The organism is Bacillota bacterium (assembly GCA_030705925.1).
Lineage (GTDB): Bacteria > Bacillota > Clostridia > Oscillospirales > Feifaniaceae > JAUZPM01.
Genome location: JAUZPM010000014.1, coordinates 1 through 40,525, shown reverse-complemented (window position 1 = coordinate 40,525; position 40,525 = coordinate 1). Strand labels below are relative to the sequence as shown.

Annotated in this window: 25 protein-coding genes; 12 read left to right on the top strand and 13 right to left on the bottom strand. The window is 43.7% G+C overall.

Features of this window, described 5'->3' with window-relative positions; all coding sequences use genetic code 11:
• The 3 genes from Q8865_03660 to Q8865_03650 form a co-directional block, all read right to left on the bottom strand.
• On the bottom strand, window positions 1–442 hold a 442-nt coding region (locus Q8865_03660), incomplete at its 3' end, for a flavodoxin family protein (GenBank protein MDP4152528.1).
• Between the two features lie 306 nt (window positions 443–748).
• Complete coding sequence (locus tag Q8865_03655; protein ID MDP4152527.1) at window positions 749–1,174, bottom strand: hypothetical protein; 426 nt, start codon at window positions 1,172–1,174, stop codon at window positions 749–751.
• Window positions 1,164–1,376, bottom strand: coding sequence for a helix-turn-helix transcriptional regulator (locus tag Q8865_03650; GenBank protein ID MDP4152526.1), 213 nt, complete (start codon window positions 1,374–1,376; stop codon window positions 1,164–1,166). The genes Q8865_03655 and Q8865_03650 overlap by 11 nt, the downstream gene beginning before the upstream one ends.
• Before the next feature lie 163 nt (window positions 1,377–1,539).
• Here Q8865_03650 and Q8865_03645 point away from each other — a divergent pair, with 163 nt between their 5' ends.
• The 3 genes from Q8865_03645 to Q8865_03635 all read left to right on the top strand — a co-directional run bounded on the left by Q8865_03645 (window position 1,540) and on the right by Q8865_03635 (window position 3,470).
• Window positions 1,540–2,232: an MBL fold metallo-hydrolase gene (locus tag Q8865_03645; protein ID MDP4152525.1), complete on the top strand. Its 693-nt coding sequence runs from the start codon at window positions 1,540–1,542 to the stop codon at window positions 2,230–2,232.
• Window positions 2,233–2,248: 16 nt separating this feature from the next.
• A complete protein-coding gene (locus Q8865_03640; protein MDP4152524.1) occupies window positions 2,249–2,719 on the top strand; it encodes a pyridoxamine 5'-phosphate oxidase family protein in 471 nt (156 codons plus the stop codon).
• 61 nt (window positions 2,720–2,780) lie between these two features.
• Window positions 2,781–3,470 (top strand): DUF421 domain-containing protein, encoded by a 690-nt coding sequence (locus tag Q8865_03635; GenBank protein ID MDP4152523.1) that lies wholly within the window; start codon window positions 2,781–2,783, stop codon window positions 3,468–3,470.
• Window positions 3,471–3,606: 136 nt separating this feature from the next.
• Here the strand turns inward: Q8865_03635 and Q8865_03630 are convergent, their stop codons facing one another.
• Window positions 3,607–4,593: a DMT family transporter gene (locus Q8865_03630; GenBank protein MDP4152522.1), complete on the bottom strand. Its 987-nt coding sequence runs from the start codon at window positions 4,591–4,593 to the stop codon at window positions 3,607–3,609.
• 215 nt (window positions 4,594–4,808) lie between these two features.
• On the opposite strand from Q8865_03630, the gene Q8865_03625 reads away from it, so the two are divergent.
• Entirely contained in the window at window positions 4,809–7,394 is a 2,586-nt protein-coding gene (locus tag Q8865_03625) for a hypothetical protein (GenBank protein MDP4152521.1), read from the top strand.
• Between the two features lie 19 nt (window positions 7,395–7,413).
• Here the strand turns inward: Q8865_03625 and Q8865_03620 are convergent, their stop codons facing one another.
• From Q8865_03620 to abc-f, 3 genes are all read right to left on the bottom strand, one after another.
• Window positions 7,414–8,148 (bottom strand): ThuA domain-containing protein, encoded by a 735-nt coding sequence (locus Q8865_03620; GenBank protein MDP4152520.1) that lies wholly within the window; start codon window positions 8,146–8,148, stop codon window positions 7,414–7,416.
• 359 nt (window positions 8,149–8,507) lie between these two features.
• Window positions 8,508–8,936, bottom strand: coding sequence for a hypothetical protein (locus Q8865_03615; protein ID MDP4152519.1), 429 nt, complete (start codon window positions 8,934–8,936; stop codon window positions 8,508–8,510).
• 59 nt (window positions 8,937–8,995) lie between these two features.
• On the bottom strand, window positions 8,996–10,462 hold the full coding sequence (abc-f, locus tag Q8865_03610) for an ABC-F type ribosomal protection protein (protein MDP4152518.1): 1,467 nt from the start codon (window positions 10,460–10,462) through the stop codon (window positions 8,996–8,998).
• A 282-nt stretch (window positions 10,463–10,744) separates the two neighbouring features.
• On the opposite strand from abc-f, the gene Q8865_03605 reads away from it, so the two are divergent.
• From Q8865_03605 to Q8865_03595, 3 genes are all read left to right on the top strand, one after another.
• Complete coding sequence (locus Q8865_03605) at window positions 10,745–12,505, top strand: helicase-related protein (protein MDP4152517.1); 1,761 nt, start codon at window positions 10,745–10,747, stop codon at window positions 12,503–12,505.
• A gap of 114 nt (window positions 12,506–12,619) precedes the next feature.
• The gene (locus Q8865_03600; GenBank protein MDP4152516.1) at window positions 12,620–17,515 is read left to right on the top strand and encodes an alpha-2-macroglobulin family protein; all 4,896 of its coding nucleotides are present in this window, start codon (window positions 12,620–12,622) and stop codon (window positions 17,513–17,515) included.
• Between the two features lie 120 nt (window positions 17,516–17,635).
• Window positions 17,636–22,507 carry an alpha-2-macroglobulin family protein gene (locus tag Q8865_03595; GenBank protein ID MDP4152515.1) on the top strand — a complete coding sequence of 1,624 codons (4,872 nt, stop codon included), beginning with the start codon at window positions 17,636–17,638 and terminating at the stop codon, window positions 22,505–22,507.
• Between the two features lie 46 nt (window positions 22,508–22,553).
• On the opposite strand, the gene Q8865_03590 is transcribed toward Q8865_03595, so the two are convergent.
• A complete protein-coding gene (locus Q8865_03590) occupies window positions 22,554–23,333 on the bottom strand; it encodes an alpha/beta hydrolase (GenBank protein MDP4152514.1) in 780 nt (259 codons plus the stop codon).
• Window positions 23,334–23,579: 246 nt separating this feature from the next.
• On the opposite strand from Q8865_03590, the gene Q8865_03585 reads away from it, so the two are divergent.
• Window positions 23,580–24,872: an MFS transporter gene (locus tag Q8865_03585; GenBank protein ID MDP4152513.1), complete on the top strand. Its 1,293-nt coding sequence runs from the start codon at window positions 23,580–23,582 to the stop codon at window positions 24,870–24,872.
• A 50-nt stretch (window positions 24,873–24,922) separates the two neighbouring features.
• Here Q8865_03585 and Q8865_03580 read toward each other — a convergent pair whose 3' ends face one another.
• The 3 genes from Q8865_03580 to Q8865_03570 are packed head-to-tail and all read right to left on the bottom strand — an operon-like array spanning window position 24,923 to window position 30,107.
• Window positions 24,923–27,793, bottom strand: a complete 2,871-nt coding sequence (locus tag Q8865_03580; protein ID MDP4152512.1) for an ABC transporter transmembrane domain-containing protein — start codon at window positions 27,791–27,793, stop codon at window positions 24,923–24,925.
• The gene (locus tag Q8865_03575) at window positions 27,790–29,517 is read right to left on the bottom strand and encodes an ABC transporter ATP-binding protein (protein MDP4152511.1); all 1,728 of its coding nucleotides are present in this window, start codon (window positions 29,515–29,517) and stop codon (window positions 27,790–27,792) included. The genes Q8865_03580 and Q8865_03575 overlap by 4 nt, the downstream gene beginning before the upstream one ends.
• 38 nt (window positions 29,518–29,555) lie before the next feature.
• Entirely contained in the window at window positions 29,556–30,107 is a 552-nt protein-coding gene (locus tag Q8865_03570) for a MarR family transcriptional regulator (protein ID MDP4152510.1), read from the bottom strand.
• A gap of 326 nt (window positions 30,108–30,433) precedes the next feature.
• Here Q8865_03570 and Q8865_03565 point away from each other — a divergent pair, with 326 nt between their 5' ends.
• From Q8865_03565 to Q8865_03550, 4 genes are all read left to right on the top strand, one after another.
• Window positions 30,434–32,659 (top strand): copper amine oxidase N-terminal domain-containing protein, encoded by a 2,226-nt coding sequence (locus Q8865_03565; protein MDP4152509.1) that lies wholly within the window; start codon window positions 30,434–30,436, stop codon window positions 32,657–32,659.
• A 155-nt stretch (window positions 32,660–32,814) separates the two neighbouring features.
• On the top strand, window positions 32,815–34,326 hold the full coding sequence (locus Q8865_03560; protein MDP4152508.1) for an S-layer homology domain-containing protein: 1,512 nt from the start codon (window positions 32,815–32,817) through the stop codon (window positions 34,324–34,326).
• 32 nt (window positions 34,327–34,358) lie between these two features.
• Entirely contained in the window at window positions 34,359–35,759 is a 1,401-nt protein-coding gene (locus Q8865_03555) for a stalk domain-containing protein (GenBank protein ID MDP4152507.1), read from the top strand.
• Window positions 35,760–35,867: 108 nt separating this feature from the next.
• Window positions 35,868–37,418, top strand: coding sequence for an S-layer homology domain-containing protein (locus Q8865_03550; GenBank protein MDP4152506.1), 1,551 nt, complete (start codon window positions 35,868–35,870; stop codon window positions 37,416–37,418).
• Here the strand turns inward: Q8865_03550 and Q8865_03545 are convergent.
• Both Q8865_03545 and Q8865_03540 read right to left on the bottom strand, forming a co-directional pair.
• A complete protein-coding gene (locus Q8865_03545; GenBank protein ID MDP4152505.1) occupies window positions 37,405–37,833 on the bottom strand; it encodes a thioesterase family protein in 429 nt (142 codons plus the stop codon). The genes Q8865_03550 and Q8865_03545 overlap by 14 nt on opposite strands.
• Before the next feature lie 179 nt (window positions 37,834–38,012).
• Window positions 38,013–40,525, bottom strand: a 2,513-nt coding sequence (locus Q8865_03540; GenBank protein MDP4152504.1) for a YDG domain-containing protein, incomplete at its 5' end; no start/stop codon positions are given.

Below are 40,525 nucleotides of genomic sequence, written 5' to 3'. Positions count from 1 at the left end.
TAATATTTGCGCCCCACGAGCTAAAGGCGTTTTTCATAGTGTTTAACGCATGGTTTGAAGAACCCGCGCCGGACGTTGTTATCAAAGCTGCGCATTTACCGTATAATGATGGGCGGTGTGAGTTAAAAGCCATACGGTCGATAAAGCTTTTCATTGTGCCGTTTACATCTTCAACATATACTGGGCTTGCAATAATAATCGCGTCTGCGTCCTTTATTTCCTTGATTATTCCTGAAAGCTCGTCTTTGATGGGGCAGAAGCTTTCATCTCTGTCAAAGCAGATACGGCAGCCTCGACATTGTTCTACCTTTGTTTTGGCAAGTGAAATATGGGTTATCTGAACTGATTCATCAAGCTTTGCAAGGCTGCCCTCCAGCATTTGAACGATTGTTTCAGTGTTGCCTGACTGCCTTAAGCTGCTTGTGATCGAAACTATTTTCATTAAAGTTCTCCTTAAAACTGCGTTGATTTTTCAGATTATAGCTCATCCGATGTCGTTATGATATATCGTCTGTTTTGACATGCCGCCGTCAATGGCTATATTTTTGCCTGTTATGAAATCCAACCCTTTAAGTCTTTTATTACATTATAATACCAAGTTTTTGATTTTACCAAATCTATTTTGGGTTTTTCGCAAGCGGGGAACTTGCTATACAAACGGGTCATGGCTCACAAAAGCAAAATAATAGCTTGTTCAGCAAGCTGAACAAGCTAAAATGCATATATTTAAATTATTGAAATCTATTTTTTACATCCTCTTTGAATAGTAATCAAACAGCACAATACAAAGCACAAGTTCTATCAAAAACAGGGATGCAACTAGCAATATCGCTGTTATACCCATGTCCATGTATGCCATAGTCAGCATTACAGCCGTAATTGCGTAAATCATTACGTGGTTTATTTTAGAGCCGACTCTTTCACGGATTCGGATATTCCGCTCATCATTGACTTCTATGTTTTTTTTGCGGGTGAACTCTTCTTTTTCCGTCTTAGAAACTATAAATGCGTCTATGAATTTACCAATGCCGAGCGCAAAAACAGCCGCGCCAACACCGTAACATAAACCTGAAATCATTTTAACACTTTCATCACTGAAAACAAATTTTCCTAAGCACAGTAGAGCCGCTCCTACAACTGCCGACAGCAGATAGAGCCATTTTTTATTTTTCATTATCTGTCTCCTCCTCGTAAATAAAAATTTCCTCAACGCTCATTTTAAAATATTTTGCAATTTTATAAGCAAGATTTATTGACGGATTATACCTCCCGTTTTCGAGCGACCCGATCGTCTGTCTCGAAACCTGTAGAATATCGGCAAGTTCTTCTTGCGTTATCCCACTTTTCTTTCTTATCTCTTCAAGTCTGTTTCTCAAATTATCACCTCCGTTGATGGAAAGCATACTTTACATAAATATGATAACACTTTGCTCAAACGATGTCAAGCAGACTTTCCATTTTTATTACCTAAATAAAAAATAAATTGTAATTTACAAAATTCCCTTTATAATAGAAATATATTTTTATAAGAGGTAGGATATGGAACAGATTATAGTGCTGGATATAGAGGCGCAGTTTAGGGCAAATAAAAACCCTGTCCATCCGGTGATACTTATAGACGAAAGGGAAATGATATTGGTCGACACTGCATTCATCGGCTTTTTAGAGAATATCGAGAAGGCCTTTGAATCACATAATCTAAAGTGTGGCGATCTTACAAAAGTCATAATAACCCATCAGGATCACGACCACATGGGCTCTCTTGCGGCTTTAAAGCGAAAGTATCCCCATATAGAGGTCATTGCAGGAGAAACGGAAGAGCCGTATATTTCGGGAAAAATGAAATCAGCAAGGCTTCTGCAGGCTGAAGAAAGACAAAAGCATCTGCCGGAGGAGCAAAAGACATTCGGCGAGGCGTTTATTAATATGCTCAGAAATGTTGAGCCCTGCCGAGTAAATACAACTGTCAAAGGCGGCGATACTTTTGGCTGGTGCGGAGGCTGTGAAATAGTCGACACCCCCGGACATACGCCCGGGCACATCTCACTTTATCTTAAAAAGCATAAAACTGTTATAACAGGCGACGCCGCATGTGTCGAAAACGGCAAAATTGGAGTCGCAAACCCCATTTACACACTCGATATGGAAAGGGCGAAAGAGGATATAGAAAAACTTTTAAATCTTCCCGCAACAACCTATATCTGTTTTCACGGCGGGATATATAAAAAATAAAAAAGGATTGATATTAATGCGTAGAAAAGAAAGGGAAGTTACCGATATCAACAAAATCGAAGAGATCGTGCAAAAGTGCGGAGTATGCAGGATAGGGCTTATCGACGAAGGAATGCCCTATATCGTTCCGATGAACTTCGGGTATATGAGAGACGGCGAAAAATTGACATTTTATTTTCACTGCGCTAAGGAAGGCAAAAAGCTTGAGCTTATGAGGGAAAACCCAAATGCCGCAATAGAAATGGACTGCTCTCACGAATTGATTTCGGCTGGTGACAATGCCTGCGGCTACAGCTATAGATACGCAAGTATTATGGGCAAAGGCGTTATCAGCATTGAAGACGATTCCAAAAAAGCTTACGCGCTTAATAGGATAATGGAGCATATGACCGGGCGCGGTGATTTCACTTTCACTGAGGGTGAGATGAATAAGATTCTGGTGTTAAAGCTTGAGGTAATCGCGCTGTCGGCAAAAGCCCGAGAATAATATGTATTATGTTTCCTCTCCTGCCAATAATATAAACAGTACAATCGGGGAGGATTTAATATTGAGTTTTAATCAGATTTTGAACTTGATCAGCCGCACTGTTTTGATATTTTTTGTACTGTTGTTTCTTGCAAGGTTTTTAGGCAAAAAACAACTCAGCCAGCTGACATACTTCAACTATATAACTGGCATCACAATAGGCTCGATAGCCGCAAACATCATAAGCCGGACAAATCAACCCTTTCTTGATGAATTCATTGGGCTTGCCTCTTGGTGCCTGTTGACCGACCTTATAAGTGTTTTAAGTTTGAAATCAAGCAAGGTAAGGACACTTCTTGATGGTGAGCCTGCGATAATAATAAAAAAGGGACTTATCAACTATAAAACTTTAAAAATCTCTAGGCTCAACCTCGACGATGTTTCTATGATGCTTAGAGAGCAAAACGTTTTTTCAATAACTGACATCGACTATGCGATACTTGAGCCTGACGGAAAGCTAAGCATACTTAAAAAACCGGAAGTTCAGCTGGCTACAAAAAAAGATGTGAAGGCAGAGCTCTCTTCCACAGCATACCTTCCATCTGAAATCATCACCGACGGCAAAGTGGTATATAAGAATTTAAAAGAGCTTAATTTAAGTGAAAACTGGCTAAAAAACGCACTTTCATCCCAAAATGTAAATTCAGTGGACGAGGTGATGTACGCTGAGATTCAAAGTGACGGAACGCTTTATCTGCAAAAGTATATTTAATATAATAACCGAGTTTTTTTGCCGCTTCTATTTTTATATGAAATGAAAAGTGCGTTTCCTGGTGATGGAAACGCACTTCTTTATACCAAAGTTTTTTGCAGCGTCAAAACAGACTGCAATCTTTTTCATATCGATATTATGACTTTACAGGTATTTTCTCTATAGGCGCTTCTATATTTTCAGCGTTGGCATTTTCTTTGCTCATCCTGTACCCCGGGATGAATGATATAAGTGAACCGGTTATGATAAGGATTATCCCTATCGCCATGTTAAGCGTGATCGGCTCGCCGAGTATGACAAGAGCCATGATCGGGGCAAGCGCAGGCTTGATGAAAAAGACAAGTGACGTTGTTGACGCCGAAGTTTCTTCCATAGCGAGAAAGTAAAACGCATATCCAAGACCGGTGGCAAATAAGCTGACGTAAACAAGGCTGAGCAGTGAATGCAGAGTTATTCCCTGCAAGATCGGCACGTCGGCGAATGCTTTAAGTCCAGCCTGTGTCAAAAATCCCGACACCGCGCCGACCTTAGACACGAAGATTAGCAGCAGCATTTCAAGGCTTCCGAACAGGAAGCTGAAGCAGGTGAGCGCGATGCCGCCGTATTTTTCGCTCAGCTTGCGACCCATGACGCTGTAAAGCGCAAACGTTATCGCGGACAGTATAGTCAAAACTATTCCGGTAATAGTGCCGGACATGTGCAGCGGATTCATTATAACTATTATTCCGGCAATATTGACGATAAGCGAAACGATAGTATGCTTGTATATTTTTTCATGAAGCATCAAATAAGCAAACAGAATAACGAATATCGGGTTACAGCTAAACAGCACGGCAACGACAGACGCATGAGCATACAGGATTGCCATTTGATATAATATCATGCTGACTACGATGCAGATAAAGCCCGTCAGGGCAAAATATGCGATGTCTGACCGGTTAAGGCGGACATTCCTTTTTTTGAGCCCTTTAACTGCAAGCGGCATCAAAATAAGAGAGGCGATAAAAAAGCGCAAAAATGTTATCTGTATCGGATTAAACTCGTTCGTTACAAGCTTCAGCGCGATCTCCATTGAACTGAAAAAAATAGTAGTCAAAAGAATATATAAGTAGCCCTTTTTCAAAATTGTTCCCCATTTCCCTTAAGCAAAAAAGTGATGCTTTGAATATTTAGCGGTTCTATTATAACAGAATTTGAGCCTTGTGAACAAAAAAAACGAACGGAAAGCTATTATTTGCCTATTAAAAGTTGAAATATACATATTGGAAGTTTGTAATAATTACAGAATGGTGGTAGAATAAATAATAATTATATAATATTTGGAGAAACATGATTTATATGGTAAATACTTTTGATAAAAAAAGAGCTTTTGACTTTATTACAAGCATCATATTCTTAGTCATCTTAATCGTTAGTTGCATATTTGACTTAACTAACATTCATTTACTAGGAATTATAAAAATCAAAGTCGATAATATAGAAGATTTAATGAATACACTTTTTACGGTTCAAGCCACTGTTGGTACATTGGGGATAGCACTGATATCTATAATGTCGAGCACGATAAAGGATACGATATTCGGCATTTCGGTAACGAGATACATAATGCACATTAAACCGTCAATATTTAAACATAAAAATGTTGTATTGCTGCAGCTAGCCCTTATAGTCGTTAGTTACATATTTTTATTTTTAGGATTTTACAATTCTCTGACGGCTGTATTTTTTATAAGTATTTTTATTTTATCAATAATGACTGCAGACATATTTAAGATGTTTCAGGGAAAGCAATATCTCGAAGAAGAAATAAAAGAATATCTGCTTACTGATTTGAAAAATAATAGTATAAAAGATGTCCTTAAACAATTAAAAGAAGAAATAATAGCAAAAATAAAAGATAATAAAGGACTAAAATTTTCTAATTCTAATTTAAAAAATAATAGAGTGCAGGAAGATATTCTAAATCAGTTGAAAGAAGAAATAATTGGCTTTAATTATAGTAATAATACTTTGTATTTTTATAAAGATTTGGATATACTTTATGAACTGTTTAAAAACATTAAGGGAAATGATGATATTTTAAATATTTATCAAACAACCATGGGTGACATATTTAAAGAAATCTCTAATACATCAAATGCGGAATACATATATAAATACCTAAATACATTAAATTTAATTTATGAAGATTGCAATAAAAATTCTAAGGTTTATTTGAATATATGGGATTATATATATTTACAATTTTTTGAATCAATTACAAAGTTGAATCGTAAGCAGTTTGATATAGCATTAACATTAAGATCTTCGTTATATAATAATCTATTTTTCATTAATAAAGAAAATGGATTTGTTCAGCAGAAAAATCATGACCTGGATAATTGGTCAACAAGAATATATTTCAGTATTCTAAGAAACCCGCCTTTAATATGGACAGGAAAAGATGCGCTCTGTTTAAAAAAAGATTTATATCAAAGTTTATATAACAAAATATCATTTAATAATTATAAAGAATTCAAAATTGAAAAGGAAAAAGTTTTACTGAGCGAACTTTTAAATTACACTATTGTATTAGCAGATTACGCGGAAATTAAAATTCTTGAAAACACGGTTTTTAGTTATTTAGCATATAGCGAGGAAAAGTTTTTAGATTATTATGTAAGAATCTTTTGCTATTTTTATTACTTACATAAAGATGAAATTATTAAAAGCGATTTGAAAACTTCTATTGAAAACTTATTGAAGGAACAAAAAAATGCAATCGAGTCCTTTTTCTCAAAAATTAAAACAGAAAAATTAGATTTATCATTTATTGAAAATACTATTGAAATTTTAGGACCCAGGGAACATTATGAAGAAAACGAAGACGATGTTTTAGAAAATACTAAAATGAAATATGTAATTATGGACGATGCTGTATATGAGTTTATAATATTCTTGAAACTATATAAGAATGACAGCCCGGAAACAATATTTAACGAATTGTTAAGTATTGCAAACGATGATTACCTTTATTTTTATAATTATTTCACAGGGAAAAAAATTGATAAAACAAGACAAAGTTATAATTCGTTTTTGACATTTTTTAATTTAGATATTGTTGAAGATGACATTAATGAAAAAATGGATCTGTTTGAAAACGCAATGATACAAATATATAAAGTAAAGGAAATCGAAAAAAGAAAGGAAAAACGAAAAAATATAAATTTTGATGGAATAACTGAAAACATAAAGGCTAGGACGTTAACTATATTAAATGAGGCTACAGCCTCATTTAATAATAAATATCAGAACATCTCAACACAAATGATTGATTTAAAATATCTATCCGATGATACCCTTTTGGCTGAAAAATATCATGAAAATAGGATTCTCCAATTTATAAAAACTGATTTTATTAATGTATTAATAGTAAATATTCGTGATCACTTAAAGATAGAAAAAGTCTTAAAAAAAGATAAAAATAAGCTTAACGTATTTTTCGATAATCTTAAGAATTCAAAAGTCAGCCCGGATACCTTAATGGGTTACTATAATATCTTTTATTATGAAGATAGAACTGATGACTTTAGAAGTTTTGAAAAGGGTAAAAATAAAATTGCTTGCGCATCTCAATTTGCTATAGCAATTGATAGTCAAAAATTTTATTTAAAAATTCTCAGTTTAGATTTAAAAAAAGAAAAAGCATATTTGGAAGATTATAAAAATTTAAGAAAGGATGATTCGGGCAGATTCTTATTTGAAGTAAATGGCAAATATTTACCTTTCGGAGAAGAAGAATTAGAAAAGTACATTCTTGAAAACAAATGTAAAATACATGGTGAAATTGAAATCGAGTACGGTTTTAACGATGATATAATCGGAGCGGGGATTTTTATTGAAGATATGACGGAAGCTCTAATTATAGAAGAGCAGACGCTGTGATGCACAGGTCTGCTTAAAATCATTTTTGTTCGTATTTGGCGATAGGCACATACGGCTTTGTGTGACCGTATTCAACGGTCGGAGCGCCGCTTGTGTTCGCCCAGTTTACGGCGTTGGTGATAACTTTTTGTATCTCTGGGTTATGGTAAATAGGGAAGGTTTCATGACCGGGTCTGAAATAAAATATCTTGCCTTTGCCCCTGTGATAGCAGCAGCCGCTTCTGAATACCTCGCCGCCTTCAAACCAGCTTATGAATACAAGCTCGTCCGGCTGGGGGATGCAGAAATGCTCGCCGTAGGTCTCCTCATGCTCAAGGACTATCTTTTCGTCAAGACCGGACACGATCGGATGTCCGGGATCAACGACCCACAATATCTCTTTATCGCCGTCCTCACGCCATTTGAGCTTTTGCGACTGGGTTCCGCATATCTTCTTAAATATCTTGGAAGCGTGGCCGGAGTGAAGGACTATGAGACCCATTCCTTCCATGATACGGTGATATACACGGTCTACTATTTCGTCGTCAACGTTTTTATGTCCCGCATGTCCCCACCAAATCAAAACATCGGTATCATTCAAAACATCTTCGGTCAAACCGTGTTCAGGCATGTCCTGAGTCGCCGTTTTTACATCCATGCCGGCTGCTTTTAGAAATTCGGCGATGCAATTATGTATACCGCTCGGGTATATTGCCGCAACGTTTTCACGCTCTCTTTCGTGGATGTATTCGTTCCACACTGTTACTTTTACCATGATCGTCACTCCAGACATAATGTTGTAATCGATTACCTATTATAACATGTTTTATTTAATATGTATAAAAAAATTATTATTTTTTATTGGAATATAATAAAAAGCCCGCCTGTGCGGGTTTCAGACTGTCGAAAAAGTACACGCGCCGCAAAAGTGATTGCACATATATGATAAGACAACATTGAAGTATCAGATATTTAAACGTGATCTTCAGGTTGTGTTTTTAAACACAAAATGGCTCTGCCACCCCATACCTGTGGCACTTTTGCTTACTTCGTTAACAGGCGCCCTGCTGTATCTGCATACAGCGACGAGCGCCTGTTCTTCGTCTGCCTGCCTTTTTCGAGCGTCTGCCAGCTTTACAGATATTTTTTCATTTCGTCGATGTTGGTTTGTTCGGTTTTGAGCAGTTTGTCAGCAAGGCCTTTGACTTCGGGGTCTGAATTATCATAATCCTTAAGATGTCTTGTGATGTCGGTCACACCCATCGTGCTGCCCTGAATCATCATCTGCGCCATGTGAGACGAAGTCTTGTCGATCAGCGTATTGCCCTTTACCGACATGTAGGTCGACACTTTTGCAATGGCGCCGATGCTGTCCGGGTTGTGGTTAAGCGCTTTCATCTTGTCTTTCGATTTGTCGAAAATATTCTGATACTCGGTAAGCTGGCTTTTCAGCACATTTCTAAAATTTGTGTCGTCTGAAATGTCGATGAGCTGTGAAATCGAGTTTTTGCCCATTTCGGCATTTTTGTAGATATAATTTAACAGTTCGGTATCCTTTGACATATAATCACCATCTTCAAAATTGTTTTGACTATAGTTTGCTCAGGATTTTTAAAATTTTACTAAAATTCAATACATTTTGTTGCGATATTATTCACAAAGGATAAGTCGTGCTCGACAAAGAGCATCGTTGGTTTATACTGTGTTATCAAATTTTCGATCTGTATGCGGGACATTACGTCGATAAAATTGAGCGGTTCGTCCCAGATATATATATGCGCCTTTTCGCACAGGCTTTTCGCAATGAGCACTTTTTTCTTCTGACCGCCGCTGAAATCGCACATGTCTTTTTCAAACTGCACCCTTGAAAAATCCATTTTGCGAAGCAGCGCCTTAAAAAGGCTTTCGTCGATGTTGCTGTCCTCGGCAAAACTCTTGAGATCGCCCTGTAAAAAGGACGTGTCCTGCGGAACATATGAGATGACAAGTCCGGATGCGGTTTCAAGTTGGCCGCAGTGGGAGATGCCCTCGCCGGTTATCAGCTTTAAAATGCTAGATTTGCCGCTTCCGTTTTTCCCGGTAAGCGCTATCCGCTCGCCCTCAGTTAGTGTGAAGTTTATATCAGAGCAGACTTTTTTGTCGCCGTAAAATATAGAGAGGTCTTTTGCCTCGATAAGCCGCCTGCTGTGATGCTTCAACGGCGTGATTTTAAGGTCTTCCGACTCCTCAATATTCCTCAAAAGTTTTGACTTTTCCTCGACAGCCGAAAGCTTGCGGGCTTCGGCGGATTTTGAGCGTTTCATCATTTTGGCGGCTTTATGCCCGACATATCCCTTGTCCGGTACATCGCCCGATTTTTTGCTTTTCTCGGTTTTGTCCGACCATGAGGCAGTGCGCTTTGCAGCCTCTGAAAGGCGCTTTATGTCCTTTTTTAGTTTGTCGTTTTCGGAAATCTCAAAGTTATCTTGATACTCTTTATTGAGCAGCCATGTCGAAAAATTGCCCTGCTGAATCTCGATATCCGTCTTATTTATCGAAAGAATATGGTCTATGCAGTTGTCGAGGAAAACCCTGTCGTGCGAAACGAGTATGAAGCCCTTCTTGCTGTTCAAATAATCGCTCACAAGCTTTCGCCCCTTTACGTCAAGGTGGTTTGTCGGCTCGTCTATAAGCAGAAAGCTGCTGTCGTTTAAGAAAAGCGATGCGATGAGTACCTTTGTCTGCTCGCCGTTGCTGAGCGTTTCGAAGGGGCGGTAAAGCACGTCTTCCGATACTTCAAGCTTCGGCAAATCCTTTAAAAGCCGCCAAAGCTCAAATCCCGGACAGATGTTTTCAACGACGTTTACGGTATCCATGCTTTTATCGGGGACGTCGAATGGGAAGTACATGAATTTGATTGACGAGCTTATGCTGCCGGAATATTCAAAGCCACCCGTGAGCAGCTTTAAAAATGTCGTTTTGCCACGACCGTTTCGCCCGGTGAAACCTAGCTTCCAGTCGGTGTCGATGTTCAGCGATACGTTTTCAAAGATATTATCATAACTGCCGTCATAGGCAAAGGTAAGGTTTTTAATCGTGATTTGTGACATAATATTCCTCCTTAAAAAATAACAGGGATACGGAAAGCCACTTCCCGTATCCCAAAGGATCAAATATAAAGCAACATTTCCGCACAAGGCATGACAAATAAACCGTTATCCATCAGCCTGTATTAAATTATCAGCGGAAATTATTGCGCATCTTTTCATCTCAAATCATTATTATTTTATTTGATTTTATCAAAACTTAATTTCTGTGTCAAGACCAGTTATTCTATAATTTGCAGTAAATTTCACATAATAATATTATTATAACAAAATCGCAGGTGCATTATGAAAAAAGCGCAGAGAGCCTCACGAGATTTCGAAAGGCTGAGATCACAATTTAAACAGATCGAAGAGATCGTTAATAATACCAGAAACTCAAATCTGTGGAAGCATGAGGCGAGCGTCAGAAAAAAGATAAAATCCCTCAAAGACCTTAAGGACAAAGGTCTTAAGGATTACGACATCGTCTATGAGGATTATATCGGGCTGCTTAATTATATCTCCCAAAAGCTTATCGAGTTATATAACAGGCGCAACAACAGCTCATACGAGTTTGAGGACATCATAAAGACTGATATGAAGGGATATATCAGCTCTGGCATCATGTCCGTTCTTATCAAAAGCCATATTCCAAACCTTGTTGCGGCGCAGTTTGAAAAATATTTCCCCGATAATCCGAAGGACGAGTTTGAAGACGCAAGAAAAATCAAAAGAAAGTTCTTCCTGCATCTCGGCGCAACGAATACCGGCAAGACGTATAACGCCCTTGAAAGGCTCAAAACTGCGGAAAACGGTGTTTATCTCGCCCCTTTGCGCATACTTGCGCTTGAAAATTTTGAAAAGCTCAACCGTGACGGCGTGCCCTGTGACCTGCTTACAGGCGAGGAAGAGATCGACGTTGCCGATGCAAAGCATGTCAGCTCTACGATAGAAAAGCTCGATTTGAGCCGTGAATATGACATTGCAGTCATCGACGAGATACAGATGATAGAAAATTCACAGCGTGGACAGGCGTGGACAAGGGCGCTTTTGGGATTGAAATGCCCCGAGATACATGTCTGCGGCGCGCTTAATGCTAAAGAGCTGATACTGAAAATAATCGAAGACTGCGGCGACGAGGCGGAAGTGAGGGAATACCACAGGGAAATACCACTCAAACTCTATGACAAATCTTTCGAGCTCAAAACCACCGTCAAGGGGGATGCTCTCGTCGTCTTTTCAAAGCGGCGTGTTTTAGAGCTGTCTAAATTTCTCAACGAGAAGGGCGTGAAGAACAGCGTTATTTACGGCGACCTTCCGCCCGAGGTGCGGCGAATGCAGTATGACGCTTTCATAAGCGGCGAAAATGGCGTGCTAGTGACGACGGACGCTATCGGCATGGGCGTGAACCTTCCTATCCGCAGGATCATTTTCATGGATATAAAGAAGTTCGACGGCGAGGATTTTCGCTATCTCACGACGCAGGAGGTAAAGCAGATAGGCGGCAGAGCCGGAAGAAAGGGCATATACGAGGTTGGCTTTGTCGGCGTTTACGGCCCCTATCAGCCCTATATCAGAGAGTGCCTCGAAACGCCGGATGATGAGCTTTTAGAGGCCGTCGTCGGCCCCAGCGAGACAATTCTGAAAATCGGCAATCTGCCATTAAATGAAAAGCTTGCTCTGTGGAGCACACGTCAGGAAAAGCTCGACTATTACAGAAAAATGGACGTCAGCGATTACCTATTGATTCTCGATTCGATAAAGCGGTATAAACTGCCGGAGGAGATCCAGTATAGGCTGATGAAACTGCCGTTTGACGTGGGAAATCCCGAGATTCTGGCAAGCTTCGTCGACTATGTCGACGAGATTTTCAGACTTAATAAAAGCAGGGTGACTAAACCGCTCTTCACCGAAAACACGCTTTCGGATCTCGAGATTTACTATCAGAAAATAAACCTATATTATTCTTTTTCAAAAAATCTCAAACTCTCCTTCAACGAGCAATGGGTCTATGACGAACGCAAAAATGTCAGCGAAAAGATAAACGAGCTGCTATTAAAATTATAATAATAGATTTTGGGGCGTCAAATGACGCCCCTTTTATTATCTTGACAGGTAGAGGAAATATGTTACAATAATTAGGTAATATGCCCTATGAAGGTATAATTTGGAGGGGATAACGTGAAAGAGTTCTGGAAAAAAAGAAAAAGCCCTGCAAAAAAGCTGCTCATGGTGATCATTGCGGTTTCGATGATTTTTTCTCTTGTTCCTGTAAATGTCATGGCTGACGATTCTGCCTATGACCCATCCTCGGTCACTGTTACGGCTGATTCAAATGCAAAAAGAGGCATTGCCGAAGACACTTCATTTACGGTTTCGGGCAAGGGGCTTACTCAGAATATCGTTGAAAAAAGGATTACGATCACGCCTGCAGTGACGTTTAAAGTCTCAAAATCAGGCAGTACATATAAAATTAAACCCGATATTCCGTTTGACAGCGACAAGCTTGTCATCCTAACGCTTGCCGATGAAAATGGGGGCACGCTCAACAAGTGGGCATTCCAAACCGAGAGCAAATTTGAAATTTTGAACACCATCCCGAGAAACGGTAATACTTATGTTGCAAATGATGCCGGCATCGAGCTTTATTTTTCACAGAGTGATGTCGACCTTGCAAGCCTGACGTCATCGTTCCATATAAATCCGGAGGTCAAGGGAACATTCAAAATGTTCGGCAACGCCGCTGTCTTCATCTCGTCTGAACCGCTCAAGGGCGGCACCACATACAGTGTCACGATCGATAAAGATGTCAAAAACAGCGTTGGCGAAACGATAGGCGATAAAAAGGAATTTTCCTTCAGCGTCGAGGATAAAAACGATGACGATACTGTTTTTTACTGGGAAAAGTACAGCTTTTCATCTTTCCTTCCGTCTGAAACGCCGGTGATGTCCACTTATGTTGCCAGTGGCTATGAGGACAAAAAGGCGAACGTCGAAATCTACAGCTTAAAGGATGACAAGGCTTATCTTGACGAGCTTGACGCTTATGCCTCGGACAGGGGAATAGCTTTTGAGCCTGATATGAAAAAAATGACCTTAAAGCTTTCATTCGATTCTCCTTTATACAAGGGGCAGAGCGAATGGGACGATTTCAGGTATATCCCCGCGCCGCAAAAACTTGACAAAGGCTATTACTATATGAAGGCAACGATCACAGATAGTGACGGCAATCCGCAGAGCGTCTCGATGTATTTTCAGGTGTCAGACCTTTCCGTCTATTCGTCTTTAAACGGAAATGACGCTTTAGTCTGGGTCAACAGCGCGGATACAAAAAAACCTGTTTCGGGCGCGTCGGTCAAATTTATATATGATAAGAATACTGATTCCGGGAAAACCGGCAGTGACGGGAGCGCAGTTGTAAAATGGGGCAAAAAGTTTGACAACACTTGCAGGAATAACAGCCTTATTTTAAAGATAGAAAAGGACGGCGGCGTTTTCATAGATTTTGCCGATAAAGAAGGCTTTTATGCTTTTGACGGCGATGAAAACTATGCCGGCGATGATTATTACTCATACATATATACTGACAGAGAATTATATCTGCCTACCGATAAGATACAGATATGGGGCGTTCTGCGCCCGAGGACTGACACCGCCAAAAAGCCGGAAAACCTCAAGATAAAGCTGGATGCAGATAACAACAGTTTGTTTGACAACAGTATTTATGAAGCGCCGGTGACACTCAGTGACAGCGGGGTTTATAAATGTGAAATCCCTGTCACCGGTCTTGCGGCGGATTATTACAGAATCACTCTTACCAGCGGGAAAAGTGAGCTGTCAAGCAGCTATATCAATATTTCGGATTATGAAAAACCGACCTATGTAATGACGGCAAAACCTGAAAAAGAGGTCAATATAGATACGGCTGAAAATCCAGCTGTTATCGATGTGAATAGCCAGTTTTTTGAGGGGACGCCCGCCTCAGGGCTTCCTGTTAAGGTGTCTATGTATGAAAGCGGAGAGAGGAAAGAATACCATTTAAAGCTTGACCGTGACGGTAACGGCACTTTTTCGATAAAGCAGGACGCTGATATCATGTCGTGGAAGCCTGAAAATTTAAATTTTTATGTCAGTGCCGAAAGCGCTGAAGATTATTATGACGATGGATTTGGAGCGGACGGCTCGGTCATCACCGTAAATCGTGACACAATGCTTCAAGCCGACGTTAAGCATAAGGATGGCAAAGCTACGATCGATGTTACGACAAACAAAATGGATCTGACTAACTTAAAATCCGCAGACGATCTTAACGGCGACAAATATCCCAAAAACATAATGGGAGCTCCGGCTGACGTCGACGTTACGCTGACAATAACACGCCACTTCAGTCAGCAGACCGGCAATGAGGCATATTACGATTTTTTAAACAAGAAGACGATTTATATCCCGACGTATGAAGAGGCAAAAAAAACAGATACCATGACATTTAAAACGTCGGGCGGGAAATATACGCTTGCGGACATCCCGTATGAGAACGGATGGTATGAATTTGATTTCAATTATAAAGACGGCAAGGGGCGCAATACAAAATATTCAACTTCGTTTTTCAACGATTATAATGATTACTTTGACGGCGTAAACAGATATGACTTCTACTCAGCCGAAAGCGGCGAAAACTATGATCTGGGATTCAATGAAAAAAAACCGCTGACCGTTGACGTCATGAAAAACGAGCAAAAATTTGATTTGAGCGGCGACGCAAGGATACTTGTTGCAAAGGTTCAGAAGAATACGTTTGATGTAAACACTTTAAGCACCAACGAGTTCACGATTAATTATGATAAAAAATACATGCCGAACTTTATGTTGGTAGGGGCGTGTTTCGACGGAACGAATACATACGGCATTCAGTATAACTACGTTGACTATGATCCCTCTGAAAAAGGGCTTTCTATCAGCGTCAAGACGGATAAAGACGTTTACCGCCCATCAGATAAGGTGAACGCGGATGTCGAAGTCAAGGATAAATACGGGACCCCTATTCCAAATGCCGATGTGTGCCTGAGCGTTGTCGATGAGGCTAATTTTGCCGTAAACCAGCAGTATGCCGATGTGCTGGGAACACTTTACGGTGAAATATATTATCCGGAAATTACGACCTATTCATCTTCTTCTGTGCCTCAAGATTATGGCGGCGGAGATGGAATGGGCGGCGGAGACGGCAGCGGTGAAGTGAGGACGAAATTCAATGACAACGCTGCGTTTTTAACAATTAAGACAGATAAAGACGGAAAGGCGAAAACGGAGTTCACCCTTGCCGACAACCTGACGACATGGCGGATAACGGCGCTTGCAGTGAGCAGTGATCTTAAGGCGGGCTCAAGCACGACCGACGTTTCGACTAAGCTTGCGATGTTCCTGTCGCCGATAGTGCCGGAGAAGTTCATTTCGGGCGACACGGTCAACTTCTCATCAAGGGCATACGGAAGCAGTGTTGACGGCAAGGATGATGTGAACTATACGGCGACCGTCACGGGCAGCGGCGTCAACAAAACAGTAGATGTAAAGACCGCGGCGTGTGAAGACGCAATATTCAAATTCGGAACGCTTCCTGTCGGAGATTATACGCTTACGATAAAAGGCACAGACGGAAAGCTTTCAGACGGGATAGCGAAGCCGTTTTCAGTTGTTGACAGCGGGCTTGAGGCGACTATCTCGAAAATCACGACCTTTGACGACATTAAAAATATAAATGCCGCACGTTTCCCGGTAAGCCTTGGATTTTATAACAGCGATTACGCCATGTACAGCAAGGTGCTTTCAAAGCTTGCGGGAGGTTACGGCGAGCGGACGGACGCAAGAATGGCAAGTGTATTCGCAAACGACCTGATCTATAAAGAGTGCACAGGCATCGACAGAAGCAGCTTAGACAAGATAGCCGATATTAAAAATGATTATGATTTGTTGACATTTACATATAATCCGAACAATTATTATGCCGACCAGAATAACGAAGATGCCACTCTATCTGCGCTCGCAGCAGCCGCGCTGCCCGAATATATAAACAAAACAAGCATGGAATCAGCTCTTTATTCGGAAATCGTTAATCCCGAGGCGACTTCGATCGATGTTGCCTCCTCCTACATGGGGCTTGCGGCGCTTGGAGATCCTGTGCTTATCGACATACAGTCGCTGCTGAAAAACAACAAAGGTTTTACAGAGATAGACACGCTGCGGCTGATTGCCGGGCTTGCCTATGCAGGGGACTTTGATGGCGCGAAAAAGTATTTTGATAAACTGATTGTGCCGAAACTGCTCGACTGGAAAGACGACAGGGGAAACACGGGCGTGTATTACGATACCGGAAACAATTACTGGAACGTTCCGGCAACAGGGGCGGCTTTGGTAACGGCATCGCTGCTGCATCTGCCATCTGCCGATAAAATGGCGGGTTATCTCTGCGAAAACAAGTCTGAAACATATCTCCCAGTTCTTGAACAGGTGATTTATGTCAGGAATTTCAAGCCGGCTTCAAATAATAACGCATCATTTTCATATAACGATAACGGAAAGACTGAGACGGTCGATCTTTCAAAGCTCGGCATAAAGTTTGTTTCATTCTCGAAAGAGCAGTTTGAAAACGCAGACTTTAAAGAGTCGGGAAACGTGGGCGTTGCGGCTTATTACACCGGGCTGCCGTCTGAGATCAAGGATACAGACAAAAAAACGCTCGAAGTGACGAAAACAGTCACAAAAGAGAGCAACGTCGGCGATATGGAAAAAGTCGTAATAGATATTGGTGGCGAGCCATACGGCGACTTTTTGATACAGGATTATATTCCGACAGGGGCGCGGTTCTGCGGCTTTGGAAGTGACGATTATGATCGAAATTATTTTCTTGCTTCATCTGAAAAGCAGAACATAAAGATATTCATCCATTGTTCTGAAACTTCACAAATCGTATATTATATCCGAAACGTCACCCCCGGTGTTTATGTAAGTGAGGCGCCTATCGTGACTTCCGAAGATTATCCAGAATGGGGTCAGGGCGAGCGGCAGAGCGTGATAATCAATTAAATTTAAAAAGAGGCTTTCGTAAGAAAGCCTCTTTTTTTGCAGGGATTTATTGACATATCGAGGAAAAATGTTACAATTGACTTGATGGGTGACAAAATAAGATATTTGTTGGAGGGGATTATGGCTGGATTTTTCGAATTCAAAAATAGGCTGTCGGGCAAAATGCTTACGATATTCCTATCGGTTTCAATGATATTATCAGTCTTTCCGCTAGGTTCCACGGCGGCGGATAGTATTGATGGACAGTCTGTGACGGTTACAGCGCAAAAGGAAACAAAAAAGGGCATTGCCGTCGATTCGGGATTCATTGTAAAGGGAGACGGCATTACAGAGGATTTTATTCAGAAAAGAATAGTAATAACGCCTAAAAGGACGTTTAAGACAGAGGCACAGCCTGACGGTACATATATCATTACGCCTGACAAACCGTTTGAAAGCAATGTCCTCGTTACGGTGTCGCTGACTGATGAAAATGGGGATACCGTAAACAAATGGGCATTCCAGACCGAGCAGAAATTCAAGATTCTGGGCACAAGGCCGGACGACGAGGATTCATCCGTACATCTGAATGCGGGTATAGAGCTTGAGTTTTCAGAAAGTGACGTCGACCTTGACAGCCTAAAATCAGCTTTCAGCATTACGCCGAATGTTACCGGTCAGTTTAAAATGTTCGCAGATACGGCTGCTTTTATCCCTGACGCTGAGCTTTCGTATGGCACCGTTTATAAAGTGACTGTTTCCACTAACGTCAAAAACAATGAAGGCGAAAAGGTTGAAAGCGGAATAGAGTTCAGGTTTAAAACGATAGAAGAGCCGGAAGATACGATTTTCTACAGCAATAAATACAGTTTCGGCACATTCATACCCTCTGATCCGATTGCTTTGGGGCTTTCGGTTGCGGACGATTATAAAAATGAAAAATTCAAGGTTTCTGTCTACCGGTTTTCCCCTGATGATTACCTTGCAGAGCTTTCTGCATACTGCGACAGCCATGGCTTTGATTTTAAACCCGATCTTTACAAGTCATCGGAATTCATGACATTTACAAGCGAGCTGACAAAAGGGCAAAGCTGGGATAGATATATAGTTATGCCGCAGAATTTTAACCTCGGATTTTACTGTGCTGTTATCTCAGCGACGGACAACAAGGGCAAACAGCAGAGTGTATATAAGTATTTTCAGGTGTCAAACCTTTCTGTTTACGGTTCATTCAACGACAATGACGGACTCGTCTGGGTGAACAGGTCGAGCGGGGCGGTTTCTGGCGCCACGGTCAAATTCAAAAATGAAAAAGGCACGGATTCCGGCGTGACTGGCAAGAACGGCAGCACCATAATCAAATGGGACAAGATCAGAGGGGATAATTATTATTATCAGGATGACTGCGTTTTAAAGATTCAAAACGGAGGCGATATTTTTATAGATATTGCAGATCTGAGCAGTTATTATTGCTGTGACTATTACGGAGGCTATTACGGGTCTAGCTCTGAAGATTACTATTCATATTTGTATACGGACAGAGAGATGTATCTTCCTACGGATAAAGTGCAGATGTGGGGTTTGATCCGCCCGAGAAAGGATGGCGTAAAAAAACCCGAAAATCTTAAGGCTGTGATAAGTGACGGCGATGATGATTTGTATGAGACGCCGGTGACTTTGAGCGACAGCGGCACGTTCAGCTGCGAGCTTTCCTTTTCAGATCTCAAGTCTGATTATTACAGCATCAGGGTTGTTGATGGGGACGATGCGATCTTCGGCACATATGTGGAAATATCTGATTATGTAAAACCTGTTTATGTTTTTTCTGCAAAGCCTGAGCAAGAGGTTTATGTCGAACCCTCTGAAAATCCGGTCGTCGTTGATGTAAACTGCCAGTTCTTCGAGGGTTCGCCCACATCAAATCTTCCTGTTTCTGTAGACGCTTCCGGAGACGGAAATCTTAAATATACTAAGAAATTCAACCTCGGCAGGGACGGCAGCGGAAAAGTCTGGATAAAGCAAAGTGTTGAAAAAGCGGAATGGTGGGAGCCGGATTCACTGGATTATCGCATCTATACCGACAGCGCCGAAAACAAAGAGCAAGTTGCGTCCGGCTCGGTGATGACCTTCAACCGAGATACGATGCTCTACGCAACAGTAAATCAGGACAGAACGATCGACGTTGAAACAAATAAAATGAACCTGTCCGGTATCCACACAGAAGCTGATTATCACAGCGACAACTTTCCTGAAAATATCAAAGGCGAGCCGGTGGATATAGACGTTACGCTCACAAAAACCCATTACTACTATGTGTCCACAGGCACGTATTCTGATTATGATTTTATCAACAAGAAGACGATAAGTTTCCAAACTTATGAAGTCAGAACTGATGTGACAACCAGAACTTTCAAGACTGTGAACGGCAAGTTCAAGGTCACTGATCTTCCTTACATATCAGATAACGCTTGGGATGAATACGAGTTCTCATATAAGGACGGGCGGGGGCGTGACACAATATCAGGGCTAAGTGCTTATGAACCGTACTATTGCGGCAGACCAGAACCGTCTCAATATAAGAATTACTCGTTTGAAGCTGTCGGAAATCCGAACAGACTGACGATTAACGAAAAGAACCCTCTTACCTTTTTTATAAATGAAAACAACAGCAAGCTGAAGCTTGGAAATAACGGCAGGTATCTTACCGCAAAGGTGCAGAGCGATACCTTTGACGTGACTTTAAGCACAAAAGATGAATTCACGGTAAACTTCGATAAAAAGCTTATTCCTAATTTCGAGCTTATCGGGGCATATTTTGACGGTAAGCATATATTCCCGATAGAGGGAAGTGGAATCAGTTACGATCCTTCCGAAAAAGAGCTTACTGTTAACGTCAAGACTGATAAAGAGGTTTACCGTCCATCAGACAAGGTGAATGCGGAAGTTACGGTTTTGGACAAAAGCGGAAAACCTGTCCCGAACGCTGACATTTGCATGAGTGTTGTCGACGAGGCGCAGTTCGCAATCGCTCCGCAGGGGGTCAATATGCTCGCTACCCTGTACGGCAGAATATATTATCCCAGTCTATGCAGTTATGTTTCATACACGCAATATTACGGCTCTGCATCCGGCGGAGGGGGCGCAAGCGATAGCGCAAGTGATGTTTCTCCTACAGCGCCTGCTTCACCAAAACCGCGCTCTAAATTTGTTGACAACACTGCCTTTTTGACTCTCAAAACCGATAAAGACGGAAAGGCTAAGACAGAATTCACCCTTGCCGACAACCTTACGTCATGGCGAATAACAACACTTGCCGTAAGCCCTGATCTTGGCGCAGGTTCAAGCAAGATCGATATCACGAGCAAGCTTGCTATGTTCGTGTCGCCCGTGGTGCCTGATACCTTCATAACGGGGGATACGGTGAATTTCTCGTCCCGCGCATATGGCACAGAGGTCGAGGGAACACAGGATATTAGTTACACAGCCACAGTAGAGGGAAACGGCGTTTCAAAGTCGGTTGATGTGTCCGCAAAAGCCATGGACGATGCGATTTTCAAATTCGGAACGCTTTCTGCGGGCAACTATACACTGACGATAACCGGCTCGAACGGAAATCTTTCAGACAGCATTTTAAAGCCGTTTTCGGTGATAGACTGCGGATTGCAGGCACAGTATTCGGACATCATAAACTTTGACGACATAAAGAATATAAAGCCAGTCCGCTATCCGGTCTATCTTGAGTTTTTTAGCAATGATTATCTGGTATATAACCGGGTGCTTTCAAACCTCGCCCATAATGGCAGTTGGCGCTCGGACGCGGAGATTGCAAGCTCTTTTGCATGGAACCGAATCTATAGTGATATCTATGGAAAAAGCCCTGAAAATGACGTGCCTTATGAAATAAAGAATGCAGATGGACTTATACCGCTTTTGAGTGAAGACAAAAAGGGCGACCCTGTTCTTACAGGGCGAATTGCGTCGGCGGCTCCCGATTATATCAATAAAAGTTCGGTGAATTCGGCGCTGTATGGTGTAATTTCCGGTGAAGATTCAACGCCCGAACAGGTCGCGGCTGCGTATATGGGGCTTGCTTCGCTCGGCTCCCCGGTGCTTATTGACATTAAGTCATTATTAAAGAACGGGGGCGGATTCTCAGAGCTTGATAAACTGCGCCTTACCGCCGGGCTTGCGCTTGCGGGCGATTTTGAAGGCGCTAAGGATTATTATAATAAGCTGATCGCCCCAAAGCTTACAGACACATATGATAAATGGGGAGATCCGGCGTTATACTACAAAGCTGGCGACGACAACGACATGAATATCGAAATGACGGCCGCCGCTTCTATAACAGCTTCGATTTTGAGGCTGCCGTCAGCCGATCTTCTGGTAAGATACCTGTGCAGCGCTGAGTCGCAGACAGACTTAACCGTCCTCGAACAGATGGTCTATGTAACCCATTTTAAACCTAAATCCAGCGCCAGCGCATCCTTCTCATATACGCAGGGCGGCAAGACGGAAACGGCAGAGCTTGATAAGCGCGGTTTTGAGTGTCTCTCCTTTACAAAGGAACAGTTTGCCGACACATCCTTCAGCAAGATTTCCGGGGATGTCGGTGTTATGGCATTCTACACCGGCTATGCCTCGGAGAATAAGAGCACAGGAAGAAAAGACCTTAGAATCACAAAGAAGGTAACGCCCGAAAGCAACGTCGGCGATGAGGAAAAGGTCACGGTAACTGTTGAGAACGCGCCCAAAGGCTATATTAGCATTCAGGATTATGTTCCGACCGGCGCTAGATACAGCGGAAAAGACTCATGGAAGGTATACCTTAACAGCTCTGAAAAGCAGAATCTGCGTTTTAAAACTTATAATGATAGCCCGGGAATGGTCACTTTCTCTTATTATGTCCGCAACGTGACGCCCGGGGTCTATATCTGCGAAGCTCCCATTGTCAAGGCTGAACAGACGAATGAATGGGGTCAGGGCGAGCGGCAGAGCGTGATAATCAACTGAATATAAAAATGCCGGCTGGGGACTGACCCGAAGCCGGCATTTTTTGTTATGAGGGAAGCAGGACTGCGTCAAGCTCTTGTTTGAATCTGTCCGAGTAGATAAGCCCGCCGTGTTTAAGCCCGTCAAACTGTTTGAATTGCAGATCAGGGATATACTTTTTCAGTTTATTTATAGATTTTATCGCAAAGTATTCCTTACTGCCGCACCAGCAGTATACTTCCGTTTTGGTGTCTTTAATCTCAGCTCTTATCTTTTGGATATGGTCGAAATAATATGCGTTGTAAAAAGTCTTTTTCGTAATGTTTGAGAATACGACGGAATTAAGCTTTTCAGGGCAGCTTTCACTTGTGAAGCTGCCGGTCACGAGGTTCAGTAAAATTGGGCTTGTTTTCTCAGGGCTTTTGATTATTTTAACCGCTATCGCTGCGATGATTTTTGAAAAGGGCATTGCCAGAAAGCGGGGGCGGGGCAGAAGATAGGGCGCGTCGAGGATCGTTTTTTCAATTGCCGTTCTATTGCTTGCAAGGATCTCCGCAAGGACGTTTGCGCCCATCGAAAAACCGTATGCCGCATAGATTTTTCCGCCGTGATGCGTGGCGATATAGTCGTCGATTTCCACTGCGGTCTGCTCGATATCGGCAAAGTCTTTGTCCTCTTTCGGATTGTGTCCGTCATATGCCGGAAGAATGAGATAGTAATTCCTTTGAAGGTCGCCGATTAGATGGCTGAAATTCTGCTCCCACGTGCAGACCATGCCGTGTAAAAGCAGGAGGGAGGGCTTGCTTTCGTCTCCGAACGTTTCAAAAGTCACTTTTATCACTTCCATGAAGATATGATTTTCTATATTATATCACGTCGAATGCGCATTATGTCATCTGCTGTCATTGAACTTTATAAAATCAGCTGATATAATAATGATATTCTGAAAAACGAGGTAACATTATGGTAATCTGCGCTGTCTTTGCTCTATGCAGGGTCTGATTCAAGGGCGGATTTGCATGGAGCGGTAAAACCACCGCCCAAAATCGGGCTTTGCAGCTTATGATTCAATAAGGATTTAAGGAGCAAAGTCATGATAAAATTAAATAAATTAAAAGAGCTTAAAAGCTTTTTGATACTTTGGAGCAGTCAGTCCGTTTCCTCTCTCGGCACAGCTATGACCAATTTTGCACTTATCATTTGGGCATACGGACGTAAGGGGACAGCAACGAGCATCACTCTGCTTTCTGTCTGCTCTTATCTGCCGTCTATCCTGTTCTGCTTTGCGGCGGGCACGCTTGCCGACAGATGGGATAAGAAGAAAGTCGTGCTTGTAAGCGATTTCACAGCGGCTTTGGGGACGCTGACGATCTTCATTCTGTACGGCACCGGAAGGCTTGAGATCTGGCATCTTTATATCATCAATTTCATCTTGAGCTTTATGAACGCGTTTCAAAATCCGGCGGCGAATGTTGCCCAGTCGCTTATCATCCCTAAGAAATATTACGTCAGAACGGGAGGAATGCAGGCTTTTTCAAATTCTCTAGTTACGATCCTTACGCCTGCGCTTGCGACAGCCGTCATGTCTTTTGGAGGGATACGAACGGTGTTCATTATTGACCTGTTGACTTTTGCCGTCGCATTTACGGCGCTTATGTTTTTTATAAGGATACCGAAAATAACGGCGGAAAACATAGCCGAGCCGTTTTTGAAAGGCATTTCGTCGGGGTTTCGTTTTTTGAAAGAGCATATGCCCCTTTTTAAGATGATACTCTTCTTCTCATTTGTCAACCTGTTGGCATCTATGGCGGGCAACGCTATAATGCCGGCAATGATTCTTGCAAGGACAAATCAGAACAGGGTCACGCTTGGGCTGGTATCCACCGCAATAGGGGCGGGCGCGCTTGCCGGAAGCGTTCTTGTTACGGCTGCAAGACCGGCAAAAAGCCGCACAAAAGTCATCTTTATTTCCTGCGCAATATCCTTTATGATATGCGACATCCTGTGGGGTGTCGGGAAAAGCAAAGCGGTTTGGATATTTGCCGCCTTTGCCGGAAATCTGCCTATGCCATTCATAAACGCTAACATTACAGCAATAATGAGGACTAAAGTGCCGCTTGAAATGCAGGGGAGAGTGTTCTCGGCAAGAGATACCTTTCAGTTTTCTACGATACCTGTCGGGCTGTTCCTCGGCGGGGTTCTTGCCGATCATGTTTTCGAGCCGTTCATGCTCTCGCCGTCGCCTGTGCGAAATGCGCTGTCGGCGATAGTTGGAACCGGAAAGGGTTCCGGAATGGCTGTGATCTTCCTTATAACGGGAATCGTGGGGATGGTTTCAAACTTGCTTTGCCTAAAAGATGCGATATTCAGAGGCCTTGATGAATAAAAGGGGCGTCGGCTTAAGAAAAGCCGGCGCCCTGTTTATAAAGTGAAGGTCTATACAGCCTGTTCATCAATTGACGGGCCGGTGAACTGGCTGTTGTAAATGTCGGCATAAAAGCCTTTCTTTTCAAGCAGCTGCTGATGCGTTCCGCTTTCTATGATGGAACCGTGGTTCATAACCAGTATCAGCTTGGCGTCGCGGATCGTCGAAAGTCTGTGAGCTATAACAAAGTTTGTGCGGCCTTCCATAAGTCTGCCCATAGCCTTTTGGATAAGCACCTCTGTACGTGTGTCGACTGAGCTTGTTGCCTCGTCGAGTATCAGCACGGCAGGGTCGGCAAGGATGGCACGCGCGATCGTGAGAAGCTGTTTCTGTCCTTGCGAGATGTTTGAGGCTTCCTCGTTGAGGACGGTCTTGTAACCGTCAGGCAGGCTTCTTATGAATCTGTCGGCATGAACCGCCTTAGCCGCCGCAACGACCTGTTCATGTGTCGCACCTTCACGGCCGTAACGGATGTTGTCTTCGATAGAGCCGTTGAAGAGCCATGTGTCCTGAAGCACCATGCCGAACATCGTGCGCAGGCTGCCCCGCTTTATGTCACGGACATTCACGCCGTCAAAGGTGATATTTCCGCCATTGATCTCATAAAAACGCATGAGCAGATTGACGAGCGTGGTCTTTCCGGCGCCTGTAGGACCGACGATGGCGATGGTTTCGCCTTTTTTGATATCAAGGTTCATATCCTCGATAAGTGGCTCGGTTTCTTTATAGCTGAATTTGACATGATCGAATTTGATATCGCCACGCGGAGCTTCGATGACCTTGGCATTTTCTGTGTCAGAGATCTCTTCCTCCTCGTCCAGCACCTCGAATACACGCTCAGCGCATGCAACGGTGGACTGGATGATGTTCGCAATATTAGCGGTCTGAACTATCGGCATCGAGAACTGTCTCGAATACTGGATGAATGCTGTTATGTCGCCGATGTTGAGCCATGTCTTTGTTACGAATATGCCGCCCGCCACTGAAATGATGACATAACCGATATTGCTTATAAAATTCATGAGCGGGAACATTGAGCCGGAGAGGAACTGAGCTTTCCAGCCTGCGTTGTAAAGGTCGTCGTTGATTGTCTCGAAGGTTTCGATAGAATCCTTCTCGTGTCCGAAGGCCTTGACGATCTTATGACCGGTGTACATCTCCTCGGTGTGTCCGCTGAGCTCGCCCAAGTATTTCTGCTGAGCGGCATAGAATTTCTGCGATTTCTTCGCTATCAGAGCGGTGACGAGGACATACAGCGGCAGAGTCAGCATAACGATGAGCGTCAGTATCGGGCTTATCGTCAGCATCATGATGAGATAACCGACGATCTGGAGTACCGCCTGGATCAGCTGGGTCAAACTCTGCTGGAGGGTCGATGAAACTGTATCTATATCGTTCGTCATGCGGCTCAGGATCTCACCGTTTGAGTGTGAATCGAAATACTTGAGCGGCAGGCGGGAAAGTTTTTCGTCAACGTCTTTACGCATATTGTAAACGACGCCCTGCGCAACGGATGACATGATATATTGCATGACAAAGGCAAAAACTGAGCTCAAGACGTATATAAAGAGCAGGAAGATAAGAATCCTGGCGACTGCGGCAAAGGGAATGCTTCCGCCTGTTTCACGTATATCTTTTATATAAGTGTTAAGGTTTTCGTCTGAAATATTTGAGAGATTAAGGTTGGATGATTTGACCGATGCGTCGCCGGAAACCATGTTTTGTGGAAGCTTTTTAAGATCATCGAAGAAGGTTTTGGCTATATCAGCACGCTGGTTAAAATCGTTCGTACTTTTGATGAGCGGAAGCTTTGCAAGCGAGAGAAAGGTGTCGAGCTGTTCTTTCGTCATGTTCTGTTTGTCCATGAACGCTTTATCGACAGCATCTCTTGCCTTCTGTTCGGCTTCCTGTTTTGCCGATGTGATCTTTGAGTCGATATCCGACTGTTTAGAAACGAATGCCTCGTCGACAGCGGCTTTTGCTTTGTCTTCAGCCATCTTCTTGGCGTTTGCAAGCTGTGTGTCCATTACGGATTTCTTTGCCGCAAAGCCGGAATCTACAGCGGCTTTCGCTTGTGTTTCTGCTGTCTTTTTAGCGCCGGCAAGCTGTGATGCAAACTGTGCGTCCACCGCTTCTACAGCCTTTGTATCGGCGGCGGCATATGCCTGCTTCAACGCGTCTGAGTAACCGGGCACTCCCGAAAGCTTATCTGCCGTGATTCCCGGCACAGCGGCCATGAATTTCTGGTCGACCTGAGCCTTGGCGGCGGCTTCAGCCTGAGTTTTCGCCTGCGCGTATGCGCCCTGCTTTAGGGAAGCGGTGGCTTCATTGAATTTCTGAACTGCCACAGCGTCCGCCTGCTTTATTGCCTGGCTGTAAGCGGCCTGCTTCTGCGCGGCGACTGCCTCGTTGAATTTCTGCACCGCTATCGCGTCAGCTTGTTTCATTGCCTGGTCATATGCACCCTGCTTCTGTGTGGCAACGGTTGAGTTAACGCCGCTTTCAACGGCTTCGTCAGCCTTTTTAACGGCGGTGTCTATCGCATCGTTATAAGCTTTGAGCGCGTCCTGCATCTTCGGCTGGGCATCGTTTAAGCCGTTTACTATATTTTTGGCGATGAAACCGTTGGTAAGCTGGTTCATTGCGTTGCCTAATATCTTTGGCCCTAAAACGGTAAAGGTTGTCGAAAGGATCGCGAATATTATAACAATAGTAAGGCTTGTTCTCTGGGGCTTTAGGTATTGTAAAAGGCGTTTTAACGTGCCTTTGAAATCTTTTGCTTTTTCAACAGGTCTCCCGATCGCGCCGCCGGGGCCGTGTCCGCCCGCGTGCCGGCCGCCGGATTTTGATGACCTTGTATATCTTCTGCTTTCTGCACTCATGCCAATTCCTCCTCTGACAACTGAGAGGATACGATCTCACGATATACTTCGCAGCTGCTCATCAGTTCTTTATGTGTGCCGATACCGGCGACCTTGCCCTCGTCGAGCACTATGATGCGGTCCGCGTCCATGACCGTGCCGACCCTCTGCGCGACAATAATAACGGTGGAATTGCCGGTTTCCTTTTTCAGAGCGGCGCGGAGTTTTGCGTCGGTCTTGAAGTCAAGGGCTGAAAAGCTGTCGTCGAATACGTATATTTCCGGCTTTCTAACCAGAGCACGGGCGATGGAAAGACGCTGTTTCTGTCCGCCTGACAGGTTGAGTCCGCCCTCTGAAAGCATTGTATCGTAGGAATCTTTCATATTCTCTATAAAATCAGATGCCTGTGCAACTTCTGCGGCATGACGCACTTCCTCGTCGGTTGCGTCAAGCTTGCCGTACTTAAGGTTTTCGGTGATCGTTCCCGTAAAGAGAACGGCCTTCTGCGGCACAAAACCTATCTTCGCACGCAATTCTTCCTGTGACATTTCCTTGACATTGACGCCGTCAACCAATACTTCGCCGCTGTCTGTATCGTAAAAACGGGGCATAAGGTTGACTATCGTGGATTTGCCGCTGCCCGTTCCGCCTATTATTGCTGTTGTTTCGCCGGGTTTTGCAGCAAATGAGATATTGCTGACGGCAGGTTCCTCTGCGCCGTGGTATCTGAACGTTACATTATTAAATTCGATATAGCCCGCCTGATCGTTGGCATGGCGTATCTCCTTAGGATCTATTATCTCGCTTTTTGTCGCAAGCACTTCGTTGACTCTCTCAGCGGCAGCCTGCGCGCGCGGAACCATGATGAACATCATGGTCAGCATCAAAAGGGAGATCAGGATAAGCATTGCATACTGCATGAATGCCATAAGGTTTCCGATGTTAGATGTGCCGTCATTGACACGCATAGCGCCGAACCACAGTATGCTCATCGTGACGAGGTTCATTATTAGCATCATTATGGGCATCATGAATGCCATTATGCGGTTTACTTTGATATAGTTGTTTGTAAGATCGCTGCTTGCCTCGTCAAAACGGGCTTTTTCACGGTCGATCTGATTGAAAGCGCGTATTACACGAATGCCGGTGAGGTTTTCACGGACGACCAAATTCACCTTATCGATCTTTTTTTGCACCATTTTGAAGAGCGGCATTCCCTTTGTGGCAAAGAATGCGACGACACAGCCTATGACCGGCAGGGCGACAGCAAGGATTAAGGTCATGCTTTTATCTTCGCTGTATGCAAGTATCGTTCCGCCTATCGCCGTTATCGGCGCGCCGACCATCATGTTGAAGATAAGTATCGTTGTCGTCTGTATCTGAATGATGTCATTCGTCGTTCTTGTGATAAGGGTCGAAGCGCCGAGCTTGTCAAACTCGTGCAGTGAGAATCCCTCAACCTTGCGGAAGATCTTGTTGCGCAGTCTCCGTCCGAGCCCTACCGCTGTTTTCGAGCCAAGAAGGCTTGCGCCGATCGCGCATATGACGCCGCCTGCCGCAATGAGCAGCATAAGCCCTCCCATCCGCCAGATATAGGGGACATCGGACTTCATTATGCCGTTGTTTGTGATATCGGACATCAGCGTCGGCAGGTAAAGGTTTGCCATCGACTGAAGTGCCTGAAAAACCAAGATCCCGAAAATATAGGGGATATATGGCTTTAGATTTTTATAGATTTTAAGCATTAGATGCCTCCATCGTTTAGGTCAAGAAGCGTTGCAGCTTATTGATCCTTTGGTATGTTTTTGTTATTAGCCTGGCTGATAAAATACATAAATACATCATTTATCAGGCTAGCAAGCTGAGCGCTTTTTTCTTTGCCAAGGTATTCCACCAGGCCATTTATTTTTTCTACAGTATGCTGATTCTGTTTTTCGATGCATTGCCTGCCGGTTTCCGTCAGCTTCAATCGGATGATCCGTCGGTCGTTCGGATCCATTGTCCGCTCGATCATATCTTTTTTCTCAAGGCTCGTGATCAAAGATGTGATTGACGGGGGCTTGACTCGCATAATATGACTCAAATCCGAAACGCTGATTCCACTCGGATATTCGTCTTCGACATCTTTCAGTTCATACATAAGCATGATTTCGCTTGGCTTCAGAAAATGATTATTATCCTCATGAAAATGGTGGTGGTGATCAATATTATCATGAAAATGATGGGGATGGTCGCTACTGAATTTTACGCTGTCATTCATGCGCAGCCGCTTGAACTGCAAAAATGCCCTTATGACTTTTTTAGATATGATCTCTGTTTCTGACTTATCCTGCATGCTAATTTCACCTCATTTCTTAAATAACTTAATATTTAGGATGCCTAATTATTTTGTGTCCTAATTATAAGCTTACCTATTTAAATTTTCAATACATAAAATAGCAAAAATTAATAATTTTAGAAAGAAAAAGTTGTATATTTTGACGTAGTATATTTATTTTTTGTGAATTGAAGTTTTACGGTTAAATTGATATTATTAAAACGATAGTTTTCTGGATTTGTGATTTTCGTGATCTTTATTGAAACATATCATTATAAATTCCGTCTAAAAATACAGTGAGCGGGCTTTAAGCTCTTTTACAATAACATAGATTGGGTGATCGAATGAAGAAGTTCTTTTTTGTTTTGCCAGTTTTTATGCTTTTCTGCATGATGACATTCGCGGCGTCTGACTCTGTCACGGCGCAGAATATAAAATTCACGCCTGAGGGCGGCGGTAAATACATATACTGCAACAATGAAGAGGCGATCTGGCGCAGAGACCTTTCAGACGACTCTAACCCCAACCCATCTTATATAATGAATAACGATGATCTCGCGGCGGGCAAATATTCCATGTTCGTTTCGCATCTAAACCATACCGAACTGCAAAACAGCGACGGAAGCATGAAGGAAATGGGATTCGATATAGAGCTCGACGCGCAGTTCGTTGCAAAAGAGGATTCAACAGTCGTTATAACCGCCGTGGGGTTTGAAGCGCAAAGGCTTGAAACATTCCGATCCGGCGATAAAATTTTAAAGCTTCAGTCATCCGCCGACTTTTTCAATGCTTGGTCTGATTATATGCAGGTTCCGATGCTGACCGAAAGGTCTGACGAAAAATGTGAGCCGCATGAGTTTACGCCCGTTACGGTGGAACTTAAAAAAGGCGAGAAAATGTGGCTTAGCAAATATATAAGCAACTACAGCACGGTGGCGTTTTTAAAGCCGGTCTTTCTGATGAGCGATTTTGAGATAAAGCAGGGCAAAGTCGACGTCAATATTGCCGCTCTTAAATCAGACGGCATCCTCGGGGACAGAAGCCACCACTGCGACAACGCAAAAAGAGGCGTTTATTACCGTGACAGGCAGTACAAGGGGATAGCAGATACGCTTCCCGCTGTCAACACCGATTTGAGTTATTCTATTAATGACAAAATCACGGCAGGCACCCTGCTTCCCGTTAAAGTATATAATCAGTATATCCCTGAAGGCAGTGTTGTAACAAAATGGATGACAAATATCAATCCGCAGGAGGATATATGGTCAAGGCCTTCCTGCACAGAGTCTGATATGCTCTCTTTCAAATATTTTGACCCTGAAAAACTAAGCTTCTACGGAAGCAATGTCGCAGATGCACAAAAAGATCAGTATTGGGTGTTCGATGATTTCCACAGCGACACAAAAGATTCGGCTGGCGGGATTCCAAACTATCCGCTGACGATAGGCAAGGACAACAGGGGCAGCGGCTGCAACCTCGGCAACTACGGCGTCAGTGTGAATTATCATGTCACGATAAACAATACCGGCGACAAGACACGCTATCTCTACTATAAGCTCAGCTCCAGCTCTCCTAATTATGTCACTGTTAAAGATGAGAACGGGAATGTCATTAATGGTTATGCCGTAAGGAAAAATCCTTATGAAACGAAATCAGAAAAAGTAATGGCATGTGTAAAGCTGCCGGCTAAAACGACATCAAAGTTTACGATCGAGCAGATATTGCCCGCTAATTTTCCCGGCGGAATGGGAAATTCCTTCGAAATCAACGATGAAGAAACCAAGCTGGAATTTTACCCACAGTCTATGACGAAGGTCGATGAAACCCTTAAATCTACGGGCAGAGAATATTATGCATGGTTTGGCGGCGAGCTTTACTTTTCAAGCGACGGCGACGACTGGATAAAACAGGGCATCAGCGAGGACGCAAAGGAGATATTTGACGGGAACTGGGACAGATATGAAATCAAATATTTAGACGGGGTATATACCGCAAGATGGTGTGATTATGACAATTCGCCCTATTTCTATGAAATTGCACCTAAGCTTTTCAACAGAGTCTACTTTTTCGACGAGGGCTTTAATCTAAAAGCTACGCATTATTACAAGGACTATCCGTCCGACACTTACCTGAAGGACGGAAAGATAATAACGACTGTTGGCGACAGGAGTTATGCTACCAGCCAGCCAGACCTTCAAAAGACCATTTCTGTGGTTTGCAATGACAAATATATCGATTTCGACGTTGCACCGATCATCAAGGACGGAAGGACGCTTGTCCCGCTTCGCCTGTTTTTCGAGAGCATCGGCGCTAAAGTCGACTGGGACGCTGATAAGAGAACCGTGAAAGTGACTAGCGGCAGCGATGTCATCGAGTTTGCCATTGACAGCAAAACCGCGCTCGTAAACGGCGTGGAAAAATCTATGGATGTGCCGGCACAGCTTTATAATGCAAGGACGCTGATACCGCTGAGGTTCATGTCAGAGGCGCTCGGCTATTCAGTCGATTGGGACGATCTGACCAAAACGATCACGATTTCGACAAAAATGGCGGAGACTGAAAACAAATAATAATAAGAATAACTTAAAAAGGCGGCTGGAACAAGCCGCTTTTTTAATACCCGATTCGTTGACAATTACTGCCCGCTTTGGTATATTAAACATAGTGGTGAAATATTTGGCATAAGGGATACAAGAGCGGTGAACAAATTTCAGGGGGGCTAACTATGAAAAAACGTTTTTCTTTTGTTATTGTTTTGATGCTGATTTCGAGCGTTATAACAGCTTCGGCATCACCCCCGCTTGCGAATACGTTTTACGGATTTCAGCCCACCGGGGAGGCATACTTTGCAAAAAGCTATTTTTATATCGAACTTGACAGGCAGTTTGAAGGCGCAGGGGAGAACACCTGCTGGAATTTGAGCAATATCCCGTCTGACGGTTTCATGAGGGTTGCCGCGCATGTCAACGGTTCACGGGTTTTATCAAATATGCGCTATAAGGTCGACCCGGTCGATATGAAGCCATATGAAAACGAAAATAGTGAAGCTACTGTCTTTGTTAATATCGACGGACAGATAGGCGATTCGGTTTGCGGGAAAGACAGAGTTGTTCATGTGTATTATCCTGAAAACAAAAGCACTGCGGGCAAAAATATAACAGTTGACCTTACTGAGCTTGGGGGATATATCGAGCCTGAAGATAAGGGAATATTTTATCTTTCCAATAAGGTCAGCGATTTTGACGAGCAGTATATGAAACTTGACGGAAGCTGTAATACTGAAGCCGTTGAAAAATCTATGAAAAATGAAACGATCGACTTTTCAAAGGATACCTATTTATATATGAAGGTAATACACGGGTGTGAAATTTATATGGATAAATGGGTGATCAAGCTTGAAAGAGTTCCCGAGACGACAAAACGAAAGGTTGAAATCGTTCCGTCCTCTGCTGTTTTTGACAAACGGAGCCTTTATTCCTCTAATATTTATGCAAACTTTATCAATAACAAAGGTCAGATGCCGGATAAGATAGTGCTGGGGGATAAGGACATAACGCAGGGCAACCAGTTTAATGACCTCGAGCTTTCAAAGGATCTTTTTAAAGATTTCAAAGCCGGGGACAAAACAAAAATCACCGCTTTTTTCGGCGATGATTCATGCAGTATGGATATTGATATTATTGATACGACCGATTCGGCGTACCGTCAGTGTTTTGACGACGTTGACAAATTCGGAAAATGGGAATTCATAAACAGGCTGCACGATATGAATGTCGTATACGGCGACGAAAATGGTTTTTTCAGACCGGGTTCTAACGTTACACAGGCTGAATTTTATGTGATGCTGGCAAGAACCTGCGGCGCGGATATTTCGGGCGGGTCAAACTGGTATCAGTCCGCTTTTGACTGGGCAAAAAAATATGGTATAGCCGAAAGCTGCGATCAAAGCGGGGCGATGACATACAAAGACGCGGAAACCGTTCTGCTGCGGGTGCTGTTCAATTATACGTTGAAGGGCTACGACAGCAGGGAAATCGAGCTTGAAGACGACTCAAATGGGATTTTTATTAATAATGTCGGGGAGGCAAATTCTTATATTTCGGACGGCAAGATTGACACCCTGTTCAGATTCTTTCCTATAATAAGTCAGTCAAACCTCAATATGAATACCTGCATGAGCCGGCAGGAATGCGCGGAAGCAATGGTAAGGTTAGCAAACCTTATTAAAATTATTTAGACCTAAAATAATAAGGACAGAAGGGTTGAGGTATGAAACGTTTTCAGGCACTTTTGCTTATTGCGGTAATGATTATAACAATGCTGCCGGGTGCAGCGGCGGGGCAGGAGAAAGGGATTGAGGTTTATTTCAAAGGTTCGCAGATTTCATTCGACGTCGCGCCAAGCATCACTAACGGACGGACGATGGTTCCGATGCGCGCGATTTTTGAAACGCTTGGGTATATAGTCGATTGGGACGGTTCGACAGAAGCCATTACAGCTCAAAAGGGAGATTCTTCGATAATGCTGACAGTGGGAAGCAGCACAGCAAGCGCTGGCGGCAAAAATATAACGCTTGACGCGCCGCCTGTAATCGATAATGGGCGGGTGCTTGTCCCTCTTCGCTTTGTCAGCGAGAGTGCGGGATATGACGTGCTTTGGGACGGCGATAACCGGAAAGTTTACATAGAGCCGCGCAATCCTGATGAGTATGACAGCGTTCAGGAAGATGTTTCTATTGCCGCAGGGGTCGGCGATTCTGTTTTATATCTGGATTACGATAAGGACTATAAAACCGATATTTACTTGACCAAGTTCGGCGGCAATACCTCTGTGAAAATTATAGACGGAGCTGAAGCATATAATGTCAGTACGGCAAAAGGAACAATGTTATTTGCGCCGCATTTGTACAATATTTTGCGTTATGAAGATGGGAAAGCATATGTTTCCTCTGCGGACGTTACATATGACGTGGATCTAAAGGCAAAAAGCAAGGAAATCACGCAGTATAGTGGCATGTGGGGGCAAAAGATATTTGGAAACTATATGTATTATGAAAAGGACGGGCTATGCCGCAGGGATTTAAGCACGGGCAAGGATGAAGATCTGTGCAGCATCGATAAAATCCTGTACCAATATACGGTAAGCGGCGACATGATCTATTATACTGAGGGCATGTTAGAAAAAGATACGTATCTGTACCAGTATGACATTAAGAATAAACAGAAGAAGATGATAACCGTTTTAAAAGAACAAGGTGGCGTTCAGGCTTACAAGGGCTATATGTATTTTGAGGACGGCGGAAAGCTGTTCCGCCTCGATCCTAAAGATAACGGAATAATGCAGGTGTCGGCAGAGGGCGCAACTGTTAGTATTTTTGAGATTTTAAATGACACGATATTTTACAAATATAAAAATCAGCTTAACCGCGCGCCGCTAGATTTTTCGTATGCTGTGAAAATATCGGATCAGAATGTTTACAGCTGGTCTGTGGTAGGCAATCACATATTTTATGATAATGATGAAGAAAAGACCTTTATGATGCGCACGGACGGGTCGGAGAACGTCATGTTAAGAAAATCGGGTCGGTCGTATGTCGAGCCTGACGGCAGCCCTGTCGACGATATGCCGGGACTAGAGGTAAGTAAGCAGCCTGAACAAGACATAGGCTGAACGGGAAAGATTTATGCTTTAAAAAGTAGTCAGACAAAATTTATAAATTGATAATGACATTAGCGCTATTTTAAATGCTGTTTAATGCTCAGTGACGGAGGGATGTTTATGAAAAAGTTAAAAAAAGCGGTATCTTTTATTTTGATGCTCGCTGTTGTGCTGTCTTTTGCGGGGTTTCCGGCAAGCGGCGCGGATCAAAATGTTTTTCCGCTTTCGATACAGAGGCAGACTATATCTGGTCAGAATGCTGAAGTTGGCATATACATGACTGTCGACAAAGACGGGAACGCATACGCATGGGGAACCTATCCGGATGAAACGGGAACCCCTAAAAAGATCATGGACCATGTTGCGTCAGTCGATGGAATGCTTTTGTTAAAAGATGATGGAACAGTTTGGGAATACTGCTATGAACCCGATTCTGATAAACTGGGTGTGTGGCAGGTTCCTGGGCTTAAAAATATCGTTTTTATAAACAGCAGGATCCGAAATATTGCAATAGAGGCTGATGGGACAGTTTGGACTTGGAATGTTGATGTATTGATTTCATATATAAATCCTGTGAAATTAGACATTGATAATGTTGTAAACGGTGTCGATGATATTTTTCTTAAATCGGACGGGACGGTTTGGTATATTGACGAGGATAAAATAGTACAGGCAGAAGGCATGGACAGCATTATTAAAGTTTCTCCAGCGTTCTTTTCTATAATTGCACTGAAAAATGACGGAACCGTTTGGAATTATAATATGAAGGATAAAAAATGGAGCAGGTTTGAGGGAATCGACGGTGTCGCGGATTTTACTGACGGGTTAAAATTTATCTTAGATACTAATAGTAACGTCTTTGCAAAGACATCCCAAACAAATGGCTTTGTTAAACTCGATCCGTCCGATCTGATTAAATTGAACGGCATTAGTGACGTTGTGTCTATAGATAATTATAACAATGACGGCTTTGACGCTTTATTTGTTAAAAAAGATGGCAATATATTCACGATAGGAGATTTGAACACTGGCGATGGCACTTTCAGTTTGAATCCAGTCAAAGATGAAAACGGGAAGGAGATCAAAACTATCGTGCCGTCCCATTATCTGCTTGACAGACCTGCGGCATGGGCGAAGGATGAAGTGAGTGAGACGGAAAAACTATCACTTGTGCCGGAGGGGTTCGAGCAGTGGTATAACTATGACATAACCCGAAAGGACTTTTGCACGCTTGCCGTAAATATGATGGAAAAGAAAACGGGCAAAACGATTGATAAGCTGGTTTCGGGCAAAGGGGTCACTCAAAGTGCATTTACAGATACAGACGATAAAAATATACTTGCCGCGGCGGCGCTTGGCATTGTTAACGGCAGGGGCGGCGGCGGGTTCTGCCCTGACGATCATATCACAAGGCAGGAGGCGGCGGCAATGCTTTACAGAACGGCAAAGGTTCTCGGATTTAAGACGGATGGAAGCGGGATGGATTTTGCCGATAGAGATAGCTTTGCCGACTGGGCGAAAGAAGCGGTTGCATACGTTTCCTCAGCGGAAGACAAAGCCGCTCATCTTAAAGTGATGAACGGCATGGGTGATGGAAAGTTTGAGCCGGAGCTTTTTTATACAAGACAGCAGGCGCTTGTGACGATAAAACGCCTGTTTAATGTTCAGTGATGTCCATGCAGTCTCTTATCAGTTTATCTATTTCGGGCAAATCCTTTTTGACGGAGACGACTTTACTGTCTTTGCTTAAAAAGCAGTGCTTGCTTTCGCCTGTCGCTTTGATTTTTGAGTCGGCTTTGCCGGTGACAGTATAAGAAAAAACGACTTTGACGCCGGTGTATTCTTTGATTTTGGTTTCAACACAGACAGTTTCGCCATACTTCGACGGACTTTTATATTCGCAGGAAATGGACACGACAGGGGAGATGACACCCATGCTTTCCATCTTGTCATACCCGAATCCGAGGTCGCTTAGAAACGCGGTTCTCGCTTCTTCAAACCATTTGATGTAGTTGGAATGGTGTACGAATTTCATCTGATCCGTTTCGTGATACTGGACGGCTCTTTCATATATAAAGCTTTTCATTTTTGACCACCTTTAAAGGATATTTATTTTATCATATCATAAATTAGGAATATTGTAAAAATGACGGTAAGAATATCACCGTCTGAAAATTAAAAATCCACTCAATCGCAGGAAGCGCGATTGAGTGGATTTTTATGTCCGGACATATAATTCAGACGAAAATTTATTGGTTTTAGTTTTTACTTCGCCGATGCTTTTAAGAAGTTCATCAGCATCTGCGCCGCCTCAGCTCTTGTTGCGGTGCCGTTCGGGTTTATCTTTCCGTCTGTGCCGTTGATATAGCCGTTTGCGGCAAGAAGGATAATATCCTCTTTTGCGTAGTCCGCCGCGCTGTCCATATCGCTGAAAGAAATTAGGGAGGTGTCTGCATTTTTATCGATAAGACCGAACGCCTCAAGCGTTCTCTCAAACAGAACGAACATATCCTGGCGGGTGATGTTCGCATCCGGGCTGAATAACCCGTCTGCACCTGTTGCGATGCCGAGCGCCTTTGCGACTGAAACTGCCTTAGCGTAATAAGCGCTTTGATCGACATCGCTGAATGTTCCGTTACCGGCTGTGTCGCCTGCGAAGGCTCTTACAAGCATCAGAACAAAATCAGCTCTTTTGATATTGCTGTCCGGCGCGAACTGAGCGTTGCCGACGCCGTTTACGACGTCTCTTGCCGCCATGTATGTCGCGGCTTCGTCACACCACTTGCCAGCGGTGTCTACGAATCTGATACTGCGGTAGAATACGGCGACCTTGCCGGAAACTTTGTCGTTCAAAATCACCGAGCCGTCTTTGTAAACGCTTTTTGGCAGGTATTCCACAGTGCCGTCGGAGTTTATGACGCCCGCAACCAGCATGTCGGTGTCAAAACTGGGTGAAGGGGTGTAGGCTATACTGGTGATCGCCGTGCCGGTGACTGCGTCACTGACCTGATTTACGGGCTTAACTTCATTTCCAGTCGTATCATCTGTATCTGAGAATGGATCGCCTGTGACGCTTCCAGATTGTGCCCTTATGCTTATTACGCCGACCTTGACGGGCGCATAGTTTAAATCCGTTGGCGTGAATATCACGCTTTCGTCATAGTCCGCCGCATTCTGGGGCTTGAAGTCGGGCTGTTCCCAAGAGAATACGCCGGATAAGGGAGCGCCGTCCACGCCTGCCGCTGCACCGTCTAGCAGCTTCGCCTCCGAAAGCTTTGTGCCTGTCGGGATCGGGTTTGCGTGCGGCAGTTTTGTGATCGAAGGAGCGGCTTTGTTCACGGTCAAAGTGATCTCACAGCTTGCGGGGAGATAATTTGCGTCTTCCGCTTTTGTTACGGTTATTTTTGCGGTGCCTGCGCTTAAAATCGTAACTTTTCCGTCGGCAGAGACTGAAACTGCGGTGCCGGTTACGGAATAGGTTGCCGCTCCCGTGCCGCTTCCGCCGACTACAGCGAGGTCAAACGCCGAGCCGCCGTAGGTGAGGCTTGCGGGAGGGGTTATCGAAAGCGGGCTTTGCGCTTGCTTTTCGACCGCAAGGCTGCCGCTTGAGCTTGATGAGGCGTTATAATTGCCTGAGCCGTTGTATTCAGCCGTGATTGAAAAGTTTCCTGCGGTGACACCGTTCCAGACAAATGAAGCAGAACCGTTTTGAAGCGCTGCCGAGCCAAGCGCCGTTTCGCCTGATTTGAAGGTGACGGTTCCACTTGGGATCTCGCCGCCCGAAACGCCGGAAACGTTTGCTGTGAGCGTTACACTGCGGCTGTCTCCGCAGCCGCTTACCGTGCCGACTGTAAGCGTTGAAGCTGACTGCGCCTTGGTTATAGACGCCTTTGCCGTAGCTGAATTTGAGCTTAAAGTGTAGTTTCCGGCTTTGGAGCCTGTTAGGGAAATGCCTGAAACCGTGACTGTTTTTCCATCTCCCACGGCTGCGCTGTCAAATGCCGCAGAGGTGTAAGAGGTGCTGACGTCTTCGTTATTTATTATACCTGTGCATGAAAGTGTAGCTGTAGTATTCGGATTGCCGTCATACACTTTGCTTACCGCAGTGGCGGTGATTGTGACGGGCGCTTTAGTTATTGATGCTTTTGCGGTCGCAGAATTTGAGCTTAAAGTGTAGTTTCCGGCTTTGGCGCCTGTAAGCGTTATGCCCGAAACCGTGACGGTTTTGCCGTCTCCGGCGTCTGGTGAATCAAACGCCGCCGAGGTGTAAGATGTGCTGACGTCTTCGTTATTTATAATACCTGTGCATGAAAGTGTAGCTGTAGCATTAGTATTGCCGTCATACACTTTGTCTGACGCAGAGGCGGTGACTGTGACGAGCGCTTTGGTTATAGACGCCTTTGTCGTAGCTGAATTTGTGCTTAAGGTATAGTTTCCGGCTTTAGCACCTGTAAGCGTTATGCCCGAAACCGTGACTGTTTTTCCATCTCCCACGGCTGCGCTGTCAAATGCTGCCGAGGTGTAAGAGGTGCTGACGTCTTCGTTATTTATAATACCTGTGCATGAAAGCGTAACCGAAGCATTCGGACTGCCGTCATACACTTTGCCTGCCGCCGAGGCGGTGACTGTGATCGGCGCTTTGGTTATAGACGCCTTTGCCGTAGCTGAATTTGAGCTTAAAGTGTAGTTTCCGGCCTTGGAGCCAGAAAGCGTTATGCCCGAAACCGTAACGGTTTTTCCATCTCCCACGGCTGCGCTGTCAAATGCTGCCGAGGTGT

What these genes read in the sequence shown, in the direction of transcription:
- Q8865_03545 (MDP4152505.1), bottom strand. Translation starts at nt 37,833, where the DNA reads ATGAAAAGCTTTATATATGAAAGAGCCGTCCAGTATCACGAAACGGAT.
- Q8865_03580 (MDP4152512.1), bottom strand. Translation starts at nt 27,793, where the DNA reads ATGAGTGCAGAAAGCAGAAGATATACAAGGTCATCAAAATCCGGCGGC.
- Q8865_03605 (MDP4152517.1), top strand. Translation starts at nt 10,745, where the DNA reads ATGAAAAAAGCGCAGAGAGCCTCACGAGATTTCGAAAGGCTGAGATCA.
- Q8865_03560 (MDP4152508.1), top strand. Translation starts at nt 32,815, where the DNA reads ATGAAAAAACGTTTTTCTTTTGTTATTGTTTTGATGCTGATTTCGAGC.
- Q8865_03570 (MDP4152510.1), bottom strand. Translation starts at nt 30,107, where the DNA reads ATGCAGGATAAGTCAGAAACAGAGATCATATCTAAAAAAGTCATAAGG.
- Q8865_03555 (MDP4152507.1), top strand. Translation starts at nt 34,359, where the DNA reads ATGAAACGTTTTCAGGCACTTTTGCTTATTGCGGTAATGATTATAACA.
- Q8865_03645 (MDP4152525.1), top strand. Translation starts at nt 1,540, where the DNA reads ATGGAACAGATTATAGTGCTGGATATAGAGGCGCAGTTTAGGGCAAAT.
- abc-f (MDP4152518.1), bottom strand. Translation starts at nt 10,462, where the DNA reads ATGTCACAAATCACGATTAAAAACCTTACCTTTGCCTATGACGGCAGT.
- Q8865_03615 (MDP4152519.1), bottom strand. Translation starts at nt 8,936, where the DNA reads ATGTCAAAGGATACCGAACTGTTAAATTATATCTACAAAAATGCCGAA.
- Q8865_03655 (MDP4152527.1), bottom strand. Translation starts at nt 1,174, where the DNA reads ATGAAAAATAAAAAATGGCTCTATCTGCTGTCGGCAGTTGTAGGAGCG.
- Q8865_03595 (MDP4152515.1), top strand. Translation starts at nt 17,636, where the DNA reads ATGGCTGGATTTTTCGAATTCAAAAATAGGCTGTCGGGCAAAATGCTT.
- Q8865_03625 (MDP4152521.1), top strand. Translation starts at nt 4,809, where the DNA reads ATGGTAAATACTTTTGATAAAAAAAGAGCTTTTGACTTTATTACAAGC.
- Q8865_03590 (MDP4152514.1), bottom strand. Translation starts at nt 23,333, where the DNA reads ATGGAAGTGATAAAAGTGACTTTTGAAACGTTCGGAGACGAAAGCAAG.
- Q8865_03640 (MDP4152524.1), top strand. Translation starts at nt 2,249, where the DNA reads ATGCGTAGAAAAGAAAGGGAAGTTACCGATATCAACAAAATCGAAGAG.
- Q8865_03620 (MDP4152520.1), bottom strand. Translation starts at nt 8,148, where the DNA reads ATGGTAAAAGTAACAGTGTGGAACGAATACATCCACGAAAGAGAGCGT.
- Q8865_03550 (MDP4152506.1), top strand. Translation starts at nt 35,868, where the DNA reads ATGAAAAAGTTAAAAAAAGCGGTATCTTTTATTTTGATGCTCGCTGTT.
- Q8865_03575 (MDP4152511.1), bottom strand. Translation starts at nt 29,517, where the DNA reads ATGCTTAAAATCTATAAAAATCTAAAGCCATATATCCCCTATATTTTC.
- Q8865_03585 (MDP4152513.1), top strand. Translation starts at nt 23,580, where the DNA reads ATGATAAAATTAAATAAATTAAAAGAGCTTAAAAGCTTTTTGATACTT.
- Q8865_03565 (MDP4152509.1), top strand. Translation starts at nt 30,434, where the DNA reads ATGAAGAAGTTCTTTTTTGTTTTGCCAGTTTTTATGCTTTTCTGCATG.